This is a genomic window from Thermus altitudinis (genome assembly GCF_022760835.1).
Classification (GTDB): domain Bacteria; phylum Deinococcota; class Deinococci; order Deinococcales; family Thermaceae; genus Thermus; species Thermus altitudinis.
In genome coordinates this window covers 1-43,081 of the sequence record NZ_JAKTNQ010000020.1, presented here as the reverse complement: position 1 = coordinate 43,081, position 43,081 = coordinate 1, and the positions used below count along the sequence as shown (strand labels likewise).

At 65.8% G+C, this 43,081-nt stretch carries 43 protein-coding genes, 2 tRNA genes and 1 pseudogene; 19 read left to right on the top strand and 27 right to left on the bottom strand.

From position 1 onward, the window contains the following. Positions 1–103 precede the first annotated feature (103 nt). Both L0D16_RS08285 and secG read right to left on the bottom strand, forming a co-directional pair. Positions 104–179: transfer RNA gene (locus L0D16_RS08285), tRNA-Ala, on the bottom strand. A gap of 36 nt (positions 180–215) precedes the next feature. After that, positions 216–443, bottom strand: a complete 228-nt coding sequence (gene secG / locus L0D16_RS08280; protein WP_243028280.1) for a preprotein translocase subunit SecG — start codon at positions 441–443, stop codon at positions 216–218. A 66-nt stretch (positions 444–509) separates the two neighbouring features. Here secG and L0D16_RS08275 point away from each other — a divergent pair, with 66 nt between their 5' ends. Together L0D16_RS08275 and L0D16_RS08270 are read left to right on the top strand one after the other, a co-directional pair. Continuing rightward, entirely contained in the window at positions 510–1,442 is a 933-nt protein-coding gene (locus L0D16_RS08275; protein ID WP_243031296.1) for a threonine/serine dehydratase family protein, read from the top strand. A gap of 104 nt (positions 1,443–1,546) precedes the next feature. Beyond that, positions 1,547–3,178, top strand: coding sequence for a formate--tetrahydrofolate ligase (locus L0D16_RS08270; protein WP_243031295.1), 1,632 nt, complete (start codon positions 1,547–1,549; stop codon positions 3,176–3,178). A 59-nt stretch (positions 3,179–3,237) separates the two neighbouring features. On the opposite strand, the gene carA is transcribed toward L0D16_RS08270, so the two are convergent. The 4 genes from carA to L0D16_RS08250 all read right to left on the bottom strand — a co-directional run bounded on the left by carA (position 3,238) and on the right by L0D16_RS08250 (position 7,859). Further along, complete coding sequence (gene carA / locus L0D16_RS08265) at positions 3,238–4,413, bottom strand: glutamine-hydrolyzing carbamoyl-phosphate synthase small subunit (protein WP_243031292.1); 1,176 nt, start codon at positions 4,411–4,413, stop codon at positions 3,238–3,240. A gap of 333 nt (positions 4,414–4,746) precedes the next feature. After that, positions 4,747–5,286: an N-acetyltransferase gene (locus L0D16_RS08260; protein WP_243031289.1), complete on the bottom strand. Its 540-nt coding sequence runs from the start codon at positions 5,284–5,286 to the stop codon at positions 4,747–4,749. Further along, positions 5,279–6,667, bottom strand: coding sequence for an argininosuccinate lyase (argH, locus tag L0D16_RS08255; RefSeq protein ID WP_243031288.1), 1,389 nt, complete (start codon positions 6,665–6,667; stop codon positions 5,279–5,281). Before argH ends, L0D16_RS08260 begins: the two co-directional genes overlap by 8 nt. Continuing rightward, positions 6,657–7,859 (bottom strand): argininosuccinate synthase, encoded by a 1,203-nt coding sequence (locus tag L0D16_RS08250; protein WP_243031287.1) that lies wholly within the window; start codon positions 7,857–7,859, stop codon positions 6,657–6,659. Before L0D16_RS08250 ends, argH begins: the two co-directional genes overlap by 11 nt. 190 nt (positions 7,860–8,049) lie before the next feature. On the opposite strand from L0D16_RS08250, the gene L0D16_RS08245 reads away from it, so the two are divergent. Beyond that, positions 8,050–10,080: a carboxypeptidase regulatory-like domain-containing protein gene (locus tag L0D16_RS08245; RefSeq protein ID WP_243031286.1), complete on the top strand. Its 2,031-nt coding sequence runs from the start codon at positions 8,050–8,052 to the stop codon at positions 10,078–10,080. 9 nt (positions 10,081–10,089) lie between these two features. After that, positions 10,090–12,156: a S8 family serine peptidase gene (locus tag L0D16_RS08240; protein WP_243031280.1), complete on the top strand. Its 2,067-nt coding sequence runs from the start codon at positions 10,090–10,092 to the stop codon at positions 12,154–12,156. Positions 12,157–12,214: 58 nt separating this feature from the next. On the opposite strand, the gene lpdA (L0D16_RS08235) is transcribed toward L0D16_RS08240, so the two are convergent. The 3 genes from lpdA (L0D16_RS08235) to L0D16_RS08225 are packed head-to-tail and all read right to left on the bottom strand — an operon-like array spanning position 12,215 to position 17,494. After that, complete coding sequence (gene lpdA / locus L0D16_RS08235; protein WP_243031278.1) at positions 12,215–13,588, bottom strand: dihydrolipoyl dehydrogenase; 1,374 nt, start codon at positions 13,586–13,588, stop codon at positions 12,215–12,217. A 1-nt stretch (position 13,589) separates the two neighbouring features. Next, complete coding sequence (gene odhB, locus L0D16_RS08230) at positions 13,590–14,792, bottom strand: 2-oxoglutarate dehydrogenase complex dihydrolipoyllysine-residue succinyltransferase (protein ID WP_243031302.1); 1,203 nt, start codon at positions 14,790–14,792, stop codon at positions 13,590–13,592. An 11-nt stretch (positions 14,793–14,803) separates the two neighbouring features. Next, on the bottom strand, positions 14,804–17,494 hold the full coding sequence (locus tag L0D16_RS08225; protein ID WP_243031275.1) for a 2-oxoglutarate dehydrogenase E1 component: 2,691 nt from the start codon (positions 17,492–17,494) through the stop codon (positions 14,804–14,806). Positions 17,495–17,578: 84 nt separating this feature from the next. Between L0D16_RS08225 and L0D16_RS08220 the strand changes: the two genes are divergently transcribed. Beyond that, the gene (locus L0D16_RS08220) at positions 17,579–18,343 is read left to right on the top strand and encodes an enoyl-CoA hydratase/isomerase family protein (RefSeq protein ID WP_243031272.1); all 765 of its coding nucleotides are present in this window, start codon (positions 17,579–17,581) and stop codon (positions 18,341–18,343) included. After that, positions 18,340–18,915 (top strand): Holliday junction branch migration protein RuvA, encoded by a 576-nt coding sequence (gene ruvA / locus L0D16_RS08215; protein ID WP_243031271.1) that lies wholly within the window; start codon positions 18,340–18,342, stop codon positions 18,913–18,915. The genes L0D16_RS08220 and ruvA overlap by 4 nt, the downstream gene beginning before the upstream one ends. Positions 18,916–18,917: 2 nt before the next feature. Here ruvA and L0D16_RS12425 read toward each other — a convergent pair whose 3' ends face one another. Both L0D16_RS12425 and hemQ read right to left on the bottom strand, forming a co-directional pair. Beyond that, positions 18,918–19,409, bottom strand: coding sequence for a chlorite dismutase family protein (locus tag L0D16_RS12425; protein ID WP_279231271.1), 492 nt, complete (start codon positions 19,407–19,409; stop codon positions 18,918–18,920). Beyond that, on the bottom strand, positions 19,409–20,161 hold the full coding sequence (gene hemQ, locus L0D16_RS08205) for a hydrogen peroxide-dependent heme synthase (RefSeq protein WP_243031269.1): 753 nt from the start codon (positions 20,159–20,161) through the stop codon (positions 19,409–19,411). The genes L0D16_RS12425 and hemQ overlap by 1 nt, the downstream gene beginning before the upstream one ends. 33 nt (positions 20,162–20,194) lie before the next feature. On the opposite strand from hemQ, the gene L0D16_RS08200 reads away from it, so the two are divergent. From L0D16_RS08200 to L0D16_RS08190, 3 genes are read left to right on the top strand one after another with little or no spacing between them, the layout of a single operon-like run. Further along, entirely contained in the window at positions 20,195–21,250 is a 1,056-nt protein-coding gene (locus tag L0D16_RS08200; protein WP_243031267.1) for a mechanosensitive ion channel family protein, read from the top strand. A 2-nt stretch (positions 21,251–21,252) separates the two neighbouring features. Further along, complete coding sequence (locus L0D16_RS08195; protein ID WP_243031266.1) at positions 21,253–23,562, top strand: coiled-coil domain-containing protein; 2,310 nt, start codon at positions 21,253–21,255, stop codon at positions 23,560–23,562. A gap of 20 nt (positions 23,563–23,582) precedes the next feature. Further along, positions 23,583–25,763 (top strand): RelA/SpoT family protein, encoded by a 2,181-nt coding sequence (locus L0D16_RS08190; protein WP_243031265.1) that lies wholly within the window; start codon positions 23,583–23,585, stop codon positions 25,761–25,763. On the opposite strand, the gene L0D16_RS08185 is transcribed toward L0D16_RS08190, so the two are convergent. Further along, complete coding sequence (locus L0D16_RS08185) at positions 25,760–26,140, bottom strand: secondary thiamine-phosphate synthase enzyme YjbQ (RefSeq protein ID WP_243031263.1); 381 nt, start codon at positions 26,138–26,140, stop codon at positions 25,760–25,762. The two genes, L0D16_RS08190 and L0D16_RS08185, sit on opposite strands and share 4 nt — an antisense overlap. Before the next feature lie 84 nt (positions 26,141–26,224). Continuing rightward, the gene (locus L0D16_RS08180; protein ID WP_243031262.1) at positions 26,225–27,016 is read right to left on the bottom strand and encodes a class I SAM-dependent methyltransferase; all 792 of its coding nucleotides are present in this window, start codon (positions 27,014–27,016) and stop codon (positions 26,225–26,227) included. Positions 27,017–27,050: 34 nt separating this feature from the next. Here L0D16_RS08180 and L0D16_RS08175 point away from each other — a divergent pair, with 34 nt between their 5' ends. The 3 genes from L0D16_RS08175 to L0D16_RS08165 are packed head-to-tail and all read left to right on the top strand — an operon-like array spanning position 27,051 to position 29,458. After that, positions 27,051–28,097: a glucose-1-phosphate thymidylyltransferase gene (locus L0D16_RS08175; protein WP_243031260.1), complete on the top strand. Its 1,047-nt coding sequence runs from the start codon at positions 27,051–27,053 to the stop codon at positions 28,095–28,097. After that, positions 28,097–28,984 (top strand): biotin--[acetyl-CoA-carboxylase] ligase, encoded by an 888-nt coding sequence (locus tag L0D16_RS08170; RefSeq protein WP_243031257.1) that lies wholly within the window; start codon positions 28,097–28,099, stop codon positions 28,982–28,984. The genes L0D16_RS08175 and L0D16_RS08170 overlap by 1 nt, the downstream gene beginning before the upstream one ends. Positions 28,985–29,035: 51 nt before the next feature. Continuing rightward, positions 29,036–29,458 carry a DUF2203 domain-containing protein gene (locus L0D16_RS08165; RefSeq protein ID WP_243031242.1) on the top strand — a complete coding sequence of 141 codons (423 nt, stop codon included), beginning with the start codon at positions 29,036–29,038 and terminating at the stop codon, positions 29,456–29,458. On the opposite strand, the gene L0D16_RS08160 is transcribed toward L0D16_RS08165, so the two are convergent. Together L0D16_RS08160 and L0D16_RS08155 are read right to left on the bottom strand one after the other, a co-directional pair. Next, entirely contained in the window at positions 29,418–29,801 is a 384-nt protein-coding gene (locus L0D16_RS08160; RefSeq protein ID WP_243028256.1) for a metallopeptidase family protein, read from the bottom strand. The two genes, L0D16_RS08165 and L0D16_RS08160, sit on opposite strands and share 41 nt — an antisense overlap. After that, positions 29,798–30,211: a 23S rRNA (pseudouridine(1915)-N(3))-methyltransferase RlmH gene (locus tag L0D16_RS08155; protein ID WP_243031234.1), complete on the bottom strand. Its 414-nt coding sequence runs from the start codon at positions 30,209–30,211 to the stop codon at positions 29,798–29,800. Before L0D16_RS08155 ends, L0D16_RS08160 begins: the two co-directional genes overlap by 4 nt. A gap of 133 nt (positions 30,212–30,344) precedes the next feature. Here L0D16_RS08155 and L0D16_RS08150 point away from each other — a divergent pair, with 133 nt between their 5' ends. From L0D16_RS08150 to lpdA (L0D16_RS08130), 5 genes are all read left to right on the top strand, one after another. Further along, positions 30,345–31,448 carry a thiamine pyrophosphate-dependent dehydrogenase E1 component subunit alpha gene (locus tag L0D16_RS08150; RefSeq protein WP_243031231.1) on the top strand — a complete coding sequence of 368 codons (1,104 nt, stop codon included), beginning with the start codon at positions 30,345–30,347 and terminating at the stop codon, positions 31,446–31,448. A gap of 10 nt (positions 31,449–31,458) precedes the next feature. Continuing rightward, complete coding sequence (locus L0D16_RS08145; RefSeq protein WP_243031230.1) at positions 31,459–32,433, top strand: alpha-ketoacid dehydrogenase subunit beta; 975 nt, start codon at positions 31,459–31,461, stop codon at positions 32,431–32,433. Positions 32,434–32,614: 181 nt separating this feature from the next. After that, the gene (locus tag L0D16_RS08140; RefSeq protein ID WP_243031227.1) at positions 32,615–32,845 is read left to right on the top strand and encodes a hypothetical protein; all 231 of its coding nucleotides are present in this window, start codon (positions 32,615–32,617) and stop codon (positions 32,843–32,845) included. 24 nt (positions 32,846–32,869) lie between these two features. After that, positions 32,870–34,249, top strand: coding sequence for a dihydrolipoamide acetyltransferase family protein (locus L0D16_RS08135; protein ID WP_243031224.1), 1,380 nt, complete (start codon positions 32,870–32,872; stop codon positions 34,247–34,249). 10 nt (positions 34,250–34,259) lie between these two features. Next, entirely contained in the window at positions 34,260–35,645 is a 1,386-nt protein-coding gene (gene lpdA / locus L0D16_RS08130; protein ID WP_243031221.1) for a dihydrolipoyl dehydrogenase, read from the top strand. On the opposite strand, the gene L0D16_RS08125 is transcribed toward lpdA (L0D16_RS08130), so the two are convergent. The 6 genes from L0D16_RS08125 to lipB are packed head-to-tail and all read right to left on the bottom strand — an operon-like array spanning position 35,642 to position 39,443. Further along, positions 35,642–35,914, bottom strand: a complete 273-nt coding sequence (locus L0D16_RS08125; protein WP_243031218.1) for a branched-chain amino acid transport — start codon at positions 35,912–35,914, stop codon at positions 35,642–35,644. The genes lpdA (L0D16_RS08130) and L0D16_RS08125 overlap by 4 nt on opposite strands. Next, positions 35,911–36,546, bottom strand: coding sequence for an AzlC family ABC transporter permease (locus L0D16_RS08120; protein WP_243031216.1), 636 nt, complete (start codon positions 36,544–36,546; stop codon positions 35,911–35,913). The genes L0D16_RS08125 and L0D16_RS08120 overlap by 4 nt, the downstream gene beginning before the upstream one ends. 2 nt (positions 36,547–36,548) lie before the next feature. Next, positions 36,549–37,421, bottom strand: coding sequence for an NAD(P)-dependent oxidoreductase (locus L0D16_RS08115; RefSeq protein WP_243031212.1), 873 nt, complete (start codon positions 37,419–37,421; stop codon positions 36,549–36,551). A gap of 9 nt (positions 37,422–37,430) precedes the next feature. Further along, positions 37,431–37,796, bottom strand: a complete 366-nt coding sequence (locus L0D16_RS08110; RefSeq protein ID WP_243031210.1) for a DUF3054 domain-containing protein — start codon at positions 37,794–37,796, stop codon at positions 37,431–37,433. A gap of 29 nt (positions 37,797–37,825) precedes the next feature. Beyond that, complete coding sequence (gene lipA / locus L0D16_RS08105; RefSeq protein WP_243031208.1) at positions 37,826–38,797, bottom strand: lipoyl synthase; 972 nt, start codon at positions 38,795–38,797, stop codon at positions 37,826–37,828. Beyond that, positions 38,781–39,443, bottom strand: coding sequence for a lipoyl(octanoyl) transferase LipB (lipB, locus tag L0D16_RS08100; protein ID WP_243031300.1), 663 nt, complete (start codon positions 39,441–39,443; stop codon positions 38,781–38,783). The genes lipA and lipB overlap by 17 nt, the downstream gene beginning before the upstream one ends. Positions 39,444–39,609: 166 nt before the next feature. Between lipB and L0D16_RS08095 the strand changes: the two genes are divergently transcribed. Continuing rightward, the gene (locus L0D16_RS08095; RefSeq protein WP_243031206.1) at positions 39,610–39,801 is read left to right on the top strand and encodes a hypothetical protein; all 192 of its coding nucleotides are present in this window, start codon (positions 39,610–39,612) and stop codon (positions 39,799–39,801) included. Here the strand turns inward: L0D16_RS08095 and L0D16_RS08090 are convergent. The 5 genes from L0D16_RS08090 to rpsF form a co-directional block, all read right to left on the bottom strand. Next, positions 39,798–40,613 (bottom strand): SDR family oxidoreductase, encoded by an 816-nt coding sequence (locus L0D16_RS08090; protein WP_243031193.1) that lies wholly within the window; start codon positions 40,611–40,613, stop codon positions 39,798–39,800. The two genes, L0D16_RS08095 and L0D16_RS08090, sit on opposite strands and share 4 nt — an antisense overlap. 62 nt (positions 40,614–40,675) lie before the next feature. Beyond that, complete coding sequence (rplI, locus tag L0D16_RS08085; RefSeq protein WP_243031191.1) at positions 40,676–41,119, bottom strand: 50S ribosomal protein L9; 444 nt, start codon at positions 41,117–41,119, stop codon at positions 40,676–40,678. 9 nt (positions 41,120–41,128) lie between these two features. Beyond that, entirely contained in the window at positions 41,129–41,395 is a 267-nt protein-coding gene (rpsR, locus tag L0D16_RS08080) for a 30S ribosomal protein S18 (protein ID WP_243031189.1), read from the bottom strand. Beyond that, positions 41,392–42,201, bottom strand: a complete 810-nt coding sequence (gene ssb, locus L0D16_RS08075) for a single-stranded DNA-binding protein (RefSeq protein WP_243031169.1) — start codon at positions 42,199–42,201, stop codon at positions 41,392–41,394. Before ssb ends, rpsR begins: the two co-directional genes overlap by 4 nt. Positions 42,202–42,210: 9 nt before the next feature. Beyond that, positions 42,211–42,516: a 30S ribosomal protein S6 gene (rpsF, locus tag L0D16_RS08070; RefSeq protein ID WP_243031167.1), complete on the bottom strand. Its 306-nt coding sequence runs from the start codon at positions 42,514–42,516 to the stop codon at positions 42,211–42,213. A gap of 100 nt (positions 42,517–42,616) precedes the next feature. Between rpsF and L0D16_RS12670 the strand changes: the two are divergent. Further along, positions 42,617–42,817, top strand: a pseudogene (locus L0D16_RS12670) (tyrosine-type recombinase/integrase); the annotation flags it as partial. Between the two features lie 85 nt (positions 42,818–42,902). Here the strand turns inward: L0D16_RS12670 and L0D16_RS08060 are convergent. Next, positions 42,903–42,978: transfer RNA gene (locus L0D16_RS08060), tRNA-Asn, on the bottom strand. Between the last annotated feature and the right edge of the window lie 103 nt (positions 42,979–43,081).

The window sequence follows — 43,081 nt, the reverse complement described above, 5'->3', positions numbered from 1 at the left end:
GGGGTCCATGTATCCCCGGACTGAAGGTCCGGGGCATTATGGCCCCCCGCACTTCCCTTTTTCTGTAAAAGGGCGCCCCCCTGGGTTTCCCCAGGGGGGTTTCTGGTGGAGCCGAGGGGATTCGAACCCCTGACCTCCTCAATGCCATTGAGGCGCGCTCCCAACTGCGCCACGGCCCCAAGCAACGCCTATGGTACCGAGGGGGAAGCGTTTTGTCAACGGGTCCAGAGGCCTATGAGGAGGGCCAAGGCCACAAAGATGACCCCCAGGATGACGGTGAGGCGGTAAAGCCCTCCCGTGACCCCCCGGGCGGAGAAGAGGTCCGCCGAGCCCCCCATGAGGTCCCCAGCCCCCTGTTTGGGCTCCTGCACCAGCACCAGGTAGACCAAAAGCCCCGCCACGCCCAGGTAAAGGAGGATGACCAAGGTGTAGAGAAAGTCCATACCCTTACCACTTTAGCGCGAAGGCCAGGGTCTGTCCACCCGGCCCGGGGCAAGGTATAAAGGGGTGTGGAGCTGGCCGAGATCTACGCCGCCTCCCGGCGCATCGCCCCTTACGTGCACCGCACCCCCCTCCTCACCTCGAGGCTCCTGGACCAGCTTTTAGGCAAGCGCCTCCTCCTCAAGGCCGAACACCTGCAAAAGACGGGGAGCTTCAAGGCCCGGGGGGCGCTTTCCCAGGCCCTGACCCTGGAAAACCCCCGGGGGCTTTTGGCGGTGAGTAGCGGCAACCACGCCCAAGGGGTGGCCTACGCCGCTAGGGTCTTGGGGATCAAGGCCCTCATCGTCATGCCCGAGGAGGCAAACCCCTTTAAGAAGGAGGCCACCCGGGCCTACGGGGCCCAGGTGGTGGACCAGGGGGTTACGGTAGAAAACCGCGAGGCGGTGGCCAAGGACCTCCTCGTGGAGACCGGCTACGCCTTCATCCACCCTTTTGACGACCCCTTGGTCATGGCCGGGCAGGGCACCGCGGGGCTGGAGCTCATGGCCCAGGCGGGGAAACTCGGTCTTTTTCCGGAAGCGGTCTTGGTCCCGGTGGGGGGCGGAGGGCTCCTAGCCGGGGTGGCCACGGCGGTAAAGGCCCTCTCCCCCAGCACCTTGGTCCTGGGGGTGGAGCCCGAGGGGGCGGACGACGCCAGGAGGAGCCTGGAAACGGGCGGAATCGTGCGTCTTCCCCAGGCACCCCAGACCCGGGCGGATGGGGTCAGGACCCTGGCCTTGGGCCAACACACCTTCCCCATCTTGCAAAAGAGGGTGGATGCCATCCTCACCGTGAGCGAGGAGGCCATCCTGGAGGCCGAAGGCCTCCTCTTTACCCGCACCAAGCAGGTGGTGGAACCCACCGGAGCCCTCCCCTTGGCCGCCGTGCTGGAGCACGGGGAAAGGCTTCCTAAGGTCCTGGCCCTTCTACTTTCGGGAGGAAACCGCGGCTTCGCTCCCTAGGGGAGTCCTGGCCCTCCTTCTGCCCCAGCCCATGGAGCCGCCAGGGGAACCCGAACACCCAAGGCGGGACTTCTTTCCCTGGAAAGGAGGAGTAAGCTTACCCCGTGATCGTTAAGGAAGCGCTTCTACCCATAGAGGAGGTGGCCGGCAAGCTGGGCTTAGGCCAGGAAAGGCTTTACCTCTACGGCCCCCACATGGCGAAGGTGCTGGGGGAACCTCCTAAGGCCAAGGGAAAGCTGATCCTGGTCACGGCCATCACCCCTACCCCGGCGGGGGAGGGCAAGACCACCACCGCCATCGGCCTAGTGGACGCCCTTTGGCGGCTTGGGAAAAAGGCCGCCTTGGCCCTAAGGGAGCCCTCCTTGGGCCCGGTCTTCGGGGTCAAGGGCGGGGCCACAGGGGGCGGTCGGGCGCGGGTGGAACCCCGGCACGAGATCAACCTGCACTTCACCGGGGACTTCCATGCGGTGACCAGCGCCGTGAACCTCTTGAACGCCCTTCTGGACAACCACCTGCACCAGGGCAACGAGCTGGGGATTGACCCCAGGCGCATTGAGCTCAAAAGGGCCATAGACATGAACGACCGGGCCTTAAGGCACATCGTCTTGGGCCTGGGGGGCAAGGCCCACGGGGTGCCCCGGGAAGGGGGGTTTGAGCTCACCGTGGCCAGCGAGGTCATGGCCCTCATGAGCCTGGCCCGGGACTTTAAGGACCTAAAGAGACGCCTGGGAAGGATACGGGTGGGTTTCACCTACGAGGGGAAGCCCGTCTACGCGGAGGATCTAGGGGCGGTGGGGGCCATGGCCGCCCTCCTCAAGCAGGCCTTCCTCCCCAACCTGGTGCAGACGGCGGAAGGGAACCCGGCCTTCGTCCACATGGGGCCTTTTGGCAACATCGCCCACGGCACCAACTCCCTGAGGGCAAGCCTATGGGCCTTGGGTTTGGCGGACTACGTGGTGCAGGAGGCGGGCTTCGCCACCGATTTGGGCCTGGAGAAGTTCATGAACGTGGTGGCCCGCACGGGAGGCCTGGTACCCGAGGCCGTGGTGCTGGTGGTCACCCTGCGGGCCCTCCGCTACCACGGGGGACAGGACGCCTACGAGATGCCGGACCTCGAGGCGGTGCTCAAGGGCCTTGCTAACCTGGAAAAGCACGTGGAAAACGTGGAGCTCTTCGGTTTTAAGCCGGTGATCGCCTTAAACCGCTTCCCCACGGACGCCCTGGAGGAGATCGCCCTGGTGCGGGAGTTTGCCCGGGAAAGGGGCCTGCCCTTGGCCTTAAGCGAGGTGTACGCCAAAGGAGGGGAAGGGGGGCTGGAACTGGCGGAAAAGGTCCTAGAGGCCCTGGCCCTCCCCCACACCTACCGGCCCCTTTACCCTTTGGAGATGCCCCTCGAGGCCAAGGTGGAAACCATCGCCAAGGAGGTCTACGGGGCGGAGGGGGTGGAGTGGAGCGAGGAGGCCAAGAGGGCCCTAAAGGCCGCCAAGAAGGAGGGGTGCGAGGCCCTGCCCGTGGTCATGGCCAAGGCGGCCACCTCCCTTTCCGACAACCCCAGGCTCCGGGGGCGGCCTAAGGGCTTCAGGGTCCGGGTCACGGACCTAAAGTGCCGGCTTGGGGCGGGGTTTGTGGTGGTCTACATGGGGGGGATTGAGACCCTTCCCGGCCTGCCCAAGGCGCCCCAGGCCCTGGGGATTGACGTGGACGAGGAGGGCAACATCCGGGGCATGGACTACTGAGTTCCCCCGCCCTGGCCTTGCCAGGGTGGGGGTCCCCATCCGAAGCACCCAGGGCCGGGCTATACCCCGTGCCCGTCTGCCCGTTGCTTCTCCACGGGGAGCCCCGTGGCCCCGTGGAAGGCCTCCACCTCCTCCAGGAAGCGGCGGAAGAGGTAGAGGGCGTCGTGGGGGCCAGGGGCGGCCTCAGGGTGGTACTGCACGGAGAAGACGGGGTAGCGGGTGTGGGCCATGCCCTCGAGGGTCCCGTCGTTGAGGTTGATGTGGGTGGGCTTGAACTCCTTGAGGGAGTCTATGTCCACCGCATACCCGTGGTTTTGGCTGGTGATCTCAATCTTGCCCGTGAGGAGGTTCTTCACCGGGTGGTTGGCCCCCCGGTGGCCGAACTTCATCTTGTAGGTGCGCCCCCCCGAGGCCAGGGCCAGGAGCTGGTGCCCTAGGCAGATGCCGAAGGTGGGCAAAAGCCCCATGAGCTTCCAGATGGTCTCGTGGGCGTAGCGGGGCATGGAGGGGTCCCCGGGGCCGTTGGAGATGAAAAGCCCGTGGGGCTCCAAGGCCATGATCTGGCCCGCCGGGGTTTTGCCAGGCACCACCAGGATCTCAAAGCCCTGGGCCGCCAGGTTCTCCACGATGGCGTGCTTGATGCCGAAGTCCATGACCACGATGCGCCGGCCCGACTTCAGGGTGGGCCAGGCATAGGGCAAGGGGGTGGAGACCTCAGGGGTCATGTCCCGGCCGTCGATATCCGTCCAGGCCCGGGCCTCTTGGCGAAGGGCTTCCAGCTCCTCCGGGGTAAAGGTGTGGTGGGGGTCCCCGAAGAGGCTGGCATGGGCGATGGTCCCCTTCAGCACCCCTCCTTCGCGGATCTTGCGCACCAGGGCCCGGGTGTCCACGCCCTCTATGCCCACCACCCCGTAGAACTCCATGAACTCCCCCAGGGTCTGCTGGGCCCTGGGGTTAGAGGCCACGCGGCTAAACTCCTTGGCCACAAAGCCCTTCACCCAAGGCCGGTTGGACTGCATGTCGTAGACGTTGACCCCGTAGTTGCCCTGGTGGGGGTAGGTCATGACCACGATCTGCCCGTGGTAGCTGGGGTCGGTCATGATCTCCTGGTAGCCGGTCTGGGCGGTGTTGAAGACCACCTCCCCCACCGTCTTTCCCCGGGCCCCGAAGGCGTAGCCGTGATAGACGGTGCCGTCCTCCAGGACCAAAACCGCGCGTTCCTTCACGCCAGCCATTCCTCCTCCTCTATGCCCACCCTAGGATGCGCCCCCAAAGGCCCACGCCCATCCCGCCCCGACCAGGGTTAGGCCGGACCAGGCGCACCCAACCCCAGGGCCTTTAGCCCCGCCACCAACCGGCCTAAGCCCCTTGGCCACGCGGCACATCCCTGCGCACCTCGCCCAGGGACAGAGGGGCCTCGCCCTCCCTCAGGCCCCTTCCCGTGGCCCAGACCCCGGGCAGGCCCGGGACCTCCCCCTAGGAGGGCTTTGCGCCCTCCCATGGGCTCATGGCGGGCCCGGGCCATGGCCTCCTCCGGGTGGCGGGTCAAGGTGCCCATCCCACCCATTCTAGCCCCCAAAGGCCCCAGGGGAAAGGCGCTTGATGACGGCGATCTCCCGGCAGTTCTCATAGAAGGGGCAGGCGTTGCACTCGCTCCACACCTTGGGGGGCAAAGCCTCCCGGGTGGTGACCTGGTAGCCCAAGGAGCGGAAGAAGTTCACCTGAAGCGTCCAGGCGAAGACCTGGGGCAGGCCCAGGTCCCTGGCCTCCCGCTCCGCCCCCAGGACCAGCCAGCGGCCCAGGCCCTCCCCCTGCCGCAAGGGGTGCACCGCCAGGCCCCGGATCTCCGCCAGATCCCGCCACAGCACATGCAGGGCCACGGTGCCCACGATGTGGCCGTCCTCGTCCTCGAGGACCTGGAAGTCCCGGATGTTCTCGTAGAGGTGGCTGTGGCTACGGACCAGCATCAGGCCCTTCTCCGCCCAGTAACGGATGAGCCAGTAGATGGCCTCCACGTCGGCAAGCCGGGCCTTCCTGAGCTCCACCGCCCTGCCTTTTTGCACCTCGGGCAGGGAAACCGTGGGGAGTTCCAGCCGGGTTTCAAGCAAGGCCCACCTCCCTTTTTGCCTCCAGAATCCTCTCCCGCACCGCCATGGGGGCCGTGCCCCCATAGGACTTGCGCCGGTGGATGGCCGTCTCCAACTGCAGAAGGGGCAGGGCGTCCTCGGCGAAAAGAGGGTGGTGGGCCCTTAGCTCCTCCAGGGTGAGGCTCTTCAAGGGCCTTCCCTCCTCCACAAGCCTCCGCACCAGCCTCCCCACCACATGGTGGGCTTCCCGGAAGGGAAGCCCCTTCTCCGCCAGGTAGTCGGCCAGCTCCGTGGCCAGGGCATAGCCTTCCTCCGCCGCTTGCCACATGCGTTCCCGGCGCCACCTGAGCCCGGGGAGAAGGGCGGTGAGGAGCTTGAGGCTATCCCGGTAGGTGGCCAGGGCGTCCAAAAGGGGCTCCTTGTCCTCCTGGAGGTCCTTGTTGTAGGCCAAGGGAAGCCCCTTCACCACGGTGGAAAGGGCCACCAAAGCCCCTAAGACCCTTCCCGTCTTGGCCCGGATGAGCTCCAGGATGTCGGGGTTCTTCTTCTGGGGCATGATGGAGGAACCCGTGGCGAAGGCATCGGGGATCTCCACGAAGGCGAACTCCTCGGTGCTGTAGAGGATGAGCTCCTCCGCCATGCGGGAAAGGTTCAGCAGGCCGATGTTGAGGGCGGAAAGCACCTCTAAAGCAAAATCCCGGCTGGCCACCGCATCCAAGGAGTTGCGCATGGGTGCTTGGAAGCCCAGCTCCTTGGCGGTGAAGTGGCGGTCTATGGGAAACCCCGTCCCCGCCAGGGCCGCAGCCCCTAAGGGGCTATGGTTGAGGCGCTTTTTGGCATCCTCCAGGCGCCCGGCATCCCGCAGGAGCATCTCGTAGTAGGCCATGAACCAGTGGGAAAGCAGGATGGGCTGGGCCCGCTGCAGGTGGGTGTAGCCGGGAAGGAGATGGAGGGGCTCCAGGTACCTTTCCGCCTCCTGCACCAAAACCCGGCGCAGCTCCAAGAGGAGGGCCAGAAGCTCGTCCACGGCCCCCCTGAGGAAAAGCCTGAGGTCCGTGGCCACCTGGTCGTTACGGCTCCTGGCCGTGTGCAGCTTACCCCCAGGAGGGCCGATGAGCTCTATGAGGCGGGCCTCCAGGTTCATGTGCACGTCCTCCAGCTCCTCCCGCCAGGGGAAAGTGCCGGCCTCTATCTCCTTCTCTATCTGGTCCAGGCCCTTCAGGATGGCCTCCAGCTCCTCCCCACTTAGAAGCCCCACCCCATGGAGCATGCGGGCGTGCACCCGGTTCTGCCAGAGGTCCTCCCGCCAAAGGGCCCGGTCAAAGGCCAAGGAGGCGTTAAAGCGGGCGGCAAGCTGGCTTGGACCCTCCCCGAAGCGGCCACCCCAGGTCCTATGCCCCATGGCCCTTCCCTTCCACCAAGGCCCTAACCCGAAGCCTTAGGGCCTGGATCCTGATGAAGCCCTCGGCATCCTTCTGGTCGTAGCCCCCGAGCTCGTCAAAGGAGACCAGGTCCTTCTGGTAGAGGCTTTTGGGCGCCTTCCTCCCCACCACGTAGACGTTCCCCTTGTAAAGCTTCAGCCGGGCTACCCCCGTGACCGCCTGGGCCACGTGGTCAAAGTAGGCCTGGAGGGCCTCCCGCTCCGGGGCGTACCAGAAGCCGTAGTAGACCAGCTCCGCGTATTTGGGGGAAAGCCCGTCCCTTTGGTGCAGGACCTCCCGGTCCAGGGTGAGGCTTTCCACCGCCCGCCGGGCGTGGTAGAGGAGGGTTCCCCCGGGGGTTTCGTACACCCCCCGGGACTTCATGCCCACGAAGCGGTTTTCCACCAGGTCCACCCGACCCACCCCGTGCCGGCCGCCGATCTCGTTGAGGCGGGCGAGAAGCGCCGCCGGGGAAAGCCTCTCCCCGTTCACCGCCACCGGGTCGCCCCTTGCAAACTCCACCTCCACGTACTCCGGGGTATCGGGGGCCTCCTCGGGGTCCACGGTCATGCGGAACATCCCCTTGGGGGGCTCGGCCCAGGGGTCCTCCAGGACCCCCCCCTCGTAGGAAATATGCAGAAGATTGGCGTCCATGGAGTAAGGTTTTTCCTGGGTCACGGGAACGGGGATGCCGTGGGCCTCGGCATAGGCCATCATCTCCTGCCGGCCCCTAAAGTGCCATTCCCGCCAAGGGGCGATGACCCGGATATCGGGCTTTAGGGCGTAGGCGGTAAGCTCAAAGCGCACCTGGTCGTTCCCCTTGCCCGTAGCCCCATGGGCGACGGCCTCGGCCCCCTCCTCCTCGGCGATCTTCACCAGATACTTGGCGATCAAGGGCCTGGCGATGGCGGTGCCGAGAAGGTAGTACCCCTCGTACACCGCCCCCGCACGGAACATGGGGAAGACGAAGTCCCGCACGAACTCTTCCCTCAGGTCCAGGGCGATGGCCTTGGTGGCCCCGGTCCTTAGGGCCTTCACCCGGGCCTCCTCCACCTCCTCCCCCTGGCCGATATCCGCGGTGAAGGCGATGACCTCGGCCCCATAGGTTTCCTTAAGCCACTTGAGGATGATGCTGGTATCCAGCCCGCCGGAGTATGCCAGGACGATCTTCATGCCAACCCCTAGTCTACCCCCTCGAGGGGGTATGCATAAGTATACACGACAAAACGGGTGTAGGTTGACTAAACCGTGGCCCCGAGATAGACTCCTTCTCGGAAGAAAGGAGGAGGAAAGGATAGGGAGAAGCTAGCTTACCCCTATGGGCACCTTTGGCACCGAGGATATCTGTAATAGGAGGTGACGCATGAGGCTATGGAGAAACCAGCTGTTGAAAAACGTAGGCTTGCTGTTGCTAACCCTTTTGCTCGGCCTTTCAGCGTGCACTCCCCAGGACACGCTCCGCCCTACAGTTACCATATCCCAACCTCAGGATGGAACCACAGTTAACGCATCCCTAGTGACTGTCCAGGGCAACGCCCAGGACAACATTCGGGTAGCCCGGATAACCTATCAGATTAACGGGGGTAGCGAGCAGGCTTTGAACATCACCCCGGCACCAAGGGTTGACTTCCAGTTCTCAGTTACGCTGCAAGAAGGGCAGAACACCATCACCGTAAACGCCTACGATCCCAGTGGCAACAAAGGCACAAAGACGGTTTCCATCACCTACAATCCCCAAGCCATTCACACCCTATCGGGCACCCTAGTGAGCGAGTATGCCGGTGGCCCAGTGGCCGGAAGTACGTTGAAGCTTTACAAAGAGGGCAACTTGGTAGCCACCACCCAGTCGGGTGCGGATGGGTCTTTTACCTTTGATACCTTGCCACCAGGAGTGTACCGCCTCGAGGCCCAGAAGCCCGGGATGGCCGGTAGCGCCTTAGAGGGGATCCGAGTACCCGAGATGCCCTCGGTCACCCTCATCCAAAGGCGGGCCTTTGACACCTCGGCCAGCACCACCCCGCCAACCCTCGTCATCACCCAGGACGGCACCCAGCCCATAGAGGGGGAGACCTTTACCAATACCATCCCCTTCCGCGTCCAAGTAGACACCACCAAGGACTATGTCCGCCCCATGCGTTACATCTACGTAGCCTTGGGCCGTACGCCAGGATCAGCCTTTGTGGTCAATAGCCCTACCTGGACCCGCCGCATCTTCACGGATACCGAGGATACGGGCAACCAGTCGCTTGCTGGGAGCAACGTGGCGGGTTTTGGTAGCCAGACGGGAGAAACCGTATACCTGGAAGTGGTGGCCTACGACTTCAACGAGAACCGGAGCCATTACCTCATCCCCATTACCTTCATAAACACGGCCTCCAGCCAAAACAACACCGTGAGTACCCCAACGGGAGTGGCCGCCACCGCCATTACCTTGACCCAGGCAGTAGGGTTCTACGACCTCAAAGCCCCGGCCAGGTTAACCGTTCCCTTGGCTAAAGGCAAAGCAGAAACGGGTGAGCTCACCCTTGACCCCCAAGCAGTGCCAGCGGGGAGCAACCTCTACGTGGAGGTGCGCTGGTGCTACACGGCCACGGCTGTTCCCTTTGCCTTTGATATTGAGCGCTCCACCGACGGTACTAACTGGATGCGGGTAGGAACCGTGGGCGGTGCCCGAAGCAGTAGCTGCCCCACCAATCCTTTTAACCGACCCTTCTATTTCCGCGACGCCTCTCCTGACCTCACCCCTGGCCAGACCTACCACTATCGCGTGGTGGCTCGTGGGGCCAACCGCGCGGAAAGCGTGGCCAGCTCCACCACACCCTTGCCTCCCTTTTTTGCCCCGCTCCTTAGCCCACCAGACGAAAGCACAGGGGTTTCCCTGACCCCCGACTTCACCATCGGCCATCCCCAGCTGAGCATAGGAGCCGACGGCGCTGCCTACAACCTGGTCCTTTGGGATACCCTCACCGGGGACAGTGTAGCCTGGCAAACCCTGGCTGGGTACAGCCTTATGGTGGAGTTTGGCACCCAGGATAACGGCATCCCTGACGGGGAGGCTGTGGTGTACGGCTTCCATCCAGGGGTAGAGGACCTGGTGGTTTTCACCGACACCGCCGGACTACTGAATCCCACGAGGCCGAATGTCGTGCCGGTAAACGTTTCCCAAGGAACCTTCACCGTGCCCTACAACTTTGACGGTTTCGCCCAGCTTCCTCAACTCCAAACCCTCCGCACCTATGCCTGGCAGCTTTACGTGAGCTACGCTTACAAGTACAACCCTCAAGAGGGCTACCGCATTTCGGCCTATAGCGTCCAGACCTGGCCCAGCTCCACCTCCTTCATCCGCATCACCCGTCCCGGTACCCAGGTCTTTGACTTCACCACAGGGCAATAAGGAGGGAAGATGAAAAGATACCGCTTGATCAGCCTTATTGGCCTGGCCATCCTGCTGGCAGCCTGCTCCCAGCCGCCGGCCCAGACCCACCAGCCCATTAGCGCTGGGATTACCGTCACCACCGAAGGGGTTCGCCACTTCCAGGGCCAGGTAGTGGTGGGTTATCAAGACGAGGCGGCTCTACAAGAAGCCATTGGGAAACTGGGGGCCGTAGAGATCGCCAGGATTCCAGAGCTTCGGGCGGCGCTTCTTCAGGTGAAGGGAAATGCGGTAAAAGCCAGCCGGACCCTTAAGGGCTTGCCCGGAATACGCTATGCTGAGCCTCACCTCGCCCAAATCCTTCCTCCCAGCGAGGACCCCGTAGAGCAACCCCGCCACCGTAACGAGGCCCTCCAGACCCTGGGAAATCCCAGCGATCAAATCCTGGACGAGCTACCGCAATACGCCCTGGATCCACGGCACCTGAACGCCAAGGCTGCTTGGGACCTTGGCTTTGAAGGCGAGGGTGTGGTGGTGGCCATCATCGACGACCCCGCCGATGTAACCCACCCCGACCTAGCCCAAAACTGGGCTGGCAAAGCCTATGACCCGGTTACCAACACCACCTACACCGACCCCAACGGCTGGCTTAGCTTCATCAACAATAACCCCAACCTCTCCCATGGAACTTTTGTAGCCTCCGCTGTGAGCGCCGCCAAGGATGGCCGGGGTATCGCTGGGTTAGCCCCTAAAACCAAGTTCCTTCCTGTGGCCATCTTCCAACCCAATTATGTGGGCGACTTTTACGTGGCTCGGGGCATCGTGTGGGCGGTGAACAACGGCGCCCAGGTGCTCAACAACTCCTGGGGCGGTTTGGGCTACGGGAACCTGGTCAAGGAAGCCTTTGACTATGCCCTCGCCAACGGCGTGGTAGTGGTGGCCAGCGCTGGCAATTCCTACAAGGATGAGGTGCGTACCCCGGCTGGCTACCCGGGCATCATCGCATCCGCCGCAGCCGATGGCAATCGCAACAAAACGGCTTTCTCCACCTTTGGCCGCCACATTTCTAGCGCTGCGCCCGGCTTGGACGTGCTTTTGGCCAATCCCACCTGGCTCGGTGGGGGGTACGGCTTGATCTCCGGCACCTCCTTCTCTGGTCCTTACACCGCTGCCGCCGCTGCCTTGGTCAAAGCTGCCTGCCCCGGTGCCACCCCCTACCAAGTGCGCCGAGCCCTGGAAACTACCACCTGGGAGCGGAGCTTCTCCCGAGAAAAAGGGTGGGGGCATCTCAATGTTGGGAACTTGGCAAACCTCCTTAGCCAGGGTTGTACCGCATTACCAGCACCTGGCTCTGTGGTCAAAATCAAAGTGGAGTACTTCAATGAAAATGGCCTCTTCCCAGGCCTGTTCGCCGACGTGATGCTCCGGGGCAAGGGCTTAAGGGCAGGAGACTCCACCGACCCAACCCCAGTTTACTGGGCCCGCACCGACATGAGCGGGGAAGCCTGGTTCTACGAGATTGCCCCCGGCGAGTACGACATCTATGTGGCCGGAGCTGACCTATCCCTTACCGGCGGTCTACCCGAGGAGCGGGGTACCTTTGTGGGCACCCTGGTGGCTACTCCAGGCTCCTCTCCCGGCAACCCCGACTTTAAGTTGGTGCGCCTGAACGCTTCCGAGGTAAACCTGAACCCTCATGACCCCTACGAGCCCAACGATAACCTGGCCCAAGCCCAACCCCTCACCTATGGCACCCTTACCCAACTGGCCTACATCTTTGGCCAACCTCGCGACTTCGACTATTTCGCCTTCTCCGGCAGTGCCGGGGATGCAATCCGGGCCCGAGTCTACGCCAAATCCAGCATCGGTGGCACCCTAGACTCCTATCTCTACCTTCTGGATGCGAACGGCAACGTGCTAGCCGAGAACGACGACATGGTACCCGGGCAAATTACAGATTCGGAGATTAGCCTCACCCTGACTGTCACGGGTACGTATTACCTGGTGGTGACCAGTTACACCATCGCCTCCAGTCCCACCGCCGCCGACGACAGCCCCTTCAACAAGTACCGCCTTGAGCTAACCAAAACCAACTAAGACCAGCAGAAGACTCCCGGCTGGGCACGGCCTAGCCGGGAGTCCTTTTGTAAGGTATTTAAAGGTGGATGGGCTTCTCCCAAGCGGCCAAGGCGGCCTCCTTGAGGATCTCGGAAAGGGAGGGGTGGGCGTGGGGAGCCCGGCCCAGGTCCTCGGCGCTGGCCTTGAAGAAGATGGCCAGGGCGGCCTCGGCCAAAACGTCCCCCACCCGGGCCCCGATCCCATGCACCCCCAGGATGCGGTCGGTCTTGGCGTGGGCCAGGACCTTGACCAACCCCTCCGTCTCCCCCATGGCCCGGGCCCGGCCCGAGGCGGAATAGGGGAAACGGCCCACCTTGTAGGGGACCCCTTGGGCCTTAAGCTCCTCCTCCGTGTACCCCACCCCCGCCACCTCCGGGTGGGTGTAGACCACGCTGGGGATGGCCTGGTAGTCCAGGTGGGCAAAACCCTTCGCCATGTGCTCCACCGCGGCCATCCCCTCCTCGCTGGCCTTGTGGGCCAGCATGGGCCCCCGCACCACGTCCCCAACGGCGTAGATGTGGGGGACAGCGGTCCTCAGGTGCTGGTCCACGGGGATCCGGCCCTTCTCGTCGGTGGCGAGGCCTGCCCTTTCCAGGTCCAGGCCCTCGGTGTAGGGCCTGCGGCCCACGGCGAGGAGCACCCGGTCCGCCTCCAGGACCTCCCCCCCACTAAGCTCCACCCGGGCCCCCTTCCCCTCAGGGCGCACCGCCTTCACCTTCACCCCGGTGCGGATATCCAGCCCCTGCTTCCGGAAGATCCTCTCCGCCGCCCGGGAGACCTCGGCGTCCATGGTGGAGAGGATGCGGTCCAGGTACTCCAGGACCGTCACCTCGGCCCCCAGGCGGTGCCAGACCACCCCAAGCTCCAGGCCGATCACCCCACCCCCCACCACGATGAGGCGGCCCGGCACCTCGGGGAAGGCCAGGGCCTCGGTGGAGGTCACCACCCGCTCCCCATCCACCTCCGCCCAGGGGGGGATGAGGGGAGCGCTCCCCGTGGCGATGAGGAGGTAGCGGGCGGATAGCTCCTCCTTCGTTTCCTCCACCAGGACCTTGCGATCCGAAAGGAAGCGGGCCCTTCCCAGATGGCGGGCGATGCCGTTTTTCTTGAAGAGGAACGCAATCCCTTGGGTGTTGGCCTGCACCACCTGGTCCTTGTGGGCCAGAAGGGCTGGGAGGTCCACCTCGAGGCCCTGCACCCTGGCCCCGATGAGGCCCTTTTTCACCTCGTAGATGCGTTCCGTGGTCTCCAGGAGGGCCTTGGAAGGGATGCACCCCACCCTCAGGCAGGTGCCCCCCAGGGCCTTCTCCTTCTCCACCACCCCCACCTTCATCCCCAGCTGGGCGGCCCGGATGGCGGCCACATACCCCCCAGGCCCCGCCCCGATGACCAACAGGTCGTAGGTGGCCATGCTAGACCTCCAGAAGAAGGCGCACGGGGTTTTCCACCAGCTCCTTGACCCGCCTCAGGAAGGTGACCGCCTCCCGGCCGTCCACCAGGCGGTGGTCGTAGGAAAGGGCCAGGTACATCATGGGCCGGACCACCACCTGCCCCTCCCGGGCCACGGGCCTTTCCTGGATGGCGTGCATGCCCAGGATGCCCACCTGGGGCGGGTTGAGGAGGGGGGTGGAGTTGAGGGAGCCGTAGACCCCGCCGTTGGTGATGGTGAAGGTTCCCCCCATGAGCTCCTCGGGCTTCAGCTTCTTGGTGCGGGCCCTCTCGGCGAAGTCGGCGATCTGGCGCTCGATCTCCGCGAAGGAAAGCCGGTCGGCGTCCCGCAGAACCGGGACCACCAGCCCCTCCCCACCTCCCACGGCCACGCCGATGTCGTAGTAGCGGTGGTAGAGGATGGCGTTATCCCGGATTTCCGCGTTGAGCTCGGGGATCTCCTTCAGGGCCTGGACCACCGCCTTCACGAAGAAGCTCATGAAACCCAGCTTCACCCCATGCTTTTTCTGGAAGGCCTCCCCCAGCTCCTTCCTTAAGGCGATGATGGCGGACATGTCCGCCTCGTTGAAGGTGGTGAGCATGGCGGTGGTCTGCCGCACCATGAGCAGCCTTTCCGCAATACGGCGGCGCAAGGGGCTCATGGGCACCGCCTCGCTCACCCGCCAGGGCCGATCGGCAGGAGGTTGGGCGGGAGGGGGTGCGGGCTCAGGCCTCCGGGAGGGCACCTCCTGGGGTGGGGCTTGCCTGGCCCTCTCCTCCAGGTAGCGCTCCACGTCCTCCTTGAGGACGCGTCCGCCCAGGCCCGTGCCCACCACCTCCCCCGGGGATACCCCCGCTTCCCTTAGGACCCGCTCGGCCGCGGGCATGACCAGGGGTTCTTGGGGTTCTGGGGCGGTGGCAGGCCGAGGCTCCGGGGCCGCCGCCCCTGCCCCCAGGGCCTCGAGGAGGGCGATGGCCTCCCCCACCTTGGCGGTCTCCCCGGTACCCTTTAGGACCTTGACCAGGGTGCCCGGGAACGGGGCGGGTAGCTCCAGGGTGGCCTTGTCGGTGATGAGCTCCACCAGGGGTTCGTCCTGGGCGAAGCTTTCCCCTTCCTTCTTGAGCCAAGCGCCGATCTCCACTTCCACAATGGACTCGCCCACGGAGGGCACGTTCAGTTCCTGCACCGTCCACCTCCTCACTTGAAGGCTTCTTCAAGAAGCGCTTCCTGCTCCTGCTTGTGCACCTTGGAGGAACCCACCGCGGGGCTTGGGGACTCGGGCCGGGCCACCACGCTGAAGGGATGGCCGTAGATCTCCCCGCAAAAACGGGCGGAGAGGTACCACCAGGCCCCCTGGTTCACGGGTTCCTCCTGGACATAGACTACCGGGGTTTTCCCTGGGTAAAAGCCCAGGGCCTCCTTGAGCTCGGCCTCGGGGAAGGGGTAGAGGAGCTCCAACCGGATGAGGGCCACGTCCTCCGCCCCCACCTCCCTGCGCTTCTGCACCAGGTCGTAGTAGACCTTTCCCGAGGTGAGAAGGACCTTCCTCGCCCCCTTGACCCTTTCCGGGATCACCTTCTGGAAACGCCCCCGGGCAAGCTCCTCCAGGCTGGAGACCACCTCGGGGTGGCGGAGGAGGCTTTTAGGGGTGAGGACGATAAGGGGCTTGCGGATGGGGCGCTTCACCTGGCGGCGGAGGAGGTGGAAGAACTGGGCCGGGGTGGTGGGGTAGGCCACCTGGAGGTTGTCCTTGGCCCCCAGCTGCAAGAAGCGCTCCAGCCGCGCGGAGGAGTGCTCGGGGCCTTGGCCCTCGAGGCCATGGGGCAGGAGGAGGACCAGGCCGGAAAGCCGGTTCCACTTGGCCTCGGCGCTGGCCAGAAACTGGTCAACATAGACCTGGGCCACGTTGACGAAGTCCCCAAACTGGGCCTCCCATAGGACCAAGGCCTCGGGGTAGTCCAGGCTGTACCCGTACTCAAAGCCCAAGACCCCGGCCTCGGAGAGGGGGGAGTTGTGGATCTCCACCTCCGCCTGGCCCTCGGCCAGGTGCTGCAGGGGAATGTAGGGGCTGCCGGTGGCGTAGTCGTAAAGGGCGGCGTGGCGCTGGGTAAAGGTGCCCCTCAGGGCATCCTGGCCCGTAAGGCGCACCCTATGCCCCTCCACGGCCACGGAGGCCAAGGCCAAGGCCTCGGCCGCCGCCCAGTCCAGGGGACGTTTCTCCTCGGCCATCTCCCTCCTGGCCTCCAGGAAGCGCTTCAGCTTGGGATGCACCTGGAAGCCCTCGGGCACGGTGCTTAGGCGAAGGAGAAGCTCTTTTAGCGCCTCCTTGGACACCCCGGTTTCCACCTCGGGCACCGCGGAATCGGGCCCCCCCAGGTACCCCTGCCAGATCCCGGAAAGCCCGTGGGGCACCACGGGGCCTGGCTCCGCCTTGACCCGGGCGAACTCGCCCTCCAGCCTGGCCAGATAGACCTCTTCCCAGGCCTTAACCTCCCCTTCCCCCACCACCCCTTCGGCGAGAAGCCTTTCCCCATAGACCTTCCAGGGCTCGGGCTTCCTGCTGATGAGGGCGTACATGGGGGCTTGGGTAAAGGTGGGCTCGTCGGTTTCGTTGTGCCCCCGGCGGCGGTAGCCCACCAGGTCCAGGACCACGTCCTTGGCGTAGCGCTGGCGGTACTCCAAGGCCAGGCCCAGGACGAACCAGAGCTCGTCCAGGGCCTCGGCGTTCACGTGGAAGATAGGGGCCCCCAGCATCTTGGCGATGTCCGTGGGGTAGCGGCAGGAGGTGTACTCCTCGGGCAGGGTGGTGAAGCCCAGCTGGTTGTTGGCCACGATGTGGAGGGTTCCCCCCACCCGGTAGCCGGGAAGCCGGGAGAGGTTAAGGGTTTCCTGGACGATGCCCTCCCCGATGAAGGCCGAGTCCCCGTGGACCAGGATGGCTAGGCCCCTTTTCCGCTCCCGGTCCCCGAAGCGGTCCTGCTTGGCCCGAAGCCTTCCCAGGGTCACGGGGTTCACGAACTCCAGGTGGCTGGGGTTGAAGTTGAGGGAGACGTGCACCTTGCCGTGGGGGGTGGTGAGGTCGTTGGAGAAGCCCAGGTGGTACTTCACATCCCCCGAGTAGCCTTCGGGGAAGATCTCCTCAAACTCGCGGAAGATGCGCTCAAGGGGTTTGCCCACCACGTGGGCCAGGACGTTGAGCCGCCCCCGGTGGGCCATGCCCAGGACCACCTCCCTAACCCCGTGGCGGGCGGATTCCTCCACCGCCTCCAGGAGAAGGGGGACCAGGCTCTCCAGGCCCTCGAGGCTAAAGGTTTTGGCCCCCAGGTACTTGCGTTGCAGGAAGGCCTCAAAGAGGCTGGCCTGCATCAGGCGCTCCAGGATGCGCCGGCGCACCTCTTTGGGGGGGGTGGGCCAAGGGTTCTCAATCCGGGAAAGAAGCCAGGCACGCTCCTCGGGTTCCACGTGGGCAAGCTCAAAGCCCACCGGGCCCAGGTAGATGGCCTCCAGCCTCTCCCAGAGGCTTCCCAGGGTGGCCGCCCCGAACCCTGGGGGAAGGGGCCTGGGAAGGTCCGAAGGGGAAAGGCCATGGGCCTCGAGGGTGAGCTCCTTGGGCCTTGGCCGCTCTCTTCCCAAGGGGTCCATGCGGGCCGCCAGGTGGCCCAGCTCCCGATAGGCCTGGACCAGGCGCTCCACCCGGAGGAGGAAGGCCGGGTCCACCTCTAAAGGAGGCGTGGCTCGTCGGCCATCCTCCAGGGTCTCCCTTCGGGCCTCCTCCAGGGTGAGGGCGGAGAAGTAGCGCCGCCACTCCTCCGGCAGGGAAAGGGGGTCCTCCAGATAGGCCTGGTAGAGGGCCTCCAGGTAGCCTTGGCTTTCCAGCGTGAGCTCCATCCTACCTCCTAGAGGGGGCTTACGCCCCTCTCTACGCTACACCAAAAGCCGGTGTAGGCGTCCCGGGACCGCTACAATGGGGCCATGGTCCTGAAGGAAAAACGGGAGAACGTCCTCCTCCTCACCCTGAACCGGCCGGAAAAGCTGAACGCCCTCACCGGTGCCCTGCTAGACGAACTCCACCAGGCCCTAAAGGAGGCCCAGGAGGACCCCGGAATCCGGGCCCTCCTCCTCACCGGCGCGGGGCGGGCCTTCTCCGCCGGGCAGGACCTGGGGGAGTTTGGGGAAGGCAAGCCCGACTACGAGGCCCACCTCCGCCGCTACAACCGGGTGGTGGAGGCCATGGCCGGCCTGGAAAAACCCCTGGTGGTGGCGGTGAACGGGCCGGCCGCGGGGGCGGGCCTGAGCCTGGCCCTCTGGGGGGACCTGCGCCTGGCTTCCCAGGAGGCTACCTTCACCACCGCCTTCGCGCGCATCGGCCTGGTGCCGGACTCGGGGATGAGCTTCCTCCTCCCCCGGATGGTGGGCCTCGCCAAGGCCCAGGAACTCCTCCTGCTCTCTCCCAGGCTTTCCGCCCAGGAGGCCATGGCCCTGGGCCTGGTGCACCGGGTGGTGCCGGGGGAAAGGCTGATGGAGGAAGCCCTGGCCCTGGCCCAGGAGCTTTCCCAAGGGCCCACCCGGGCCTACGCCCTCACCAAGAAGCTCCTTTTGGAAACCTATCGGCTTTCCCTCACGGAGGCCTTGGCCCTCGAGGCCATCCTCCAAGGGGAAGCGGGCCGCACCCAGGATCACGAGGAAGGGGTAAGGGCCTTCCGGGAAAAGCGAACGCCTAGGTTTTCCGGCCGATGATCCGCTACCTGAAGGGCACGGTCGTGCAAAAGGGGGAGGGGGGCTTCCTCCTCCTGGTGGGGGGGGTGGGGTTTTGGGTGCAGGCCCCCGAAACCTTCCTCCACACCCTAAGGGAAGGCCAGGAGGTGGCGGTCCACACCCACCTGCAAACCCGGGAGGAGGGCCTTTTCCTCTATGGCTTCCCCGATGAGGAAAGCCTCCTCCTCTTTGAGCTTCTCCTTTCCGTGAGCGGGGTGGGGCCCAAGGTGGCCCTCTCCCTCCTCTCCGCCCTCACCCCCAGGCTTTTGGCCCAGGCCCTGGCCCAGGGGGACCTGCGCCTCCTCACCGCGGCCAGCGGGGTGGGTAAGCGGCTTGCCGAGCGCATCGCCCTAGAACTCAAGGGCAAGGTGCCGCCCCAGCTCCAGACCGGGGAGAAGGTGGAAAGCCAAAGGGCGGAGGAGGCCATCCTGGCCCTCACCGCCTTGGGGTTCAAGGAGGGCCAGGCCCGGAGCGTGGTCCTGGACCTCCTGGCGCAAAGGCCCCAGGCCCAGGCCCAGGAGCTCATCAAGGAGGCCCTGAAGCGGCTCCGTTAGCCCTAAACCTCATCCAAGGCTTCCCTGGGGATGCGGCGGGCGGCCAGGTAACCGCCCTCCCGCAGGACCCGGGGGAAAAGGGCCTCAAAGGACCCCTCCAGGGCCAGGAGGTTTTCCCCCTGGAAGACCTTCACCCCTGCGGGCGGGGTTCCCTCCAGGCCAAAGGGGAAAAGGGCCAAAAAGCCGTCCCCCGGCTCCCCTTCGCCTCGGTCCAGGTAAAGGGCCACGGGCTCTACAAACCCCATGAGCCGGGTGCGGTTTAGCTCCCGCCTTAAGGCCTGGAGGGCCTTAGGATGGGAGGCCCCTTGCCAAAGGAGGAAATCGGCCTCAGTGGAAAGGCCCACCAGGCTGTAGACGGCCAGGAACCCTTCCCGTTCTTGCCAGCGGAGCAAAAGCTCCGCGAACTCCTCCTTCAGGTGCTCCTGCACCTCGGCCTCCAGGCGGCGAAACTCCGGCAACACCCGGAAAAGCCCCATGGACCAGAGGACCGGCATCACTCCACCCCTAAAAACCGGGCCAGGGCCTCCGGGGAAAGGTACTGGCCCACGTAGAAGGGCCCAAACTCCCCAAAGCGGGCGGAGACCTCATCAAAGCGCATCTCGTACACGATCTTCTTGAACTGGATGGGGTCTTGGCTGAAGAGGTCCACCCCCCATTCCCAGTCGTCCAGGCCCTGGCTGCCGCTGATCACCTGCAGGACCTTCCCCTGGTACTTGCGCCCCGTTTCCCCGTGGGCCTTCATGAGCTCGGCCCGCTCCTTGGCGGGGAGCAGGTACCAGTTGTCCTGCCCCTCTCGCCTTTTGTTCATGGGGTAAAAGCAGACATACCCCTCCTTGGGCACCCTGGGGGTGAGCCGGGGTTTGACGTAAGGGGCCTCGGGGTCCAGGGGGCCGGTTTGGCTTCCCAGCTCCACCACCGAGTAAAACCCGTAGGCGGGGCTTAGGTAATGGGCGAAAAGGCTCCGGTTGAGCCTGGCCTCCACCTGCAAAAGGGCCTCCAAATCCTCCCTGAGGTTCAGGAAGAGGAGGTCGGCCTTGTGGGTGACCACCTGGTACACGCCAAAGGACCCCTTCCCTTCCGCCTCCACCGCCTCCCACTCCTTCAGGATCCCTAAAAGCTCCGCCCAGGCGGTCCGCCTCTCCTCCTCTGAGGCGGAGAACCAGGCGGGGTAGTCCAGGTGGCGGAAGTCGTGGAGGATATGCCAGCCCTCGAGGGTAAAGGTGGGCTCCGGTACGTGTCCTCCCATGCCCCCAATATACCCTTGGGATATACTCCCCACATGGTGGCCCTACACCTAGCCCTGGCCCTCCTCCTGGCCTGGCTTTTGGGCCGCTATGGGGCCAAGGCCTTAAACGCCTTAGGGCGCCTAACCCCCACGGGGCGGGATGACCGCTTCTTCCAGGCCCTGGGTTTCCTTTGGTGGGGGGTGGTGGTCCTGCTGGCCCTAAGCTACCTGGCCCATACCCTTTCCTGGCCCTTAGAGCCCTTGGCTTCTTGGGGGAAGGCCCTGGTGGGGTGGCTGGGAAGCCGGGGCTTGGCCATTTTGGCGGTGGCGGGCCTCACCTTTGCCGCCTACCGGCTCATCCCCCTCCTTCTGGCCCAGCTTCCTGAGGCCGAAGGGGAGCTGACCCGGGAAACGGTGCGGCGCAAAACCCTGAGGGTGGTGGCGGAGTCGGTGCTTAGGATCACCGTCCTGGTCCTGGGGGGGCTCTTCCTGCTTTCCAACCTGGGCTTCAACGTCACCGCCCTCCTGGCGGGGGCCGGGGTGGTGGGCCTAGCGGTGAGCTTCGCCGCCCAGAACCTGGTCCGGGACTTTATTAACGGGTTTTTCATCCTCTTGGAGGATCAGTATGGGGTGGGGGACATCGTCCAGATCGGCGGGCTAGGAGGACGGGTGGAGCGCTTTAACCTGCGGATCACCGTGCTCCGCGACCTGGAGGGCCGGGTCCACTTCATCCCCAACTCCGAGGTGCGCCAGGTGACGGTCCTCACCCAGGAGTGGAGCCGGGCGGTGGTGGACGTGGGCGTAGCCTACAAGGAGGATCTGGACCGGGTTCTGGAGGTCTTCCGGGACGAGGTGGTCCGCTTCCACCAAGACCCAGAGTGGCAGGACCGTTTCACCGAGCCCCCTGAGGTCCTGGGGGTGCAGAACCTGGACCAAAGCGCCGTGGTCATCCGGGTCCTCTTTAGCACCAAGCCCGCGGAGCAGTGGGCCGTGGCCCGGGAGTTCCGCCGCCGCATCAAAAACCGCCTGGACCGGGAGGGCATAGAGATCCCCTACCCCCACCAGAAGCTCTACTTCGGCGAACCCCTTAGGCTGGAGAAGGGAGCGTAAGGATGGCGGACGTGTACGGAACCCTCCTAAAGGCCATCCATCCCCACCTGGGCGCCCGGGCCGAGACAGTGTTGGCGGAGGGGCTAAAGCGCCTGGGCAAACGGCCTTCCGAGCTCACCCCGGCGGATGGGGCCCACCTCTTGAAGGGCTTGGTGTACCGCGAGCTCCAGGCCCGTATGCGCCCGGAGGAGGCCAGGCGGTTGGTGGAGGGGGTGCTGGCCCAGATAGAAGGCCAAGGGACTAGGCTGGCCAAACTGGAACAGGGCTTGAAGCGCTTTGGGCTTTACGTGGACTGGCCGGAGGTGGCCCGGCTACGGGCCTTGGTCAACCGCCTGCGCCAGGCCCCGGACCCCGGGCTTTTGGCGGAGGGGGAGGAGCTCTTAGAGGCCCTGGAGGAGAGGTGGGAGGAGGCCCTCCTGCGCCAGGCCCAGGACCTGGCCCACCTGGAGGAAGCCCTGGAAAGGGTGCGCCATCTGGGAGGGCCCAAGGTGCGGCGGCTGGAGAGCCTGGTGGAAACCCTTCGCCAGGCCCAGGGGGAGGGGATCCTGGCCCAGGCGGAGGTGGAGCGGGCCCGGAGCCTGGCCCTGGAGCTGCGGAAGTTCCTGGAGTCCAGCGCCGTCAAGGCCCCCACCCTGCCGGAGATCGTCTTTGAAACCCAGGAGACCCCCCCGGAAACCCCTTCCTCCCACCCCACCGACGTTTTCCTCACCGTGGAGGAAGCCTCCCAGCTGGAAGGGGAGCTCATTGTGGACCTCGAGGCCCTATCCCAGGAGGCCAGCCAGCGGATCCTGGCCCTGGAGGTGGAGGAGGAGAAGCGCAGGCTGGAGGAACTCCTGAGCCGTTATGCGCCCCTGGTGGAAAGGGCCACGGTAAGCCCCCTCCTCGCCGAGGTCCAGGCCCTATTGGATGCGGGCACCCCCGTGGGGGAGAAGCTAAAGGCCCTGGAGGAAGCCTTCCAGGAGGCCGAGAGAAACCTGCGGGCGAAAAAGCGGGCCCGGCTGATCCAGCTGGAGGAGGCCCTGCGCCTCCTTTCCCTTCCCGAGGAGGCCAAGCTCCCCCTGCAACGGGCCCTGCAGCTGGCGGAGGAAACCCTGGAGGAGGGCGGCTACCCCGACCTCCTGCCCCTGGAGGGGGAGCTTAGGCGCCTGGAGGCGGAGGCTCGGCGCAAGGCGGAGGAGGAGAAGCGCCTCCTCCAGGAGAAAGAGGCCCTGGTGGAGGAGCTAAAGGAGAAGGGTGAGGCCTTCCTCCCGCTTCTGGAAGAACTGCAGGCGCTCCCCCCGGAGGCCCTTCCCCAAAGGCTTCCCGAGGTGCGGGCCCGGTACGCCGAGCTCCTCAAGGCCCAAGGGGAGGAGGCCGCCCTAAGGGCCAAGCTAGAGGAGGCACAAAAGGCCCTGGAGGCTCTAAAACCCCAGGCCCTGGCCCTGGGCCTGGGGGAGAAGGTGGCCCAGGCGGAAGCGCTTTTGGCCCAGGGAGGCCTTCCCGATGTGGAAGACCTCAGGGCCAAGCTGGAGGAGGCCAAGGCCCAAGCCCGGCAGGAGGCCCTTTTGGAACTGGGCCGCCTCCAGGCCCTGGCGGAACGCTTCCGCGGCTTCGGAGGAGAGGGGGTCTTGCGGGCCATCGCCGAGGAAAAGGGCAAACCCCTCCCCGACCCCACCCCCATCACCCGGGCCCTGGAGGCCTTAAAGCGGCGGATGGAGGCCAAGCGGGAGGAGCTCACCACCCGCCTCACCGCCTTCTTCCAAAGCTACGCCCGCGTGGAAGGCTTCCAAAGCGAGACCAGCCGCCGCCTGAAGGCTCTTCTTCCGGTGCTGAAAAGCGCCCAGGAAAAGCTTCCCCGCCTAGGACCCCAAGGCCTCCTCCAGGTGGAGAAGACCCTGGGCCAGGCGGAGGCCCTTCTCCGGGAGCTGGAAAGGGAGCGGGAAGCCGCCAAGGCTGTGCTCCAGGAGATTAGGGGCGAGGACCTGGAGGCCCTCCTGGGGGTCTTTGACCAAGGCCGGGCCCCCACCCAGGCAAGCCCCCTAAGGAAGGAGGCATCCCCAGCCGAAGGCCAGGATGACCTCTCCCCCTTGCGCCTTCCCGGGGTGGAGGTGCTGGGCTACCTGGGGGAGGCCTTGCCCTTGCCCAGGGAACCCCTGGAGGCCTTAGTCCGGGCCCTGGACCAGCTGGATAAAAGCCTGGGCCAGACCCGGGGGCCTGCGGCCATCCTCCTGGGGGAGAAGGCCCTGGTCCTGGCCCCGCGCAAAAGCCGCACCCTGGTGGCCTTGCTGGAAAGGTCCAGCCTTTCCGCCTTCCTCCTGGAGCTCGCCTCCTGAGGGTGCTACACTGAAGAATAGTGGTAACCGCTTCGGCCCTTTGGGAAAGGCTTGAACCACTTCTAGACTACCTCCCAGCGGGGGAACGGGAAAAGGTGCGGGAGGCCTACCTCTTCGCCGAGGAGGCCCACCGGGGCCAGCTGCGAAAGAGCGGGGAGCCCTACATCACCCACCCGGTGGCGGTGGCGGAGATCCTGGCCTCCTTGCGCATGGATGCGGACACCGTGGCCGCAGGCCTCCTCCACGACACCCTGGAGGACTGCGGGGTGGCCCCCGAGGAGCTGGAAAGGCGCTTTGGCCCCGGGGTGCGCAAGCTGGTGGAGGGGGAGACCAAGGTCAGCAAGCTCTACAAGCTGGCCAACCTCGAGGGGGAGGAGAAACGGGCCGAGGACCTCCGCCAGATGTTCATCGCCATGGCGGAGGACGTGCGCATCATCATCGTGAAGCTGGCGGACCGCCTCCACAACCTACGCACCCTGGAGCACATGCCCCCCGAGAAGCAAAGGCGCATCGCCCAGGAAACCTTGGAGATCTACGCCCCCCTGGCCCACCGCCTGGGGATGGGGCAGCTGAAATGGGAGCTGGAGGACCTCTCCTTCCGCTACCTCCACCCCGAGGCCTACCACGCCCTTCTCTCCCGCATCCAGGAAACCCAGGAGGCCCGGGAGCGCATCGTCCAGAAGGCCATGGCCGCCCTGGAGGAAACCTTGCGCAAGGACGAGCTCCTCCAGGCCCAGCTGCAAGGCTTTGAGGTCACGGGCCGGCCCAAGCACCTCTACTCCATCTGGAAGAAGATGGAGCGGGAGGGGAAGGCCCTGGAGCAGATCTACGACCTCCTGGCGGTGCGGGTGATCCTGGACCCCAAGCCCGCCCCCACGGAGGAGGGTAGGGCCTTAAGGGAAAAGCAGGTCTGCTACCACGTCCTGGGCCTGGTCCACGCCCTTTGGCAGCCCATCCCGGGACGGGTTAAGGACTACATCGCCGTGCCCAAGCCCAACGGCTACCAGTCCCTTCACACCACGGTTATCGCCCTGGAGGGGCTCCCCTTGGAGGTGCAGATCCGCACCCAAAAGATGCACCGCGTGGCCGAGTACGGGATCGCCGCCCACTGGCTCTACAAGGAAGGCCTCACCGATCCCGAGGAGCTGAAGAGGCGGGTTTCCTGGCTGAAAAGCATCCAGGAGTGGCAGCAGGAGTTCAGCAGTTCCCGGGAGTTCGTGGAGGCGGTAACCCGGGACCTCCTGGGGGGCAGGGTCTTCGTCTTCACCCCCAAGGGGCGGATCATCAACCTGCCCAAGGGGGCCACCCCCGTGGACTTCGCCTACCACATCCACACCGAGGTGGGCCACCACATGGTGGGGGCCAAGGTGAACGGGCGGATCGTTCCCCTCTCCTACGAGCTACAAAACGGGGAGATCGTGGAGATCCTCACCAGCAAAAGCGCCCACCCCTCCAAGGACTGGCTGGAGTTCGCCAAGACCCGTAGCGCCAAGAGCAAGATCCGCCAATACTTCCGCACCCAGGAGCGCCAGGAAACCTTGGAGCGGGGACAGAACCTCTTGGAGCGCTACCTGAAGCGCCGCGGCCTCCCCAAGCCCAGCGACAGCCAGCTGGAGGAGGCCGCCAAAAAGCTGGGCATCGCCCCCTCCCCCGAGGAGCTTTACCTGGCCTTGGCCCTGAACCGCATCACCCCCAAACAGGTGGCGGAGAAGCTTTACCCCAAGGCCCTCCTGAAACCGGAAAAACCCAAGGCCATCCCCAAGAACGAATGGGGGATCCGCCTGGAGCAGGACCTCCAGGCCCCCATCCGCCTGGCCTCCTGCTGCGAGCCCATGAAGGGGGACGCCATCCTGGGCTTCGTCACCCGGGGCCGGGGGGTCACCGTCCACCGGGCGGACTGCCCCAACCTGCGCCGCATCCTCCAGGGACCGGAGGCCGACCGGGTCCTCGGGGCCTACTGGGAGGGGGTGGGGGGCAAGGTGGCCACCCTCGAGGTCCTGGCCCAGGACCGCACCGGCCTCCTGAGGGACGTGATGCAGGTGGTGGCCGAAGCCGGCAAAAGCGCCCTAGGCTCGGAGACGCGGATTCTCGGCCCCATGGCCCGCATCCGCCTCCGCCTCATCGTGCAGGATGGGGAACGGGAAGCCCTGGCCCAGGCCCTAAGGGGCGTGAGAAGCGTGCAGGAGGTGCGCTGGGTCTAGAGGAGCCGCACCCAAACCTCCCGCATCCTGGGCCCGTCAAACTCCGCCAGGAACACCTGTTGCCACCGGCCGAGCCTAAGCCTCCCCCCTTCCGCGGGAAGGAGGAGGTGGACCCCGGTGAGGAGGCTTTTCAGGTGGGCGTGGGAGTTCCCCTCCCCATGCCGGTCCTTGGGGTGGACCCTGGGGGCAAGCTCCTCGAGGCGGGCCAAGAGGTCGTGGGCCACATCGGGGTCTGCTCCCTCCTGCACGGTAAGGGCGCAGGTGGTGTGGGGAACGAAGAGGTAGACCAGGCCGCTATGCCCGGCCAAAGCCTCCTCCACCTGACGGGTGATGTTCACCAGGCCCTCCTTGGGTGTGGGGATCCGGATGGCCTTCATCCTTTCAGCATACGGGGCCAGAAAGGCAAGGCCCTTAAGCAACAACTTAAGATTTGAGGCCTCCCAGGCACCCCGGGGGCAGGGCTAGGCCATCCGGGTGGCGCGCAGGGTAAAGCTCCTTTCCAGGGTAAAGGGGCGGTCCAGGTCGCCGAACTCCCCTTCGGCCCAGGCCCAGAGCCGGGGCATGATGCCCTGGTGCACCTCCTCGGGAACCAGCTGGGTGAAGGAGTAAAGCCTTTCCTCCAGGGCCTCCAGGGCCTGGCGCAGGGTGCGCGCCTCCCGCCAGCGCACCACCTCCCGGGCCTTGGGCTTTAGTCCCAGGCGCCTTAGGGCTTCCTCCACCTCCTGAAGCCGCCTTTTGTGTAGGCCCCGCTCCACCCTCACCCCCTCCGCCTCCACCAAGGAGCGCCACCTTTCCTGGATCCCGCGCTCCTCTTCCGCCTCCATTTCGTCCCAGCCCTCCAGGAGCACCCCCCCCGGCTTCAGCACCCTCAGGGCCTCCGCCAGGGCCTTGGGCCAGTCGGGGAGGAGGTGCCAGAGGTGGACCACGATCACCCCGTGCACGCTCTCATCGGGCAGGGGAATGGCCCGGGCATCCGCCTCGAGGAGGCGCACCTTGCGCATCACCCCGGCGGCCTTCTGGCGGAAGACCTCCAGCATGGCCGGGTCCTGGTCCAAGGCGATGTAGGGGTAACCCCGGGCGATGAGGGGCAGGGCAATGCGCCCCGTGCCCACCCCAAGCTCCAGGAGCACCGCCTCCTCCCCCCGCACCCCTAGGGCATTCCCCATGGCGGTGGCGATGCGGCCCGCCACCTCGGGGGGGTAGGCCCGCAGGCGGTCGTAGGCGTAAGCCGCACGGATGGAGGCTTTAGGCATCCCTTAGTCCATTTTAAGGGGTATACTCCCCAGCGTGAAAGGACTTGTACTGGCTGCCGGACGGGGTACGAGGCTTCGTCCCCTCACCCACACGAGGCCCAAGCCGGTGATCCGGGTGGCGGGAAGGCCCATCCTCCACTACGGCCTGGAGAACCTGCTCCAAGCGGGCATTGAGGAGATCGGGGTGGTGGTCTCCCCGGAAACGGAAAAGGACATCCGGGAAGCCCTTTCGGGCTACCGGGTATGGTACATCCTGCAAGAGGAGCCCCAGGGCCTGGCCCATGCGGTGGCCGTGGCCCGGGACTTCCTAGGCCAAAGCCCCTTCGTCCTTTACCTGGGGGATAACCTCTTCCAAAAGGGGATCGCCCGCTTCCTCCAGGCCTTCACCCCAGGGGTGAGCGCGGTGATCGCCCTGGTACGGGTGGAAAACCCCAGCCAGTTCGGGGTGGCGGTTTTGGAAGGGGAAAGGATCGTGCGCCTTCTGGAAAAGCCCAAGGAGCCTCCCTCGGACCTGGCGGTGGCCGGGGTGTATGTCTTCACCCCGGAGGTCCTGGAGGTCATCGGGGAGCTAAAGCCTTCAGCCCGAGGGGAGTACGAGATCACCGACGCCATCCAAGGCCTCATCGACCGGGGGAAGAGGGTGGTGGGGGTGGAGGTGGAGGGCTGGTGGAAGGACACCGGCCGCCCCCAGGACCTCCTGGACGCCAACCGCCTCCTTCTGGAGGAGCTGGAGGCCCGCATAGAGGGCGAGGTGGCGGAAAGCCAAATCACGGGGCGGGTGGTGGTGGAAAAGGGGGCTAAGGTGGTGGGGAGCACGGTGATCGGCCCCGCCTTTATCGGGGAGGGTGCGGTGGTGGACGGGGCCTACATCGGCCCCTTCACCTCCTTGGGGCCGGGGGCCAAGGTGGTGCGCTCCGAGGTGGAGTACTCCATCCTCGAGGACCACGCCCTCCTGGAGGACGTGAGCCTGCGCCTCCAGGAAAGCCTCCTGGGGGTGGGAGCCCAGGTGCGAAGCCGGAATGGCCTCCCCCGGGCCCACCGGCTGATCCTGGGGGATCTTTCCCAGGTGGAACTGGCCTGATGCCTGGCCTTTTGCCCCTGCTCACCGAAGAGTACCAAAGGGGCGAGGCCTTGGCCCGGCGCCTAGGGGTGAGCCGCCAGGCGGTTTCCAAGGAGGCGAGAAGGCTTCTTGCCGAGGGGTTCCCCGTGGAGGTGCACCGCCAGGGCTACCGCATCCGGCCCGGCACCCCCCTGCCCCACCTCTTCCATCCCTTGGGGCGGCTGGGCCGGCCCTACCGGTATCTGGGCCGGGTGGGAAGCACCCAGGATGTGCTCCGGGCCTGGGCGGAGGAGGGCGTGGCGGAGGGGGCCCTGGTCCTGGCCGAGGTCCAGGAAAGGGGCCGGGGAAGGCGGGGAAGGCCCTGGGAAAGCCGCCCAGGGGAAAGCCTTACCTTTTCCCTGCTCCTGCGCCCGGCCCTGCCCCTTTCCACCCTGGGGCTTCTCCCCCTTGTGGCCGGCTTGGCCCTATGGCGGGCGGTGGGGGTGGGGGGGCTTAAGTGGCCCAACGACCTCCTCGCTCCCGATGGCAGGAAGCTAGCCGGGGTGCTCCTGGAGGCCAAGGCGGAGGGAGAAGAGGTGGCCTACGTCCTCCTGGGCGTGGGGGTGAACGTGGAATGGGCCCCCGAGGGGGCCGCCGCTTTGCGGGAGTTCTCCCCCGCCTCCCGACGGGAAGTGCTCTCGGGCTTTCTCCTCCACCTGGAAGGCCTCCTCCCCCTTCTGGAGAACCCGGAGGCCCTTCTAGCCCTTTACCGGCAGGCCTCCTACACCCTGGGCCAGAGGGTGCAGGTCCAGACCGCAAGGGGCCTGGTGGAAGGCGTAGCGGAAGCGGTGCTCCCCGACGGGAGCCTCCTGGTGGGAGGGGTAAAGGTGGGGGCCGGGGATGTGGCCCTCCTGGGCTTCCCTACTTGAGTATCCTAGGCTTAGATTTTCCTAAATGGTTGTGCTAGGATAGGGTCAGGTATGTTCGCCCGCATCTTCACCAAGGAGGAGGCCGACACCCTGCTTCCTGAAATCCGGCGGATCCTGGCCCAGATGCGCGAGAACCGCAAGGAGCTCCAGGAAGCCCAGGCCCGGCTTCCCCAGGCCCGGGGGCTGGAGCGCAGGAACCTGGAGGAGGAGGTGCGCTTCCTCCTGGGCTCCTTGGAAGCGGACGCCCGCTATCTGGCCTCCTTAGGCGTCTTCCTCAAGGACCTGGACCGGGGCCTGGTGGACTTCCCCGCCCGGATTGGGGGCGAGGTGGTGTTCCTCTGCTGGCAGGAGGGCGAGCCCGAGGTGGCCCACTACCACCCTTTGGCCGGGGGTTTTGCCCAGCGCCGGCCCCTACAGGAGGCCTCCTTGCCCCCTACCCCCTCCCACCCCGGCGAAACTCGGCCAGGCGCCTAAGGTCTTCCTGGACCAGCTCGTCCCGGCCCGCCAGGGACTCCAGGTGGTGCCTTAGCTCGTGGAGAAGGGTTTCCCAGACCTCCCCTTCCCAGTCAAACCCCGGCCCCGCCACCTTCTGAAAGGAACCGTAGTAGAGGGCAATATGCCGCCCAAGCCCTTCAAAGCCGCGGAAGGCCGAGGGAGGGCCGGGGTCCAGATACTCCCCCAGCCGCCAGACTCCCCTTAGCCCCGGCTCCGGCTTGGCCTGGGGCAGGACATGCACCCCCTGAAGCTCCCGCTTGAAGGCCTCGGGGATCTCCGCCCAGAGCCTTTCCACCAGGTCCACAAAGGCCTCGTAGGTCATGGCCGGTGGTAGGGATGCCCCGCCCTCAGGGTAAGGATCCGGTATAGCTGTTCCATGAGGACCAGAAGGGCCAGCTCGTGCTGCAAGGTGAGGGGGGAGAGGGAAAGGAGGAGGTGGGCCCGCTCCCGTACCCCTTCCGGGTAGCCCTCGGCACCCCCCACCAGGAAGGCCACCCGCTCTCCCTCAAAGCGCCTCAGTTCCTGCAAAAGCCCCTCCGTGGTGAAAAGCCTCCCCCTCTCGTCCAGAACCACCCTGCGGTGGCCCTCCGCCTGGGGCAGGAGGTCCTTGGCCTCCTTGACGAACTGGACCTCGAGGGGGGCATACCTTCGGATGCGGTGCGCATACTCCTCCACCCCCAGCCGGGCGTAGGCCAGCCTGGGTTTGCCCACCGCCACCACCCTAAGCCGCACGCCTCCATCCTAAGGCCAGGGTATACTCAAAGGCGAAGGGAAAGTGGGACCTCACCCACCCCGATAGAGGAGCCTTAGGCCCTTACCCAGGGCAGGCTCCAGGAGCGCCAAAAGCGCGGGAAAAGGAGGGTTTATGGTAAAGGATACCCACCGGTTTCAGCCCTTCACCCCCGAGCCCATAAGGCTCATAGGGGAAAAGGGGGAGTGGCTGGGGGATTTCCCCTTGGACTTGGACGAGGAGAAGCTACGCCGCCTATATCGGGACATGCTGGCGGCCCGGATGCTGGACGAGCGCTACACCATCCTCATTCGCACCGGCAAAACCAGCTTCATCGCCCCTTCGGCCGGGCACGAGGCCGCCCAGGTGGCCATCGCCCACGCCATCCGGAAGGGCTTGGACTGGGTCTTCCCCTACTACCGAGACCACGGCCTGGCCTTGGCCTTGGGCCTGCCCCTGAAGGAGATCTTCGGCCAGATGCTGGCCACCCGGGCTGACCCCAACAAGGGCCGCCAGATGCCGGAACATCCGGGCTCCAAGGCCCTCAACTACTTCACCGTGGCCAGCCCCATCGCCTCCCACGTGCCCCCCGCCGCCGGAGCGGCCATCAGCATGAAGCTCCTAGGCACGGGCCAGGTGGCGGTCTGCACCTTTGGGGACGGGGCCACCAGCGAGGGGGACTGGTATGCGGGCATCAACTTCGCCGCCGTACAGGGGGCCCCTGCCGTTTTCATCGCCGAGAACAACTTTTACGCCATCAGCGTGGACTATAGCCGCCAGACCCATAGCCCCACCATCGCCGACAAGGCCCATGCCTTTGGCATTCCCGGATATCTGGTGGATGGCATGGACGTTCTGGCCGCCTACTACGTGGTCAAGGAGGCGGTGGAGCGGGCCCGCATGGGGGAGGGCCCCAGTCTGGTGGAGCTCAGGGTCTACCGCTACGGCCCCCACTCCTCCGCGGACGACGACAGCCGCTACCGCCCCCGGGAAGAGGTGGAGGCCTGGCGGAAGCGGGACCCCATCCTGCGCTTCCGGCGCTTCCTGGAGGAGCGGGGCCTTTGGAACCTGGAGTGGGAAGAGGAACTCCAAGAGGCCATCCGCGCCGAGCAGGAAAAGGCCCTAAAGGAAGCGGAGGAGGCGGGACCGGTACCGCCGGAATGGATGTTTGAGGACGTCTTCTCGGAAAAGCCCTGGCACCTCAAGCGCCAGGAAGCCCTTCTCAGGGAAGAGCTCTAAGGAGGTCCCCATGGCCCTCATGACCATGGTGCAGGCCCTGAACCGGGCCCTGGATGAGGAGATGGCCTTGGACCCCAAGGTGGTGGTCCTGGGGGAGGATGTGGGCAAAAGGGGCGGGGTCTTCCTGGTAACGGAAGGCCTCCTAAAGAAGTACGGCCCCGACCGGGTCATGGATACCCCCCTTTCCGAGGCCGCCATCGTGGGGGCGGCCCTGGGCATGGCCGCCCACGGTTTAAGGCCGGTGGCGGAGATCCAGTTCGCCGACTACATCTTCCCCGGCTTTGACCAGCTGGTAAGCCAGGTGGCCAAGCTCCGTTACCGTTCCGGCGGGCAGTTCACCGCGCCCTTGGTGGTGCGCATGCCCTCTGGGGGTGGGGTCAAGGGCGGGCACCACCACTCGCAAAGCCCCGAGGCCCACTTCGTGCACACCGCTGGGCTCAAGGTGGTGGCGGTTTCCACCCCCTACGACGCCAAGGGCCTCCTAAAGGCGGCCATCCGCGACGAGGACCCCGTGGTCTTCCTGGAGCCCAAGAGGCTTTACCGCTCGGTGAAGGAGGAGGTGCCCGAGGAGGACTACACCTTGCCCATCGGCAAGGCCGCCATCCGGCGGGAGGGGAAGGACCTCACCCTCATCGGCTACGGCACGGTCATGCCCGAGGTGCTCCAGGCGGCGGAGGAGCTGGAGAAGGCAGGGGTTTCCGCCGAGGTTTTGGACCTCCGCACCCTCATGCCCTGGGACTACGAGGCGGTGATGAACTCCGTAGCCAAGACGGGAAGGGCGGTGCTGGTATCCGATGCCCCCCGGCACGCCAGCTTCCTCAGCGAGGTGGCGGCCACCATCGCCGAGGACATCCTGGACATGCTCCTGGCCCCTCCCATCCGGGTGGCGGGCTTTGACACCCCCTATCCCTACGCCCAGGACAAGCTGTACCTGCCCACCGTCACCCGCATCCTCAAGGCCGCCAAGCGGGCGTTAGACTACTGATATGCCCAAGGAACCCATTTTTCTGGTGGAGGAAGCGGAAGACGGAAGCCATCTTCGCCCAGGGAGAAACCTGGGAGGAGCTTAGGGAGATGGTGCGGGACGCGGTGCCCTGCCCCTACCCCGAAGGAGAAACCCCCAGGGGCCTCCGCTTGCGCCTCGTCCGGGAGGAGGTTCGCGCTCCATGAAACTTTCCCGGGATCCCCATGGGGAGGATCGGACCACACCCTTGTCCCGCCTGGGGTACCGGGTGGTGCGCCGGACGGGAAGCCCCCTCCGCCCTACCTGGAACAGAGGAGGCCGGGAACACCCCCTTTCCCTCCCCCGCCCCCATCCCCTTGGGCTGGGTACCCTGGCGGGGGTTTTACGGGAAATGGCGGAGGCCCAAAACCTAACCCGGGGAGGGGCTTCTTAAGCTCTTAGATCTGTAAGGAGGCCTATGCCCAAGGAAATCCTCATGCCCGAACTGGCGGAAAGCGTGGTGGAAGGCGAGATCCTGAAGTGGCTGGTGGAGGAAGGGGACTACCTCAAAAAGGACCAGCCCTTCGTGGAGGTGATGACCGACAAGGTCACGGTGGAGCTCCCCTCCCCCTATGAAGGGGTGCTCCTGAAGAAGCTGGCCAAGGAGGGGGAGGTGGTCAAGGTCCATGCCCCCATCGCCCTCCTGGCGGAGCCCGGGGAGGCGGTGGCCGGGGTAAAGGAACCGGAGGCTCCGCCGGTACAAGCGGTGGAAGAGCGCTCCCTCGTGGAGCCCGGTCTCCCCCCCAAGGAGGAAAAGGAGGACCTCTCCCTCTTCAAGCCGGACACCACCCAGGTGGCGGTGAAGAACCCCTTCCTCGAGGCCCAAAGGGAAGCCCCCAAGGAGGGGCCAGGCCCAGGCCGCATCCTGGCGGTACCCGCCGCCAGAAAGCTGGCCCGGGAGCTGGGGATTCCCCTCGAGGCCATCCCGGGCTCGGGCCCCATGGGCCGCATCCGGGTGGAGGACGTACGGGCCTATGCGGAGAGGCTTAAGGCCCAGGCCGCACCCCCGCCGGAAGCCCCCAGGGAGGCCCCAGCACCCCTTCCCTTGGGCTTCCCTCCCCCGCCCCGTTACACCTCTCCCAAGGGCTACGAGGGGCTGGAGGAGCGCATTCCCTTAAGGGGCATCCGCCGCACCATCGCCCAGGGGCTTTGGCAAAGCCACCTCTACACGGTGCGCACCCTGAACGTGGACGAGGCCGACCTCACGGAGCTGGTGGCCCTTAGGGAACGGCTGAAGCCCGAGGCCGAGCGCCAGGGGGTAAAGCTCACCTACCTGCCCTTCATCTTCAAGGCGGTGGTGCGGGCCTTGAAGAAGTACCCCATGCTGAACACCAGCCTGGACGAAGAAAGGCAGGAGATCGTCTACAAGCGCTACTACCACCTGGGCCTGGCGGTGGCCACGGAAAGGGGGCTTGTGGTGCCCGTGGTGCGGGATGTGGACCGGAAGAATATCCTGGAACTTGCCCAGGAGATCGCCGAGCTTTCCGCCAAGGCCCGGGAGGGGAAGCTTTCCCCCGAGGAGGTCACGGGCTCCACCTTCACCGTGACCAACATCGGCTCGGTGGGGGCCCTCATGAGCTTCCCCATCATCAACGTTCCCGAGGCCGCCATCCTGGGGGTGCACTCCATCCGGAAGCGGCCCTGGGTGATGCCGGATGGCTCCATCCAGGCCCGGGACATCATGTATCTCTCCCTCTCCTTTGACCACCGCCTGGTGGACGGGGCCGAGGCCGCCTCCTTCACCCGGGAGGTGATCCGGCTATTGGAAAACCCCGACCTCCTCCTTCTGGAAATGTAGGATGGACCCCATGAAGACCTACGACCTCATCGTGATCGGCACCGGGCCCGGCGGCTACCACGCCGCCATCCGGGGGGCGCAACTGGGGCTTAAGGTTCTGGCGGTGGAGGCCGCCGAGGTGGGGGGCGTGTGCCTGAACGTGGGGTGCATTCCCACCAAGGCCCTGCTCCACGCGGCAGAAACCCTCCACCACCTGAAGGCGGCCGAGGGCTTCGGCCTAAAGGCCAAGCCCGAGCTGGACTTCAAAAAGCTTGGCGCCTGGCGGGATGGGGTGGTGAGGAAGCTCACCGGGGGGGTGGCTGGGCTCCTAAAGGGCAACAAGGTGGAGCTTTTGCGGGGCTTCGCCCGCTTCAAGGGCCCCAAGGAGATAGAGGTAAACGGGGAAACCTACGGGGCCAAAAGCCTCATCATCGCCACGGGAAGCGAGCCCATGCCCTTAAAGGGTTTCCCCTTCGGCGAGGACGTCTGGGACTCCACCCGGGCCCTACGGGTAGAAGAGGGCATTCCCCAGCGCCTCTTGGTGATCGGGGGCGGGGCGGTGGGGTTGGAACTGGGCCAGATCTACCACCGCCTGGGTTCGGAGGTAACCCTCATTGAGTACATGCCCGAGATCCTCCCGGCAGGGGACCGGGAAACCGCCGCCCTTCTGCGCAAGGCCCTGGAGAAGGAAGGGATTAGGGTGCGCACGGGCACCAAGGCGCTGGGCTACGAGAAAAAGGGGGATGGCCTCCGCGTTCTCCTGGAGCCCGCCCAAGGGGGAAAGCAAGAGGAGATCGTGGTGGACAAGATCCTGGTGGCGGTGGGCCGCAAGCCCCGCACCGAGGGCCTAGGCCTGGAGAAGGCCGGGGTGAGGGTGGACGAGCGGGGCTTCATCCAGGTGAACGCCCGCCAGGAGACCTCGGCCCCCGGGGTCTACGCCATCGGGGATGTGGCCAGGCCTCCCCTTCTCGCCCACAAGGCCATGAAGGAGGGCCTGGTGGCCGCAGAAAACGCCGCCGGGAAAAACGCCCTCTTTGACTACCAGGTGCCCAGCGTGGTCTACACCGGCCCCGAGTGGGCCGGGGTGGGGCTTACGGAGGAGGAGGCGGGGAAGGCGGGGTACAAGGTGAAGGTGGGGAGGTTTCCCCTTGCCGCCAGCGGCCGGGCCCTCACCCTGGGAAGCGCCGAGGGCCTCATCAAGGTGGTGGGGGACGCGGAAACCGACCTCCTCCTGGGGGTCTTCATGGTGGGGCCCCAGGCGGGAGAGCTCATCGCCGAGGCCACCTTGGCCCTGGAGATGGGGGCCACGGTCTCCGACCTGGGCCTTACGGTCCACCCCCACCCCACCCTCTCCGAAGGCCTCATGGAGGCGGCAGAGGCCTTGCATAAGCAGGCCATCCACATCCTCAACCGCTAGAGGAGGCCCAGAAGCCCGTAAAGCCCCACCCCCAGGAACACGGCCAGGCCCAGGTTTCCCGTAAGCCGCGCCCCCAGGTAGGTGCCCAAAAGGGCCAGGCCGGTGCGGAGCCACTCCGGGGAAGGGGGTGGGCTAAAGGCGGAGACCAGGAAAAGGGCCACCACCAGGGCCGGCCCCGCCTGGCCGGCCCGTAGGCTTCCCTCCCCCCGCCAGGGCAGGAGGCGGAGGAGAAAGGTGCCCAAGGCCAGGAGAAGGAGGGCCAGGGTCATGGCCTCCTCCCCCCAAAAAGCCCGATGACCCCAGCCAAGAAAAGGCCCCAGGCCGTCTGGCCCAGGAGGTGCAAGGCCAGGGCCGCCCCGCCCGCCAGGAGGGCCAGAGGGTTCCTGAGGTGGGGCAGGGCCAAGAGGAGAAAGAGGGCCGGAAGGGCAAAGGAAAGGGCCTCCCCTAGGACCGGCCAGGCCAAAAGCCCCTTGGCCCCCAGGGCCCCGAGGGCGGTGCCCAGGTTCCAGGAGAGGTAGGCCCCCAAGCCCAGGCCCAGGAAGTAGCCCCGCCTCTCTTCCGGAAGGAGGCCGGGAAGGGCTTTTAGGGCCAAGGCGAAGACCTCATCCGTGAGGAAAAAGGCTTCCAAGGGACCCCCTTTCAGGTAGGGCCGGAGGGCTGGGCCGTAGAAGGCATGGCGCAGGTTGAGGAGAAGGCCCAAGGTGGCCGCCAAAAGGGGCGGCACCCCTTGGGCCAGAAGCCCCAACAGGGCAAACTGGCTGGCCCCGGCGAAGACCAGGAGGGAGGTGAGCTGGATCCAGAGGTAGCCAAGCCCCGCCTGGGCACCCAGGGCGCCAAAGGCCACGGCCACGGGGAAATAGCCCAAAGCGATGGGCCAGGCGGCCTCTAGGCCTTCCCTCATCCTTAGCGGATCTCCACCCCGCCCCAGCGCTCCAGAAGCTTCAGGGCCTCCACGTGGTCGGCCTCCGGGCCCAGCTCCCTCTTGGCCATCTCGTACACCTCCCGGGTGAGGCGGAGAAGGAGACTTGGGGCCTTCTCCCCATCCAAAACCCCCATGGCGATGCCCAGATCCTTCACCAACAGGCCCAAGGCAAAGGTCTTGGGGAAGGCGCGCGTGAGGACCCTTTGGGGGATCAGGTTCTCCGTGGCGTTGGAGCGGCCACTGGAGGCATTGATCACCTCGAGGGCCTTCTCCGCGGAAACCCCTTGCCGCACCAAGGCGAGGAGTCCTTCCCCCGCCGCCCAGAGGTTCACCGCCAAAAGGGCGTTGTTGATGGCCTTCACCGCATGCCCCGCCCCCACGGGCCCCACGTGGACCACCTTGGCGGCGTAGGCCAGGTAGGGCCTCACCCTCTCCACCGCCTCGAGGGGCCCCCCCATCATCACCGTGAGAGTGCCCTTTTCCGCCCCGATGGTCCCCCCGGAAACCGGGGCGTCCAGGTAGACCACCCCCTTTTCCCGAAGGCGCTCCGCCAGCTTGCGGCTTCCCTCAGGCTCCCCGCTGGTGGCGTCCACCCAGTAGGTGCCGGGCCTCAGGTGGGGCCAAAGGGCCTCCGCCACCTCCGTCACCTCCTTGGTGGTGGGCAGGCAGGTGAAGACCACCCTAGCCTCCGCCACCCCTTCCAGGGGCACGGCCTGGGAGCCAAAATCCTCCTGGTGCCTTAGGGCCTTGGCAAAGGTGCGGTTCCAGACCAGGGTGGGAAACCGCTTGGCCAAATGGGCGGCCATGGGGTAGCCCATGGCCCCGAGGCCGAGGAAGGCCACCTTCTCTTCCATGTCCCCTTTTTACCAGAGCCTCTGGAGCTTGGCGAGGCCCCGGAAGAGGAGGAGGAAAAGGAGGCTAAAGGCCATGGCCACGCCCAGGAAGACGAAAAACCCCACCCCAAACCCCAGGCCCAGGACCATCTGCCTAAGCCACAGCCCTGCGGGAAAGGCCAAGGCCCAGGTGAGGAGGAGGTTTTGCCAGGTGGGCTTACGGTAAGTGCCCAGGAAGGGGGAAAGGAGAAGCCAGACGAAAAGCACGGGCAGCACGTTTCGCGCCAGGCCCCCAAAGGTTATGGGTTGGCCATGGGAAAGCAGCCCAGCCCCGGCAAACAGGAGGAGGGCCAAAAGGTCCAGGAGGAAAAGGGAGGTGGTGCGGCTTCCCGCCATGGCCTTAGCCTACCAGGTGCAGGGCCACTCTACCTTTGGGAAGCCTCCAAGAAGACCCGATCTGCCCGGTAGGAGCTCCGCACCAAAGGCCCGGCGAAGACCTCCTTAAAGCCCAGCCCGTACCCCCAGGCCTCGTAGCGCTGGAAGTCCTCCGGGGGCACGTACCGCTCCACGGGCAGGTGGGCCGGGGTGGGGCGCAGGTACTGGCCCAGGGTGAGGATATCCACCCCCGCCTCCCTCAGGTCCCGCATGGCCTCGAGGATCTCCTCCTCCGTCTCCCCCAGGCCCAGCATGAGGCTGCTCTTGGTGAGGACCCCGGGGCGGTAACGCTTGGCGTGGGCCAGGACCTTAAGGGTCTGGTCGTAGCCCGCCCGGGGGTCCCGCACCTTGGGGGTGAGGCGGCGCACGGTCTCCAGGTTCTGGGCGTAGACCTCGGGGCCCGCATCCAAAACCGTCTCCACCGCCTTTAGGTCCCCCTGGAAGTCAGGGGTAAGGGCCTCCACCAAGACCCCGGGAGCCTTCTCCTTGATGGCCCGGATGGTGGCGGCGAAGTGGGCCGCCCCACCATCGGGAAGGTCGTCCCGGTCCACGCTGGTGAGGACCACGTAGCGGATATGAAGCCGGGCGATGGCCTCGGCCACCCTACGGGGCTCCTCCGGGTCTATGAGGCCCTTAGGATTCCCTGTGTCCACCGCGCAGAACTTGCAGGCCCGGGTGCAGATGCCCCCCAGGATCATCACCGTGAGGGTGCCATGGCTCCAGCACTCCCCCACGTTGGGGCAAAGGGCCTCCTGGCAGACGGTGTGGAGCTTGAGCTCCGCCACCGTGGCCTTCAGGGCCTGGTACTTGGCCCCCGTGGGCAGGGTGGCCCGGAGCCAGGCGGGCTTGTGCCGGTCCACGGGCTCCGGCCGGGTCTGGGCCAGGCCGTGCTTCACCACCTTGAGCTCCACCACCTCCCCGGTGGGGGCTATGAGCTCCACGGTTTCAAACTTGGGCTTCACGATGGTCCTCCTTTAGGCGGGGCTCCATTCCGAAAACCTCGGCGAAGGCCTGCACCACCCTGCCCTTCACCTCCTGCATGGGAATCTTGCGGCCTAAAAGCCGCTCCAAGGAGGTGACCCCTTTCCCCTTAAGCCCACAGGGGATGATGACGGAGAAGTCGTTCAAGTCGGTGTTCACGTTAAGGGCGAAGCCGTGGAAACCCACCCCTTCCTTCACCGCCACCCCGATGGCGCAAAGCTTCTCCTCCCCCACCCAGACCCCGGCGTACCCCGGGGTGGGGTAGGCCTTTAGGCCATAGGAGGCCGCCACCCTTACCACGGCCTCTTCTATCTGGCGCAGGAAGCGGCGCACCTCCCGGCCCACGGGGAAGATGGGGTAGCCCACCAGCTGCCCCGGCCCATGATAGGTGACGTCCCCACCCCGTTCCACCCAGTAGAGCTCAAAACCGTTCTCCCGGTACCAGCTTTCGGGGAAAAGGAGGTTCTCCCCCGTGGCCTTCCGCCCCAGGGTGACGACCCGGGGATGCTCCAAAAGGAGCAGGGTGGGGGGGCGCTCGCCCCGCACCACCTGGCCGTGCACCCCCTTCTGGTACGCCCAGGCCTCCCCGTAAGGCACCAGGCCTAGGTCCTCCACCAGAAACTCCACGTCCCTAAGCATACGCCAGGGAAAAGCCCCCACAAAGTGGGCCCCCTTACCCCCCGTTTTTCCTCTGCCGTTCCCCTAGCGTCCCCAAAGGCCTAGGGAAGGGCCTTTCCGGGCTCTTGGGCCCCCCCTTGACCAGGCCCTGACAAGAGGGGCCTAGGCTAGGGCCATGAACCGGGAAACACGGCTGGAGATGCTCTTGGAGCTTGAGCCCGAGGCCTTGGACCCAGGGCTAGCGGAAAAGCTCATGGATGAGGTGCTGGCAGTTTTCCGCAGGCACCTTCCCGTGCGGAGCCTCGAGGGCATCCTGAAGCGGCAGGAAGGGCGTCTGGTCTTTCTCGTGGCCCTGGAGCTGGCCTAGGCCAGAAAGCGGGCCAGGAGCTTGTCCCGTAAGGCTTCGGGAAGGTGGCGGAGAAGAAGGGTCCGCCACCCCTTAGGGGCCACCAGGTAGCGGGCCCTGGGCCTTGGGTCCAGGAGGGCTTTCAGCACCACCTCCGCCACCCTTTCCGGGGGTAGGCCCCTTTTGGCGCTGGCCCTAGCCATCTTGCGGGCCACCTCCAGGTAGCGGCCATACACCCCTTCCGTACCGGGAGGAGGGGGCTCCAAGTAGGCGGCCGCCCAGCGTTCCGAGCGTTCCCAGATAGGGGTGGCCACGGGCCCCGGTTCCACCAAGACCACCCTCACCCCAAAGGGAAGGAGCTCCACCCTCAGGGCATCCGCCAGGGCCTCGAGGGCGAACTTGGTGGCGGCATAGGGGCCTGCCAGGGGCAGGGCCACCAGGCCGGACACGGAGCCCATGAGCACCACCCGCCCCCGGCTTTGGCGGAGAAGGGGCAAGAAGCCCTTCACCGTGGCGAAAGCGCCCAGAAGGTTCACCTCCAGGACCTGACGGAAAGCGGAAAGGGGAACAAGCTCCAGTGGCCCCGCCACCGCAATCCCCGCATTGGCCACCAAACCCTCCAACCCCTCCCCTTCCAGAAGCCTTCGGGCCTGCAAAAGGCTTTCCTCCTGGGTTACGTCCAGGAGGAGGGGCACCACCCCCAGGGCGCGCAGGGCCTCGGCATCCTGGGATTTGCGCACCCCGCCATAGACCCGAAAGCCCTTGGCCGCCAAAAGCCGGGCCGTGGCCAGACCGATGCCGCTACCCGCTCCCGTGATCAGCACGCGCCGCATAGGAAAAGCTTAAGGACCCCCGACTGTCCAGGGGTCCCCGCAGCCTGCCGGACCCATGGCCCCTACTGGGCCACCACGCTCACCTTCAAGGCTATCGGCACCTCGGGGTGGGGCTTGTAGGTGAGGACGTACTCCCCCAGCTCCTTGATGGGCCTTTCCAACACCAGGCGCTTGGGATCAATGGTGATGCCGTGCTGGCGGGAAAGGGCCTCGGCGATGTCCTTGGCGGTCACGGAGCCGTAGATCTTGGTCTCCCCCGCCCGCACCGGGATGGTGAGGGTGAGGTTTTCCAGGATCTCCTTAAGACGCTCCGCCTCCGCCTTCCTCTCCGCCAGGCGCTTGGCCTGGGCGCGGATCTTGGCCTCCAGGGCCTTCAGGTTGCTCTCCGTGGCCAAGACCGCCAGGCCCCGGGGCAGGAGGTAGTTCTTGGCGTAGCCGGGCTTCACGTTCACCACCTGGCCCACATCGCCCAGGTTCTCCAGGGGTTCAAGCAGGATGACCTTCATGTCCACCCCCTATTTGCGCACCAGCTTCTCCGTGAAGGGAAGAAGCCCCAAAATCCTCGCCCGCTTGATGGTGCGGGCCAGGATGCGCTGCTCCTTGGCGGTGAGCCCCGTGCGGCGGCGGGGAAGGATCTTCCCCGTCTCCGACAGGAACCGCTTCAGCACCTCTACGTTGCGGTAGTCCTTCAGGTCAAACTCCCCCAGGCTGGCCTTGACCTTGGCCTTCCTGGAAGGACGCTTCTGCGTCTCCTTCTTGGGTTTAACGTTCTTCGTGCTCAAAACGGCAAATCCTCCTCCGGCGGGAAGTCTTCCAATCCTTCGTCAATGTCCACCCCACCCGTCTGGACAGAGCGCCCTGGCTCTTGGGGCCTGCTTCCGCCGGCTCTTTCAGGCCCACGGGTGGGTCGCTCCAACCTGAGGGCTTCCACACGGGTCTGGAAGCGCCTCTCCCCGGTGGAGCTGGTCCAGGAGTCGTTCACCAAACGGCCGATCACCAAAAGCCCCTCACCCCGCTTGAGCTCGGAGGCCCACTCGGCCAGGTCGCGCCAGGCCTGAACCTCTATAAAGTGGGTCTTTTCCCCTTCCGGCCCCTGGCCAGGGCGGCGCTCGTTCACCGCCAGGCCCAGCCGGACCACCGCCGTCCCCTGGGGGGTGTAGCGCAGATCGGGATCGCGGGTGAGGTTGCCCATGAGGATCACCTGGTTGAGGGCGTGGCGGAGCCTAGGCTGGCCCCGGGCATCCTCCACGGTTTCCCGCCCTCGGGCCTCCAGGGGATCGATGAAGTCCGCCCGGATCTGGAGCTCGCTCCGCCTCTCCCCATCCCGCTCCCACTGCCGGTACTCCAGCCGCCCCTCCACGAAGACCAGCTGGCCCCTTTCCAGGACGTCCCCCCACATCTCCGCCTGCCGCCCTAAAAGGCGCACCCGGTGGTACCAGGACACCTCCTTTTCCCCAGAGGCATCCCACAGGGTATCCTGGCCCGCGAGGCTTAGGTCCAAAATGGCCATGCCCCCCGGGGTATAACGCATGTCTGGACGGGCGGTAAGGGTCCCGATGAGAAATACGCGGTTCAGGCCTCTTGCCATGGGAACAGTTTACGCTTTGGCCAGCAGGGGTTCCTGGGCCTTCACCACCATGACTCGGCGCACGTTGTCGCGCAGGCGAAGCTCCCGGGCTAGGTGGTTCACCCGGTCTTCGGGCATCTCCACCTGGTACCAGAGGAAGTAGCCCTGGGTGTCCTTGGCGATGGGGTAGGCCAGGCGGCGTACACCCCATTCCTCCACCTTCTCCACCCGAGCACCGAAGGCCTCGAGGGCCTTGCCGATGATCTCCTTCTCCAGGGCGAGCTGGGTCTGGTCCAGGTTGGGGCTCAGGATGATGTTCACCTCGTACTTGCGCATTCACACCTCCTTTCCGGGCCCGGCAGGCCGCACGAGGGATGATTATACCCTCTCTTACTCCCCAAAAAAAGACCCAGGGGGCCCGAAGGCCCCCACCTGGCTCCGCGGGCACGACCTCCGCCACACCCATGCGACCCTCCTCCTCCGCAAAGGGGTGCCGGTGGAGGTGGTGAGCGAGAAGCTAGGCCACGCCACCCCCGCTTTCACCCTGACGCAATACCGCCATATCCTCCCCGAGGAGCGGCGGGAATATGCCCTTTCCCTGGCGGATCTCACGGGCACTAACCGCGCCAAAGCCTAGGGGGTTAGCGTGGGTTGCAGTACGGTTGCAGTACCAAAAGCTTCCCCGCCCCCTTGCGGGGGCGGGGCTTTGCGGCTCCTGATGCTGGCTCCGCGGGCAGGACTCGAACCTGCGACCAACCGGTTAACAGCCGGCCGCTCTACCAGCTGAGCTACCGCGGACCGACCGCACTAGGCACTATAGCAGGAGGCCCGGGGAAGCGTCAAGAAGATGTAATCGGTCAATACATCTGAGACTGGGGGACCGACTCCGCTTGCATTTTAG

What these genes read in the sequence shown, in the direction of transcription:
- secG (WP_243028280.1), bottom strand. Translation starts at nt 443, where the DNA reads ATGGACTTTCTCTACACCTTGGTCATCCTCCTTTACCTGGGCGTGGCG.
- carA (WP_243031292.1), bottom strand. Translation starts at nt 4,413, where the DNA reads ATGGCTGGCGTGAAGGAACGCGCGGTTTTGGTCCTGGAGGACGGCACC.
- argH (WP_243031288.1), bottom strand. Translation starts at nt 6,667, where the DNA reads ATGGGGCATAGGACCTGGGGTGGCCGCTTCGGGGAGGGTCCAAGCCAG.
- L0D16_RS08250 (WP_243031287.1), bottom strand. Translation starts at nt 7,859, where the DNA reads ATGAAGATCGTCCTGGCATACTCCGGCGGGCTGGATACCAGCATCATC.
- L0D16_RS08245 (WP_243031286.1), top strand. Translation starts at nt 8,050, where the DNA reads ATGAGGCTATGGAGAAACCAGCTGTTGAAAAACGTAGGCTTGCTGTTG.
- L0D16_RS08240 (WP_243031280.1), top strand. Translation starts at nt 10,090, where the DNA reads ATGAAAAGATACCGCTTGATCAGCCTTATTGGCCTGGCCATCCTGCTG.
- lpdA (WP_243031278.1), bottom strand. Translation starts at nt 13,588, where the DNA reads ATGGCCACCTACGACCTGTTGGTCATCGGGGCGGGGCCTGGGGGGTAT.
- L0D16_RS08225 (WP_243031275.1), bottom strand. Translation starts at nt 17,494, where the DNA reads ATGGAGCTCACGCTGGAAAGCCAAGGCTACCTGGAGGCCCTCTACCAG.
- L0D16_RS08220 (WP_243031272.1), top strand. Translation starts at nt 17,579, where the DNA reads ATGGTCCTGAAGGAAAAACGGGAGAACGTCCTCCTCCTCACCCTGAAC.
- ruvA (WP_243031271.1), top strand. Translation starts at nt 18,340, where the DNA reads ATGATCCGCTACCTGAAGGGCACGGTCGTGCAAAAGGGGGAGGGGGGC.
- L0D16_RS12425 (WP_279231271.1), bottom strand. Translation starts at nt 19,409, where the DNA reads ATGCCGGTCCTCTGGTCCATGGGGCTTTTCCGGGTGTTGCCGGAGTTT.
- hemQ (WP_243031269.1), bottom strand. Translation starts at nt 20,161, where the DNA reads ATGGGAGGACACGTACCGGAGCCCACCTTTACCCTCGAGGGCTGGCAT.
- L0D16_RS08200 (WP_243031267.1), top strand. Translation starts at nt 20,195, where the DNA reads ATGGTGGCCCTACACCTAGCCCTGGCCCTCCTCCTGGCCTGGCTTTTG.
- L0D16_RS08195 (WP_243031266.1), top strand. Translation starts at nt 21,253, where the DNA reads ATGGCGGACGTGTACGGAACCCTCCTAAAGGCCATCCATCCCCACCTG.
- L0D16_RS08185 (WP_243031263.1), bottom strand. Translation starts at nt 26,140, where the DNA reads ATGAAGGCCATCCGGATCCCCACACCCAAGGAGGGCCTGGTGAACATC.
- L0D16_RS08180 (WP_243031262.1), bottom strand. Translation starts at nt 27,016, where the DNA reads ATGCCTAAAGCCTCCATCCGTGCGGCTTACGCCTACGACCGCCTGCGG.
- L0D16_RS08170 (WP_243031257.1), top strand. Translation starts at nt 28,097, where the DNA reads ATGCCTGGCCTTTTGCCCCTGCTCACCGAAGAGTACCAAAGGGGCGAG.
- L0D16_RS08165 (WP_243031242.1), top strand. Translation starts at nt 29,036, where the DNA reads ATGTTCGCCCGCATCTTCACCAAGGAGGAGGCCGACACCCTGCTTCCT.
- L0D16_RS08160 (WP_243028256.1), bottom strand. Translation starts at nt 29,801, where the DNA reads ATGACCTACGAGGCCTTTGTGGACCTGGTGGAAAGGCTCTGGGCGGAG.
- L0D16_RS08150 (WP_243031231.1), top strand. Translation starts at nt 30,345, where the DNA reads ATGGTAAAGGATACCCACCGGTTTCAGCCCTTCACCCCCGAGCCCATA.
- L0D16_RS08145 (WP_243031230.1), top strand. Translation starts at nt 31,459, where the DNA reads ATGGCCCTCATGACCATGGTGCAGGCCCTGAACCGGGCCCTGGATGAG.
- L0D16_RS08140 (WP_243031227.1), top strand. Translation starts at nt 32,615, where the DNA reads ATGAAACTTTCCCGGGATCCCCATGGGGAGGATCGGACCACACCCTTG.
- L0D16_RS08135 (WP_243031224.1), top strand. Translation starts at nt 32,870, where the DNA reads ATGCCCAAGGAAATCCTCATGCCCGAACTGGCGGAAAGCGTGGTGGAA.
- lpdA (WP_243031221.1), top strand. Translation starts at nt 34,260, where the DNA reads ATGAAGACCTACGACCTCATCGTGATCGGCACCGGGCCCGGCGGCTAC.
- L0D16_RS08125 (WP_243031218.1), bottom strand. Translation starts at nt 35,914, where the DNA reads ATGACCCTGGCCCTCCTTCTCCTGGCCTTGGGCACCTTTCTCCTCCGC.
- L0D16_RS08120 (WP_243031216.1), bottom strand. Translation starts at nt 36,546, where the DNA reads ATGAGGGAAGGCCTAGAGGCCGCCTGGCCCATCGCTTTGGGCTATTTC.
- L0D16_RS08115 (WP_243031212.1), bottom strand. Translation starts at nt 37,421, where the DNA reads ATGGAAGAGAAGGTGGCCTTCCTCGGCCTCGGGGCCATGGGCTACCCC.
- L0D16_RS08110 (WP_243031210.1), bottom strand. Translation starts at nt 37,796, where the DNA reads ATGGCGGGAAGCCGCACCACCTCCCTTTTCCTCCTGGACCTTTTGGCC.
- L0D16_RS08095 (WP_243031206.1), top strand. Translation starts at nt 39,610, where the DNA reads ATGAACCGGGAAACACGGCTGGAGATGCTCTTGGAGCTTGAGCCCGAG.
- L0D16_RS08090 (WP_243031193.1), bottom strand. Translation starts at nt 40,613, where the DNA reads ATGCGGCGCGTGCTGATCACGGGAGCGGGTAGCGGCATCGGTCTGGCC.
- rplI (WP_243031191.1), bottom strand. Translation starts at nt 41,119, where the DNA reads ATGAAGGTCATCCTGCTTGAACCCCTGGAGAACCTGGGCGATGTGGGC.
- ssb (WP_243031169.1), bottom strand. Translation starts at nt 42,201, where the DNA reads ATGGCAAGAGGCCTGAACCGCGTATTTCTCATCGGGACCCTTACCGCC.
- rpsF (WP_243031167.1), bottom strand. Translation starts at nt 42,516, where the DNA reads ATGCGCAAGTACGAGGTGAACATCATCCTGAGCCCCAACCTGGACCAG.